We start from the raw sequence: 57,671 nt of genomic DNA on the forward strand, positions 1-57,671 counted from the left end.
TTCCGTCGGGTGCATCCACCGGTGCGCATGAAGCCGTCGAGCTGCGTGACAAGGAAGACCGTTATCTTGGCAAGGGCGTGACCAAAGCGGTTGCCGCCGTCAATGGCGAGATTTTCGAAGCCCTGGCCGGTATGGATGCCGAAGACCAGGTCGAGGTCGATGGCATCATGATCGATCTTGACGGGACGCCGAACAAGAGCCGTCTTGGCGCGAATGCCATTCTGGGTGTTTCGCTGGCGGTTGCCAAGGCTGCGGCTGAAGAAGCGGGCCTTCCGCTTTATCGTTATGTTGGTGGGGCTTTCGCCCGCACCTTGCCGGTGCCGATGATGAACATCATCAATGGCGGTGAACATGCCGACAACGCGATTGACGTTCAGGAATTCATGGTGATGCCGGTTTCGGCAGAAACCGGATCGGACGCAATCCGCATGGGTGCGGAAATCTTCCATAACCTGAAAAAGGCCCTGTCAGCAGATGGTCTGAGCACTTCTGTTGGTGACGAAGGTGGTTTTGCCCCGAATATCGGGTCGAGCGAAGAAGCCATCAGCTACATCATGAAGTCGATCGAAGCTGCCGGTTATCGTCCGGAAGAAGACGTTGTCCTTGCCCTTGATGCGGCATCGACCGAATTCTACAAAGGTGGCAAATACGTTCTGGCGGGCGAGAACAAGACCCTTGATGCAGACGGCATGGTCAAATACTGGGCCGATCTGGTCAGCAAGTATCCGATTTTCTCGATCGAAGACGGCATGTCTGAAGATGACTGGGACGGTTGGGCGGCATTGACGTCGGAAATCGGCAAAAAGGTTCAGCTGGTCGGGGACGATCTGTTCGTAACCAATCCGAAGCGCCTTGCCGATGGCATCAAGAAGGGCGTTGCCAACTCGATCCTCGTGAAGGTCAACCAGATCGGTTCGCTGACCGAAACGCTTGAGGCCGTCGAAATGGCCCATCGTGCGGGCTATACTGCGGTTATGTCACACCGTTCGGGCGAAACCGAAGATTCGACCATCGCCGATCTTGCGGTCGCCACCAATTGTGGGCAGATCAAAACCGGTTCGCTGTCACGTTCTGACCGTCTGGCGAAATACAACCAGCTGATCCGCATCGAAGAGATGCTGGGGGCCGGTGCCTATTATCCGGGGCGTTCGATCCTGAAATAAGGTTCGATTGCAGGACTGAACCTGAAAAACCGTCCCGTCATTCCGGGGCGGTTTTTTGTTGTTCAGGATCAGCTAATTGAGCGTAACTGCCCTGTATTAGCATTGCTGTTTTAAGCTTATTTTTACCCTGTTGTGATTAGCTATGAGAGTATTTTTGCGAGATTTCTGTCTGCTGCGAGATTTATACCTTTGCGTTCAAAGGGAAATAACGCACGCAGTTTTTCCGTTCCGGTTTCGGAATGGTGTTTTTCTGTTGTTCGTCTCGTATCCGCAAAGGGCAGGGGTAAATGTCTTCAACGTCACCGGTTATTCGCCGACTAGGTCAGGCTATTGCACCGGTTATTGCATTTACCATTATGGTCTATTTCATCTTCCACAGTGTCGAAGGTAATCGTGGTTTGCTGGCTTATTGGTCTATGCAGGACCGCGTGGCCGATATCGCAAAAGTGCGTGACGAAATCATCGACAAGCGCAAGCATCTCGAGCAGCGCGTGATTGCGATGCGCCCGAAGCATCTTGATCCTGATCTGCTCGATGAACGTGCGCGCGCGATGCTGAATGCCGCGCACCCGGATGATCTGATTATCTTCCATCACAATGGCTACCCGGCCGACGAAACGGTTGCTGCCAGCCAGTAATCGGTCGTGGCGGATTTGTGCGAAGAATCCGGCAGTGTTTTTATGCGCGCGATCAACTTCCAAAATTGAAAATGCGCGCGTCCGGGGCTGTATTTCCCATGATTTTACAGCCCGAGCTGCTTGGCGGGAATTTGACATCCTCTCATACAGCGTTGTTTCAACTGTCTTTTGGTTGATTTGTGACCTGCAATAGTTTGTGATCAGGGCAACGCAACCTTTTGTTTCTTCTGGCAGTTGCGAAATAAACGTGTCGGATCTGTGATATTCTTTTCAGGAAAGCATAGCATTTGTGACCTGATGGAATGAACGGGAATGAAGCCGGTTCCTCAAGTCACTGGAAACGCTTGAATTATGTATATATGCAAAAAAACGTGAATTAACCATTATTTGGTTTATTTGTGATTGTGCGTTGCAAAACAACAGTTTACGGGTGGTTAGATTGCTTGCTTCGACACGTAGTTTTGGGTAGTCATTTCGGTGGTCCAGTACCGAATTAAGCGCTCATACATGATGCTTAAGCGACAGCCATCCACCGGGAGGAAACATGGCGACCACAAAACGCAAACGCGCCACGACGCGCGCCGACAATCAGGCGAGCAGTGACGATCTCCTCAAATATTACCGTGAAATGCTTCTGATCCGTCGCTTTGAAGAAAAAGCCGGTCAGCTTTATGGCATGGGGCTTATTGGTGGCTTCTGCCATCTTTACATCGGGCAGGAAGCTGTCGTTGTCGGCATGCAGGCTGCCATTACCGGCGATGATGGTGTGATTACCAGTTACCGCGACCACGGCCACATGCTGGCTTGTGGCATGGACCCAGCAGGGGTCATGGCAGAGCTGACCGGCCGTGAAGGCGGTTATTCGCACGGCAAGGGCGGCTCGATGCACATGTTCTCCAAGGAAAAGAATTTCTATGGCGGGCATGGTATCGTCGGCGGGCAGGTTTCGCTCGGCACCGGTATTGCCTTCAATTACAAATATCGCGGTCAGGACCGTGTCTGCCTGACCTATCTTGGGGACGGTGCCGTCAACCAGGGGCAGGTATACGAATCCTTCAACATGGCAGCGCTCTGGAAGCTTCCGGTGATCTATTGCATCGAGAACAACCAGTATGCCATGGGAACGTCGGCACAGCGCCATTCGGCCAGCCCGGACCTTTACGAGCGCGGTTCTGCCTATGGTATCCCGGGTGAACAGGTTGATGGCATGGACGTTCTGGCGGTCAAGGATGCCGGTGAACGTGCCGTTGCGCATTGCCGCGAAGGCAAAGGGCCCTATATCCTTGAGCTCAAGACCTATCGCTATCGCGGGCATTCCATGTCCGACCCGGCGAAATATCGTACCAAGGACGAGCTCGACAAAATGCGTAAAGAGCACGATCCGATCGATATGGTCAAAAAGCTGCTGATCGATGGCGATATCATCGACGAGGCTGGCCTCAAGGACATCGACAAGGATGTGAAAGCGGAAGTCGCCAAAGCGGCCGAGTTTGCGCAAAACAGCCCGGAACCCGATGTTTCCGAACTGTTCACAGATATTCTGATCGACGCGTGATCGCGACACCCGCGAACCGCTTTTGACCGATATTTCCCGGGAGAGAGGGAACAATGCCGATTGAAGTTTTGATGCCGGCGCTGTCGCCGACCATGACAGAAGGCACTCTTGCCAAATGGACCGTCAAGGAAGGCGACACTGTTGCCTCCGGTGACGTGATTGCAGAAATTGAAACCGACAAGGCCACGATGGAAGTCGAGGCCGTTGACGAAGGTACCATCGGCAAGATCGTGATTGCCGAAGGGACTGAAAACGTCGCGGTGAATGCTGTGATCGCCTATATCCTCGAAGAAGACGAGGATGCTTCTGCCCTTGATAATGTTTCGGCGTCTTCTGCACCGAAAGCCGACGCCGCACCGGCCGAAGCGAAGGAAGAAGAAAAGGCACCGGCCAGTTCGTCCAATGCAGCACCTGTTGCTGCAAGCGGTGCGATTGAACGTGCCGAACAGGACCCGCGTGCCATGAGCGTCATGAACGCGACCAAGGACGAGAAAACCTATACCTCGTTCAAGACCCAGACCGTTCGTGAAGCTCTGCGCGATGCCATGGCCGAAGAAATGCGGGCCGATGAGAACGTTTATGTCATGGGGGAAGAAGTCGCGCAGTATCAGGGGGCTTATAAAGTCACCCAGGGCCTGCTTGATGAATTCGGTGATAAGCGTGTTGTCGATACCCCGATTACCGAGCATGGCTTTACCGGACTTGCAACCGGTTCGGCATTCATGGGCCTGAAACCGGTTCTTGAGTTCATGACCTTTAACTTCGCCATGCAGGCGATTGACCAGATCATCAACTCTGCTGCGAAAACCCTGTATATGTCCGGTGGCCAGCTTGGCTGCCCGATCGTGTTCCGTGGCCCGAACGGTGCTGCGTCGCGTGTGGGCGCACAGCATTCGCAGTGCTATGCATCCTGGTATGCACATTGCCCGGGGCTTAAGGTTGTCGCACCTTGGTCGGCGGCCGATGCAAAGGGTCTGCTCAAGGCCGCTATTCGTGATCCGAACCCGATTGTCTTCCTTGAAAATGAAATCCTTTACGGACAGAGCTTCGAAGTGCCGGACGACGAAGATTTCGTTCTTCCGATTGGTCAGGCAAAGATCGAACGCGAAGGGACGGACGTCACCATCGTTGCGTTTTCAATCATGGTCGGCAAGGCGCTGAAAGCGGCAGAACAGCTTGCTGAGCAGGGCATTTCCGCCGAGGTCATCAACCTTCGGACCATCCGTCCGCTTGATGTGAACACCATCGTTCGCTCGGTCATGAAAACCAACCGTCTCGTGACCTGCGAAGAAGGCTGGCACTTTGCCGGTATCGGTGCCGAGATCGCATCGGTCATCATGGAACATGCGTTTGATTACCTTGATGCGCCGGTTGCGCGCGTTACCGGTGAAGATGTTCCGATGCCATATGCTGCCAACCTCGAAGTGCTTGCACTTCCGCAGGAGCAACACATCGTCGATGCGGCCAAGGCCGTTTGCTATCGCTAAGTAAAACGGACAGGGGCAGGGCGCGGCAAACCCGCGCCGCCCCGTTACCGGGAGATTGCGTTCATGCCTGTTAAGATATTGATGCCGGCCCTGTCGCCGACCATGACCGAAGGCACCTTGGCGAAATGGCTTGTCAAGGAAGGCGACACCGTTGAGTCAGGTGACGTCATTGCCGAAATCGAAACCGATAAAGCCACGATGGAAGTTGAAGCCGTCGACGAAGGCAAAATCGGTAAAATCCTTGTTTCCGAAGGCAGCGAAGGCGTTGCCGTGAACGAGGTTATCGCACTTCTTCTGGAAGAAGGCGAAGATGCCAGCGCCCTTGACGGGGCGGATACGTCTTCGGCGTCTGTTGGCGGCGGCGATGCCGAACCAGCAGCCGAGGCACCGAAACAGGAAGCGTCCAAGCCAGAAGCCGCCCCGGCAAAAGGCCTGGCACCTGCGGCACCGGTTTCCGGTGGGGATCGTATCAAGGCAAGCCCATTGGCGCGTCGTATTGCAGCCAATGAAGGCGTTGATCTTGGCAAGGTCGAAGGTTCGGGCCCGCGTGGTCGTGTTGTGAAACGCGATGTCGAGGCTGCACTGTCGTCCAAACCGGCCGATAAAGCTGCTTCTGCTGCTACTTCTTCGGCTCCTGCTGGCGAGAAACCGGCGGCAGCCCCGCAGGCACCGGCGGCGTCTGGCTGGAACCCGGATCTGACCGGTTTGCCGGAATATGAAGAAATCCCGAACAGCTCGATGCGCAAGGTTATTGCCCGTCGTCTGACCCAGTCCAAACAGCAGGTTCCGCATTTCTACCTGACGGTCGATTGCGAACTCGACAATCTGCTTGCCACCCGCAAGCAGCTTAACGAGAAGGCCGGCGAGGGCGTGAAGGTATCGGTCAATGATTTCGTCATTCGTGCCGCATCCATCGCGCTTAAACGCGTACCGGCGGCCAATGCGGTCTGGACCGATGCGGCCATCCTGCAGTGCAAGCAGCAGGACATTTCGGTGGCTGTTGCCATCGAGGGCGGCCTGATCACCCCGGTTATCCGCAATGCGGGTGGCAAGGGGCTTGCCGAAATCTCGACCGAGATGAAGGCACTGGCTGGCAAGGCACGCGAAGGCAAGCTGAAACCGGAAGAATTCCAGGGCGGGACTTTCTCTGTCTCTAACCTTGGCATGTTTGGCATCAAGGAATTCTCTGCCATCATCAACCCGCCGCAGGGCTGCATTCTGGCCGTTGGTGCCGGTGAACAGCGCGCGGTTGTCAAGGACGGCGCCTTGGCTATTGCCACCGTCATGAGCTGCACGCTTTCGGTCGACCATCGTGTGGTCGATGGTGCGATCGGTGCTGAATTCATGGCTGAATTCAAAAAGCTGATCGAAGATCCGCTGAGCATGTTGCTCTGAGGTTCGGAAATTGCGCGGGGACTTTAAATAGTCCCCGCAAGCATTTGAATTTCAAGACCTGTGACCGGTGACGGGCAGGCGAAGGAGATCTTACGATGGCGGATAACAATTTCGACTTAATCGTTGTTGGCGCGGGCCCTGGTGGCTATGTCACGGCCATTCGTGCCGCACAGCTTGGCCTGAAAACCGCGGTTGTTGAACGCGAACATCTTGGCGGCATCTGCCTGAACTGGGGCTGTATTCCGACCAAGGCCCTGCTGCGTTCGGCAGAAGTCTATCGCAACATGCAGCATGCCAAGTCATTCGGTCTGTCATGCGAAAAGCCTTCCTTTGATCTGGATGCAGTCATTCAGCGTTCGCGCGGTGTTTCCAAGCAGCTTTCGGGTGGTGTTGGCCATCTTCTGAAGAAGAACAAGATCACCGTGATCAACGGCGAAGCCAAATTCGACGGTCCGAAAAAGATCAAGGTCGAAGGCAAGGATGCCGGCACCTATACCGCGAAGAATTATATTATCGCGACCGGTGCACGGGCGCGGTCCCTGCCGGGGCTGGAAGCCGATGGCAAGGTGGTCTGGGATTATAAAAAGGCGATGACGCCTGACAAGATGCCCAAAAGCCTTGTGGTTGTCGGTTCAGGCGCGATTGGTATCGAATTTGCCAGCTTCTATCACACCATGGGTGCGGAAGTGACGGTGGTTGAAATCATGTCGCAGATCATGCCGGTCGAAGACAAGGAAGTGGCCGCCCTTGCACAGAAGATGATGACCAAGGACGGGATGAAAATCCTGACAGAAGCCAAGGTCGCGAACCTTAAGCGCAACGCCGACAATGTTGTCGTCACGATTGAAACCAAGGACGGCAAGAAACAGGAATTGACCGTTGATCGCGTGATTTCCGCGGTTGGTGTGATCGGCAATACCGAAAATCTCGGTCTGGAAACCACCAAGGTCAAGGTTGATCGCAACGTCATTGATACGAACGAGTATTCGGTAACGGCAGAGCCGGGCATTTATGCCATTGGTGACGTCGCAGGCCCGCCGATGCTGGCGCACAAGGCCGAGCATGAAGGCGTGATCTGCGTTGAAAAGATTGCCGGTGTCAAAGGGGTTCACCCGCTTGATCCGCGCAAGATCCCGGGTTGCACCTATTGCCATCCGCAGGTGGCAAGTGTCGGTCTGACCGAAGCCAAAGCCAAGGAAGCCGGTTACGACGTCAAGGTCGGCAAATTCCCGTTCATCGGGAACGGCAAGGCGGTTGCACTGGGCGAGGCCGAAGGTCTGGTCAAGACGGTGTTTGATGCCAAGACCGGTGAATTGCTTGGTGCGCACATGGTTGGTGCCGAAGTGACCGAGCTGATCCAGGGCTTTGTCGTGGCCATGGGGCTCGAAACGACCGAAGAAGATCTGATGCATACGGTCTTCCCGCATCCGACCCTTTCGGAAATGATGCATGAGTCGGTCCTTGACGCCTATGGGCGTGCGATCCACTTCTAGAATATGGCGTTGTACCGGGCAAACATGCCCGGTATGACCGTTTTGGACGATTGTCGGTTTGACAAATGCGTGACGTGGCGGCACATTGCCGCCCGTCCAATCCTTCGGAGGTAACTCTATGTCGACGGCGCGCAACGAAGCACAGGCACTTCGTCACCCGGAAAAGCAGAAACGCCCGGATCGTCCGTCCGGACGCAAACCGGAATGGATTCGTGTCAAGGCGCCAACCTCGAAGGGGTATCAGGAAACGCGCGAACTTGCGCGCGGCCTGAATTTGCATACCGTCTGCGAAGAAGCGGCGTGCCCGAACATTGGTGAATGCTGGCAGAAGAAACACGCATCCTTCATGATCATGGGGGATACCTGCACGCGTGCCTGTTCGTTCTGTAACGTCAAGACCGGCATGCCCGGTGCGCTTGACCCGTTCGAGCCGGAAAACCTTGCGATGGCGGTTGCCGACATGGCGCTTAAACATGTCGTGATCACCTCGGTCGACCGTGATGATCTGGCCGATGGTGGGGCCGCACATTTTGCCCGCGTGATCGAGGCGATCCGCCATAAATCGCCGGAAACCACGATTGAAATTCTGACCCCCGATTTCCGCGATAAGCCAGGTGCCGTTGAAATCGTTGCCCGTGCACGTCCGGACGTTTTCAACCATAACCTTGAAACCGTTCCCAGGCTTTATACCTCGATCCGGCCGGGCGCGCGCTATTACCAGTCGCTGCGCATTCTTGATCGCGTCAAACAGATTGATCCGACGATCTTTACCAAATCGGGCCTGATGGTCGGGTTTGGTGAAGAACGCCATGAACTGGCACAGGTCATGGACGATCTGCGGGTTGCGGATGTCGACTTCCTGACGATTGGCCAGTATTTGCAGCCGACGCTCAAGCACGAACCGGTTAACCGGTTCGTGACGCCGGACGAGTTCAAGGATTACGCCTCGATGGCACGCGGCAAGGGCTTCCTGATGGTGTCGGCAACGCCGCTGACGCGTTCAAGCTATCATGCAGACCGTGACTTCGAGGAACTGCGCAAGGCACGCGAAAGAAAGCTTGCGGCTGCTGACGAAGCCAAAGCCAGAATGCAGGCAACAACAGCGGCGCAGTAAGTGCGCCGCATTTCAAACCGATAAACGCGACGACAAAGGAGATCAGGGTGCCGACGCATGCGGAGCGCAGGAAACTGCCCTATACGCCGGAACAGCTGTTTGACCTCGTCGCGGATATCGATTCCTATTCGGAATTCCTGCCATGGTGTGTGGCATCCCGTGTGCGCAAGCGTGATGGCGATGTTTTGCATGCCGATCTGGTGATCGGTTTCAAAATGTTTCGCGAAAAATACACATCAAAAGTCACGCTACAGCGCCCGGATCGGGTCGATGTCGAATATCTGCAGGGGCCGTTCAAGTACCTTAACAATCACTGGGTGTTTGAACCGGCGGAAGACGGTGGAACGTGGCTCGACTTCTTTGTCGATTTCGAATTCCGTTCTGCCCTGTTGCAGAAGATGATCGGGGTCGTTTTCAACGAGGCCGTCAAATTGATGGTTGGTGCATTTGAAACCCGCGCCCATCAGGTTTATGGCGAGCCGGACAAGGCCCTGTCAGATCAGTGAGTGCATGTTGCATTCACGCTGCATGGGCGATGATGCGCCAATCTGATTAACCGGTTTTGCCAACCATTTCCGAAAGCATGTCATAGGCGTCGATGATGGTTGCCTTGCGTACCGCGTGGCGATCACCGTCATAGACCCGGCGACGGTGCAGGGTAGGCCGACCTTTTCCGGCGCACGCAAGATGGACAAGTCCAACCGGTTTTTCATCTGATCCGCCGCCCGGACCGGCGATGCCAGTAACCGCGACAGCCAGTGTTGCCAGTGGTGCGCGGATCAGTGCGCCTTCGGCCATTGCGCGCGCGACCGGTTCTGAGACGGCACCATAGGTCTCAAGCAATTCCTGCGGTACGCCGATCAGGCCGTGTTTTGCTTCGTTGGAATAAGTCACAAAGCCGCAATCGACAACGGACGAACTGCCATCAACGGCCGTTAGCCCGCCAGCTATAAGCCCGCCGGTACAGGATTCTGCGGTTGCGATCATTTCGCCTTTGGATTTGCATAGGGCAATCAGGTTTTCTGCGCGCGCAAGAATATCCGGTTCGATGTTCATGGGCGGTCAAACTCCTGCAAAGTAGCGGGCGGCGATCAATACAAACATGCCAAATATGCCCGCAAGGATGTCATCAAGCATGATACCAAAACCGCCGCTGATCCGGCGGTCGATCCAGCGGATCGGCCAGGGTTTCAGAATATCGAAAAACCGGAACATGACAAATGCCGCCGCCAGCCAGCCGAGATCGGCAAGCCCGTTGCCCAGCGGAACGACAAGTATGCAAAGCCATTGCCCTGCAACTTCGTCGATGACGATTTCACCGGGATCGTGAACCCCGATCATCTCGCTGTATTTATGGGAAATCGGAATTCCGACAAGGAACACAATGACAATTCCGGCCAACAGAGCCGGGTATCCCAGCAAAACGGCGATTGCCCAGCCCACAGGAACAGCGGCCAGCGATCCCATCGTGCCAGGTGCCTTGGTGGTTCGTCCGCTGTAAAACCATGTTGCAGCACAGGTCAGCATGAATTGGGATAAACGCATGTTTTGAACGCTGTTGAATTCATCGGGAGATCATTGAGTAACATATTGAAGTGCAAAGCAGATGATTTTTTTACCCTTAAGGATGTGTTAACGTGCTTGCCTGTCTTCGCGCTAACAGGTAGCGTAAAGAAAATAGATATTCAGCCGGGGTCTGAAAAAAAACGGTTGTGCGTCGATTTCGTATCGAACGGGCAATGTTGGGTAAATAGGGGTTAGACACTGAGTATGTCGGCGTTCGAACGTGGCCGTCGCCTGATTGAAAAATGGTTTCCGGACCGGCACATCCTTGTGCGGTCCAATGATTCCGTTTCTCAAGTGCGGATTGGCAAATACGCTCAACTGACATTGGCATCGGTCGGGGTCCTTGCGATCACCTGGACGGTCGGGGTATCGGGTTATTCCTGGTATCTTGATCAACGGCTTGCCGCGCGTGAAGAACAGCTGTTTCGCAGCGAGCTTTCCTATAATCAGTTGATCGCACGTGTCACCGAAAGCCAGCGCCGTTTTGGTGAAATCACCTCACAGATGGAAGATACCCACCGTAATCTTCTGTCGATGGCTGAAAAGAATTTGATGCTGCAGGCCCGGGTTCAGGATTACACCTCGAAACTGGCGGTCAGTGAAAAGGAAAAAGTCCAGATTTCCGCCTTGCGGACATCCATGGATAATCAGATGAACGCGCTACAGACCCAGATTGACGGTATTACCAACCGCAATCTTGCGTTGCGCGACGAACTGGAAACTGTCGAAACCGTCATGTCGCGGGTTATGCGTGAACGTGATCAGGCGATGCAGCGTTCGAAAAAACTGCAATCGGAACTTGGTGAAGCACGTCAGCGGATTGCCGATCTGCATACCATCCAGAAGCAGGCGATGCAGCGCGTGGCGGAAACCGCCGACAGCACCATTCTGGAGCTGGAATCGGTGCTGGAAATGACCGGTCTTACGATGGACGAGGTTATTACGCCGCCCATGAAGCCGCAGGCGTCTGGAAGCGGCGAAGTTGCCGGTGGTGTGGGGGGACCGTTTGTGGCGTTCGAGCCCGAGAACCCCGAGGACGAACAGTTTGTAAATGTGGCACTTGCCGTTGGTGATCGTATGGATCAGCTGGTAAGTCTGCATGAAAGAATAAAAAGAACCCCGTTGGGGGAGCCTGCGGATTCCTATTACCTGTCCAGTTCTTTCGGGAAGCGCAAGGATCCTATCAACGGTAAGTGGGCTTTTCATTCCGGCGTTGATCTTGCCGGGCCCATGAAAACACCAATCTATGCGACGGCCCCCGGAAAGGTGGTGTTCGCCGGATGGAGCGGAAAATACGGGAAGATGGTCGAAATTGACCATGGTAACGGCCTTCGAACCCGTTTCGGACATCTATACAAGGTCCTCGTCAAGAAGGGCGACGAAGTGAATTTAAAGGGCAAAATCGCATTGATGGGAAGTACCGGCCGTAGTACCGGCAGCCACGTGCACTATGAAGTTCTGGTTCACGACAAGCAGGTAGACCCCATCAAGTTTATTGAGGCGGGACATTATGTTTTCAAAAACGAGCAAGAGACAGCAGACAACGACTAATTCCCAAAATTCGGCGACCGAAAAAAGAGGCGGTCTGTCGATTATCAATTCCGATCTTCGGGTTACCGGTGATCTGATCTCAGAATCAGATGTTCAGGTGGACGGTTTTGTGAATGGTGACATTCGCACGCGTACCCTGACAATTGGTCAGAACGGCGAAGTCCGCGGCGAGATTGTCGCCGAAAAGGTTCGCATTTGTGGTTCTGTCACCGGTCAGGTTCGCGCCCGGGACGTTTCACTGGCGGAAACGGCCCGTATGCTGGGCGATATCCTTCATGAAAGCCTGTCGATCGAACCGGGTGCCCATATCGAAGGCCATTGCCGTCGCATTGAAGGTGCCGTCGAAGAGGGCGGTCTTACCGTCATTCAGGCCGGCCAGATTGTTGCCGCGAACGTGAAGAAAGAACACAAACAATAAAAGGTTTGTGTCGGCAATCTTTCCCGCAGGCCAGCAAAGAATATAAAACCCGGAAAAGCGGCAAATCGCTTTTCCGGGTTTTCTTTATTCGGTCTGATCGGGATTGGCGTGTTTCGCGGGCCCGGTTTTCAGGCTTTTTCCGGCTGCGCGACCAGCGGCAGCAGCTCGTCCAGACCTTTTAAAACCACGTCTGCGCTATGAGACAGGCGTTCTGTTGGCTGCTGTGTCCGGTTGATCCAGGCCGTGCGGAACCCGAAATGCCCGGCACCGGCAATATCCCATCCGTTAGACGACTGGAATGATATTTCGGCGGGCGTCAATTCGAGCTGGTCAACCGCAAGCTGATAGACATCGGGGTGCGGTTTATACGTTTTGATATCATCCACACAGATGATCAGGTCAAACAGTGATAGAATCCCGGATGCCTTTGCGGCTGAAATCAGCATATGTTTGGCGCCGTTCGACAGGATCGCCAGCTTGTGCCCTTGGGATTTAAGTGTTTTCAGGGTTTCAACAACTTCGGGGAAAGTATCAAGCGACAGATAGGTTTCCATGAGTTTTGCGCGAAGGGCGGGGTCTTTTTTTCCGGTTGCTGCCATGGCGTAATCAAGAGCGTCACCGGTGACATTCCAGAAATCCGTGAAGTCGCCCATCAGACTGCGCAGCCATGTATATTCAAGCTGCTTTTGGCGCCAGATACTTGAAAGCCGGTCTGCTTCATCCCCGATGGATTCCTTGAACCGGTCAACGGCCGATCCAACGTCGAACAGGGTACCATAGGCATCGAAAACGAATGCGCGGCAGGAAGTAAGTGCATTTTCTGACATTTGCTCTGGCCTCATCTGTCGGACTTGGTTTGATCGAATATGGTGTTCGCTTTGGCAAACCGCAAACGGTTCAACTGTCTCTAAAGGATCGCTGTTGCTGGATCAAATCACCGGGAATTCGAGGGTGTTTCATCCTGCTGACCCATTGCGATTTCGTCGCGTGCGAAGCGTCGGCGATAGACATAGGTGCCTTCCATAACGCGCTGGACGTAATTGCGTGTCTCGCTATAGGGGATCATTTCGATCCAGTCGACCGGGTCAACATCGGCGTCTCGTGGATCACCATATTCTGCAATCCACTGTCTTACGCGGCTTGGACCGGCGTTATAGCTGGCGATGGTCAGTATTTCTTCACCATCCCAGCGATCCAGAAGTTTCGAAAGATATTCGCGCCCCAGCGAGATATTAAAGCCCGGATCGGCAGTCAGACGCGCGGTTTCGTATTCAAGATCAAGGTCCTTGGCCATGCGTTCGGCGGTTGCAGGCATCAACTGCATCAGGCCGCGTGCACCGGCCGACGAAACGGCTTCGGGGTTAAACAGGCTTTCCTGGCGCATGATTGCGTGGACCAGTGCGGGGTCGGGATTGTGACCAAGCGGTACCTGTTCATGAATGGGATAGGCGGCATCCAGATATCCGCTACCGGTCCGGATGCTGCGTTTGGCGGCAATGATTGCAAGGTCGGCACGGCCATATTCGCGCGCAAGATCGGTTGCCATGGCGAGATATTCCGGCTCGTCATGCGCATAAACAAGCGCCATGACAAACGGACGAATGATGTTGCCAAGGCCCATCTCGCCAAGTTTGCGGGTAACCTGTGTCAGTTCCTGCGATTCGAAATCGGCGCGTTGCTGTTCCGTCGGGACTGGTTGTTCAACAGAGTAGGTGGGCTTGGCACCCAGTGCATCAATGGCAAGCTGGCCATAGAAGGTATGGGCGTGATCGGCTGCCAGCCTGTACCATTCGCGCGCCTTTTCCTTGTCCCCAATCGCATCGTTGGCCCGGCCGGCCCAATAGGCCCCGCGTGCACGGCTGATCGGGTATTGCACGACGTCATACTGGTTCTGGAAATGGGTCAGCGCGATGCGGGCATCGCCCAGGAATTCAAGGGCGATCCATCCGGCAAACCATTCTGCCTCGGCGATATCGCCTGCATCACTTTGGCCATGATTGGCAACCAGACGATAGGCATCGGTAATATGCCCCTTCTGAAGGGCGCGGCGCGCAAGAATCGCCTTTTCAATCCACCAGTATTGCGGCCGGATTGAAATATAGGCGAGATCATTGGCCTGCGAGAGCAGCAGGTCACGCGCTTCCTGATCGCGGTCCTTTATCCGGCGCCAGCGAACGCGTTCATAGATAAGGCCCGGATCGTTCTGGTATTTTTTGGGGACACGGTTGATTGCGCCGTCAACACCGGGGTCGAGCGACCGCAAGGCTGCGCGTGCCTTGGCCAGCAAAAGATAATCGTTGCTGACATATTTTTCAGTGCGGCTTGCCGGTCCAAGACGACCCTCCCACAGAAGGCGGTCAAGGCGCTGTTGATGGGTTTCCTGATCGATATATTTGCCGTATCGATCCAGAAAACGCTTCTCCTGACCGGTGCCGAAGTTTTCATTCACCCAGCTGTTGCGTATGAGGGTGGTTGCGGCTTCAATTTCGCCGGTCACCAGAAGCGCCTTTATCTGGCGGGTGGCACCGTCTGCCGTAACCGGTGCGGACCGCTTGAACCATGCCAGAACGACATCGTCAGGAACGGCATCAGTCATGGCTTCTTCGGCGCGCTGACGCAGCAGTGACTGACTGGGCCATTTCGGATTGGCATCAATGAAATTTGTGATTTCTTCGAAACTGCGACCGGAATTCGGGCTGATCAGCCACATCCACTCGCTGGCTTTCTGAAGCAGCGGGTCGTCAAAGTTGGGAAGAAGTTTTTCGAATGTTTTTGTGCGGCCGTCTTCCAGCGCATCAAGAAAAACATTCAGCCGCGCACGGCTAACCGACGAAAACGCCGGTGATGGCGGCAGTTCGGTCAGGATATTTTTATCCTGACTTGCGGCCAATGCCTTATCGCCAATCGGCGTCAGCAAAGTGAACATACCGAGTGCCAATGCGCAGATCGAAACACCGCGGAAAGACGCATGCGCCATTTAAAATTCCCCTTTTGCCTTACGGCAGGTAATGCGCTCCAGACAACCTTATTATGGCAGTGAAACAGCCAATTGCCAATCGGTCGTAAGACGAAAGAGTAACCTTGATCAAACAAGGCGCGCTTTAATGTATACAGACGCTTGCCGGATGCCTTAACAGCCGCTATTTTCGCGTCGCTTTCAATCCACGATAAGATTTGGAGATATCGATGTTTAAGGGTTCGATTACCGCTTTGATTACACCGTTCACACAGGATGGTGCAATCGATGAGAAAGCGTTCCAGTCGTTTGTGGATTGGCAGCTTAAACAGGGCACGACCGGTGTTGTGCCGGTCGGAACCACGGGTGAATCGCCGACTTTGAGCCATGCGGAACACCACCGCGTTGTCGAACTGGCACTTGAAGTTGCCAAGGGCCGCGGCCCGGTTATTGCCGGAACGGGTTCAAATTCGACCGCCGAAGCGATTTCGCTGACCCGTCATGCCCAGAATGCCGGTGCGGATGCGGCACTTGTTGTAACACCGTATTACAATAAACCCGGTCAGCGTGGCCTGTATGCGCATTACAAGGCTATTCATGACGCGACCGATATTCCGATCGTGATCTACAACATTCCGGGCCGGTCGGTCGTGGACATGTCGGTTGATACGATGGCACAGCTTTCGAAACTGCCGCGTATCGTCGGTGTGAAGGACGCGACCAGCGATCTGGAACGTCCGGCATTGACGCGTTTGGCGGCAGGGGCGGATTTCTGCCAGTTGTCGGGCGAAGACGGCACCATTGTTCCGTTCCTGGCGCAGGGCGGGCATGGCTGCATTTCGGTCACGTCCAACATCGCGCCGAAGCTTTGCGCGGAATTGCACGCTGCATGGGCGGCCGGGAACATTGCCAAGGTTCAGGAGTTGAATTATCGACTTCTGCCGGTTCACAAGGCGATGTTCTGCGAAACCAGCCCGGGACCGGTCAAATATGCAGCCGAGCTTCTTGGCCTTTGCGGCAGCCACATGCGTCTGCCGATGGTCGAGATTACCGAAGAATCCAAGCAGCGCGTTGAATCCGCGCTGCGCACTGCCGGAATTTTGTCCTAAGGGATTAATTTCGGCCTACAAGTTGTTGTAATGGCACCGAAAAAAGAAGACAGCAATAATAAGGTCGTCGCGCAAAACAGGCGGGCCCGGTTTGATTTTTTCCTGACGGAAACTTTTGAAGCCGGGGTCGCCCTGCGCGGGACCGAGGTCAAGTCGCTTCGTGACGGCAAGGGGAACATTCAGGAATCCTATGCCGAAGAAAAGAACGGCGAGATCTGGCTGATTAATGCCTATATTCCAGAATATCAAAGCAAGATGCCGTTCGGCCATGAAGAACGCCGTCCGCGCAAACTGCTTCTGCATAAACGCGAAATCACGAAAATGAGCGACGCCCTGAACAAAAAGGGGTTCACCCTTGTTCCGGTGAAGCTTTATTTCAATGATCGCGGCATCGCCAAGCTTGAACTGGCGATAGCGGAAGGCAAGAAAAAGGCTGATAAGCGCGAGGCGGTCAAGGAACGTGACTGGCAGCGTGACAAGGCCCGGATCATGCGGGATTTCGGATAATAGTCCTGCCTCGCAAGCATGTGTATTGCTTGCCAATGGCGATAGAATGCATAAATGGCGCAGACATGGTGAACATGACTGCGCCATTTTTCGTATGATGTGGTCAGGGAGGATGATGAATGGCTGATGGTTTCAGTGGCAAGATCAAGGAAAAGCTGATCGAAGCGAAACAGAAATGGGCAGAAAACGGCCGTCTTTTGACGGGGCAGGCCGATCATGCACATGAAAATCGCCTGCCACCCGGCCAGCGCGAGGTCAAGGACTGGCCGGTGCTTGATCTTGGCATTACGCCGCATGTCGGAACGGATGACTTTCGCCTGACGATTGATGGTGCGGTTGAAAACCCCGTCACGCTTGATTTCGGACAATTGCTTGATCTGCCGCCCTTTATGGCCAAAAACGATATTCATTGCGTGACCAGCTGGTCGCGCTACGACAATCACTGGCAGGGTGTGTCAGCCTTATCGCTTGCCGATCTGGTAAAGCCGACATCAGATGCCCGCCACGTGCTTTTCACCGCCCATGACGGCTATACGACCAATGTTCGGATTGATCAGTTTATCGATGATGACGTGTTGCTGGCCCATCATTGGGAAGACGCACCACTGACCGAGGAACATGGCGGCCCGGTTCGGGTGATCATCCCCAAGCTGTATTTCTGGAAAAGTGCAAAATGGGTGAAGCAGATAACATTTTCCAAAACCGACAAACCCGGATTTTGGGAAGTACGTGGCTATCACAATAATGCCGATCCATGGACGGAAGAGCGATATGGCTAGGAAAACCAGAACTTTCGGAAACGGAATGCGGAATCTGTTGAATACCGGTTTGTGCGGCTTCATTTGCCTGATGATTGGAAATTCTGCCATGGCCAGCGATAAAGCGACCAACGCCTATGATTTTTCATTCCCGTCGATTGACGGGGGCGAAATCGACCTTGCGGATTATCGCGGCAAGGCGGTTCTGGTCGTCAATACGGCGTCGATGTGTGGTTACACCCCGCAATATACCGGGCTTCAGGCGCTATGGTCGGACTATCGGGCCGACGGACTGGTTGTTCTGGGGGTTCCTTCGGGCGATTTCGGCGGGCAGGAATACGCCGATGACAGCGAAATCAAGGATTTCTGTACCGTCAATTTTGATGTCGATTTCCCGATGACCACCAAACAGTCGGTTCGCGGAGAAGATGCGCATCCGTTCTTTAAATGGGCGGAGGCCGAACTTGGCAGCGATCAGGCCCCGAAATGGAATTTCCACAAATATCTGGTCGATCCGAACGGCAATCTGGTTGCCAGTTTTGCCACCCGGATCAAGCCGGAAGATGATGTGGTTGTGAGTGCAATCAAGGAAGCACTGTCAGGGTCTTGATGCCGGTCCCGATCAGCGCCGACCATCCATGACATCAAGGAAAACAAGACCGTACTGGTCGAGTTTCTTGACGCCAACCCCGTTGATTGATGCCATATCCTGCAATGTCCGTGGTTTGAAGCGGACCATTTCCCAAAGGGTTCTGTCACTGAAAATGACATAAGGCGGAACATTCTGGCTGGTGGCAAGCTCGCGGCGCAGGGTGCGTAGGCGCTCCCACAGATCACGATCTTCCTCGTTCTCGAACTCGGTATCGAAATCACGCAGCCGCTTGGTCATGGTGCGTTTGCTTTCGCCGGGGTCCTTGCGCATTTCAACGACTTTTTCGCCGCGCAGGACGGGGCGGGATTCTTCGGTCAGGTAAACGCCACCGTGCCCCTCGACATCGACCTGAAGATATCCCATGGCAAGCAACTGGCGGAAGACCGACCGCCATTGCGGCTGTGACACATCCTTGCCAATACCGTAAACCGAAAGGTCATCATGGTTGTTCTGACGGATTTTTTCGGTCTTGCGTCCCATCAGGACTTCGATGATGTGGGCCGGACCGAACCGCTGTCCGGTACGATAGACCGCCGAAAGTGCCTTACGCGATGCCTCGGTCGCATCCCAGGTATCGACCGGTTCAAGGCAGGTATCGCAATTGCCGCAGGGTTTTGTGTCTTCTTCGCCGAAATAGGACAAAATCACCTGTCGGCGGCATCTGGTGGTTTCGGCAAGGCCAACCAGCGCATCGAGTTTGCGGCTTTCGATGCGTTTCTGACTGTCGGGCGCATCGGATGATGCCAGCATGGAACGGATGGAAACGATATCGGATAGATCGTAATTCATCCATGCATTGGCTGGCAGACCATCGCGGCCCGCACGGCCGGTTTCCTGATAATAGGCTTCCATGCTCTTGGGCAGGTTCAGATGGGCGACAAAACGGACATTCGGCTTGTCGATCCCCATGCCAAAGGCGACCGTGGCGCAAATGATCAGACCGTCTTCGCGCAGGAACCTGTCCTGATGAAGCTGTCTTGTTTCCTGTGTCAGACCTGCGTGATAAGGCAAGGCCGGGCGACCGTTATCGGTAAGCCATTGCGCGACATCCTCGGTCTTGCGACGCGACAGGCAATAGACAATCCCGGCATCTTCGGGATGCTCACGGTTCAGAAACGACAGAAGGCGCTGCTTTGAATTGCCCTTTGTCTCGATCCGATAGGTAATGTTCGGGCGGTCAAAGCCGGTCAGGAAGCATTGCGCATTTGTCAGATGCAGGTTTTCGGCAATGTCCTTGCGGGTTGGCGTGTCCGCAGTTGCGGTCAAGGCAACCCGCGGCACATGCGGGAAACGCGTTGGCAGAAGGTCAAGCCGACGGTATTCCGGGCGGAAATCATGCCCCCATTGCGAAACACAGTGTGCTTCGTCAATGGCAAATAGCGATATGCTGATCCGGTCAAGCAGGTTCAGAAAACGATCCGTCGCAAACCGTTCCGGGGCGACATAAAGCAGATCGATATCGCCATCAATTGCGCGGGTTTCGATTTCGCGCGCCGCGTCCGGGGAAAGTGTTGAATTGATAAAGGCCGCCTTGACCCCAAGCTGGCTTAGTGCATCGACCTGATCCTTCATCAAGGCAATCAGGGGCGATACAACAATTGCCGTTCCCGAACGACAAAGGGCAGGGATCTGATAACACAAAGATTTGCCGCCACCGGTCGGCATCAGGACCAGTGCATCGTTTCCGGCAATCACATGATCGATGATTTCGGCCTGCTGACCGCGAAAACTGTCATAGCCGAAAACGTCCCGCAGGACGTCAATCGGCAGACGTTGCGCAGGTCGGTCGAGCAAGCCGGTTAGGGGTGCTGTATCAGGCAATTTAACGGTCCAGATGTGCGCGGATATCGACAAAGACGTTTTCAAACATCTCTGGCGTCAGGCGATAGGTCTGGGTGTTGTAGCGCGAACAGTGATAGCTATCAAACAGTGTAATCCCGTTTTCCATTTGATGGGATGCCCCATGACCGAATTTCAGGGATGAAAGCTTCAGGCCAAAGGTGCGCAGCATTGCCTGATGGGCCACCTGTCCAAGGCACAGAATGGCCGAAAGGTTTTTCATCGCGGCAAATTCACTGATCAGGAAGGGGCGGCAGGTATTGGCTTCGGGGCCTGTCGGCTTGTTTTCAGGCGGTACGCATTTGACGGCATTGGTGATTCGGCAATCAACCAGTTCAAGCCCGTCGTCGGGGCGCTTTGCATAGGTGCCCGTAGCGAAGCCGAATTTCTTGAGCGTGCCGTAAAGCAGATCACCGGCATAATCACCGGTGAAAGGACGGCCGGTTGCATTCGCCCCCTTTAACCCCGGGGCAAGACCGACGACAAGCAGACGTGCGTCAAGGGGGCCGAACGGGCGGACGGGGCCGTTATAAAAATCGGGAAACTTTGCCTGATTGGCACGGCGGAACTCAACAAGGCGCGGGCAAAGTAGGCAGTCCCTGTCGGGTTGCAGATAGGTGGTCATCACGTGTCCGACAGTTTGCCGGGCGCAATGCGTGCTGCGCCCGGTCGTTTGGTTGAAAAAGGTGATTAATCGAAATCAATTTCATTCAGATCAGGATGTTCCGGATGATCGTCAAAATCCGGATGGTCGTCTTCGCGACGCTGCTGAATCTTGCGGGCGATTGTGCCTTCCAGTTCCGTCAGCTCGATAAAGTTGTCGGCCTGACGACGCAATTCATCGGCAACCATTGGCGGATTTGATTTCACGGTCGACACAACAGTGACACGAACGCCTTTGCGCTGAACAGCGTCAACAAGGCGGCGGAAATCGCCATCGCCGGAGAAAATGACAACATGATCAAGATGTTGTGCCATTTCCATCACGTCGATTGCCAGCTCGATATCCATGTTGCCTTTGATCTTGCGGCGACCTGCGGCATCGGTGAATTCCTTGGTCGGTTTGGTGACCATGGTATAGCCGTTATAGTCAAGCCAGTCGACGAGCGGACGGATGGGGGAATATTCCTGATCTTCGATCAGTGCGGTGTAATAAAAGGCCCGGATCAGTTGACCTTTTTGTGCAAAAAGATCAAGTAAGCGTTTGTAATCTATGTCGAAACCAAGGGCCCTGGCGGCGGCATAGAGGTTCGAGCCGTCAATGAACAGCCCGATGCGTTCCTGCGGGTAAAAAATCATCTGAAAATTCCTCAAACATAGCTTTTTAATAATGCCGTTTCCAAAATTCGGGAAACGCCGACTTTTTTACCGTGCAACTGCACACAAAGAAAGGGCGAAAATATCGTGGACACAACGGGGCCGCTTCCGTAGTTATGCGCCAGCATCCCCGTAAATGATGTGCAACAGCCAGTTTCGTGAGCAAGCCGACCATGAACAACGATACTGCCCATAATGACAGAGTGATTCTGATCGCCTTTGGCGCTAATCTTCCTACGGAGGAATATGGGGCACCAGCCGATACATTGAAAGCAGCCCTTAGACGATTGACCGAGGATGGCGACATTTCTGTGGCAAACGTATCCCCGTTCTACGAGACGGCACCGGTTCCGGTTTCGGATCAGCCTTGGTATGTCAACGGCGTTGCGCGGCTTGAAACCGCTTTGGGTGCGCATGATCTTCTGGCGCGTCTTCACCATGTCGAGGCGGAATTTGGTCGCGTTCGACGCGAAAGAAACGAAGCACGGGTGATTGATCTTGATCTGATTGCCTATGGGGATGATCTGCTGATCGAGGAGGGCGGCATTCAGGTGCCCCATCCCCGCATGCACCAACGGGCGTTCGTTCTGCTGCCGCTGCGCGATATCGTGCCCGAATGGCATCATCCGCACCTTCATCGGTCGATTAACGATCTGATATCGGACCTTCCGACGGATCAGGAAATCCGAAAACAATCCTGATATGCAAAAAATCCGCTAAAAACCTGTTCATCCCGATGGCTTCGCTGTTGCAACAAAGCAAATGCGACGCTATAAAGTCCGGTCTGGACACCCCAAAAGTATTTCTGGAGACATTTATGGCGCGCGTTACCGTCGAAGATTGCGTTGAAAAGATTCCGAACCGCTTCGAGCTCGTGATGCTGGCAGCTCAGCGTGCACGCAACATCTCGGCCGGTGCCGAACTGACCATTGATCGTGACAACGACAAGAACCCGGTTGTCGCTTTGCGTGAAATCGCAGAACAGACCGTTGATTATGACGATCTGCGCAATGGCATGGTTTCCGGCCTGCAGCGGCATGTTGAAGTCGATGAACCCGAAGAATCCGAAGACGATTTTGGTCCGAAACTGATGGCAGAAGCAATTCAGGATGCCTCGGTTGGTGTGACCATTCCGTCTGCTGACGAAGACGAATAAGGCCAAAGAAATCTTGTTCTGAGGCAAAGTTCAAAAGAAAAGCCACGGTGATTATCTTCCGTGGCTTTTTTTTATCCAAATCGTACTATCTTATGAAAGGGCCGGATTTCGGCCTTTGGATGAATACGGAGAAGCCACTGAATGATGCGCCAATACGAACTTGTGGAACGGGTTAAGGCCTATGATCCGGATGCATGCGAAACATCGCTGAACCGGGCATATGTCTATGCGACCCAGAAACATGGTTCTCAAAAGCGTGCCAATGGCGACCCGTACTTTTCCCATCCGATCGAAGTTGCAGGTATCCTGACGAACTACAAGCTGGATTGCGACACAATCATCACGGCGCTGCTGCACGACACCATCGAAGACACCGACGCAACGCCGCAGGAAATTACCAAGCTGTTTGGCAGCAACATCATGAAGCTGGTCGATGGTGTGACCAAGCTGACGCAGATTGAACTGAAATCTGCCGATTCAAAGCAGGCGGAGAATTTCCGCAAGCTGTTGCTGGCGATGTCCGAGGACATCCGTGTTCTTCTGGTAAAGCTTGCCGACCGTTTGCATAACATGCGCACGCTGCATTACATCCCGAAGCCGGAAAAGCGGGTGCGGATTGCGGCAGAAACGCTTGAGATTTATGCCCCGCTTGCCGAACGCATCGGTATGCATGACATCAAGGAAGAACTTGAAGATCTTGCCTTTCAGCATATCAATCCCGAAGCACGTGATTCGATCCGCGCCCGGCTGGAATTCCTGCGCGAGAAGGACGACAATGTCGTCAACCGCATCGTTACCGAGCTAAAAGACGTCATCAGCCGCCAGGGGCTGTCGGTCGATATTTACGGGCGTGAAAAACGGCCATATTCGATCTGGCAGAAGATGCAGCGCAAGAACATCACATTTGGCGAGCTGTCAGACATCATGGCGTTCCGCGTTCTGGTCGATGACATGCCGCAGTGCTATGAGGTTCTTGGCTATCTGCATGCCAATTACAAGGTCATTCCGGGCCGGTTCAAGGATTACATATCAACGCCCAAGCCCAACGGTTACCGATCGATACATACCACCGTCCTTGGCCCTGAAAACCATCGCATCGAAGTGCAAATCCGCACGCGACAGATGCACGAGGTCAACGAGAACGGTGTTGCTGCGCACTGGGCCTACAAGCAGGGCAGTGGGGATGAAAACAAGGAAGGTGTTCAGTATCGCTGGCTGCGCGATCTGCTTGATATCCTTGAACACGCATCCGAGCCCGAAGAGTTTCTGGAACATACCAAGCTGGCGATGTTTCAGGATCAGGTGTTCTGTTTCAGCCCCAAGGGCGATGTGATTGCCCTGCCTGCTGGTGCGACGCCGGTCGATTTCGCATACATGATCCACACCCATATCGGCGACACATGCGTCGGGGCGAAGGTCAACGGCGCGATGGTGCCGTTGCGCACGACGCTGAACAATGGCGATCAGATCGAAATTGTCACCTCGAAGGCGCAGACCCCGAATCCGACATGGGAGCGCTTCGTTGTTACAGGCAAGGCGCGCGCGCGTATTCGCCGCTTTATCCGGCAGCAACAGGACGATCAATACAAGGACCTTGGGAAAGCCATCCTGCAGAAGGCATTCCGCCAGGAGGGGTATGACTATTCCGACAAGGCCATTGATGGCGTATTGAAAATCTTCAAAATGCCTAGCGTTGATACGCTTCTGGCATCTGTTGGTGCGGGACATCATACCGGTCGGGAAGTCGTGCATGCGGTGTTCCCGGGCTCAAAGGACGTCGAAACCGCCCGGAAAGTGATCCCGCATGAGCGTGCGCGAAACCGCAAGCATGATCACGCCATACCGCTTAAGGGGCTGATACCGGGAATGGCCGTGCATTATGCCGGTTGCTGCCATCCGCTGCCGGGGGACCGCATTGTCGGGATCGTCACGACCGGCAAGGGCGTTACCATTCACACGATTGATTGCGATACGCTTGAAACCTTTACCGAACAGCCGGAACGCTGGCTTGATGTCGGCTGGGATAATGACGGTGAACCAGAACATTTCATCGGCCGCCTTGGCCTTACGGTTGGCCATGAACAGGGGGCACTAAGTTCCATTACCAGTGTGATTGCCAAGAACCACGGCAACATCACCAACCTTCGCTTCACCAACCGCACGCAGGATTTCTTTGAAATGCTGATCGATATTGATGTGGTTGACGTCAAACATCTGACCAACATTATCGCGGCATTGCGCGCGACACCTGTGGTCAACACCGTCGAGCGTGCACGCGGATGAAACAGGATTGTGAAGGAGTTCGCCTTTTGGTCAAATCGGGCGCAAAACCCTTGCCATTCGGGCGGCTAACACTTACGCATATGCCACACCTGTTTTATGCCTGTCCCGTTTGGCCTATGAATTGATCCTGCATGTTCCGGCGCCGTATCAAACCGACATCTTTTCAACGCATAAGAAATGTGCTTTGGCCGCGCGGCGGCTGGCGTAGGTCTTCGCGATATTTCGCCCATCGGGTCGCGCGACTTCCCGGGACGCCCTATAGCATTGCTTCGGGCTTTGCCATTGGGGCGGCAATATCCTTTACTCCGTTTATCGGCTTCCATTTTGTCCTTTCGGCATTGTTCAGCATGCTGACGCGCAGCAATCTGGTGGCGTCATTGCTTGGCACCATTGTCGGCAATCCCTGGACATTCCCCTTCATATGGCTGTGGTTATATACGTGCGGGAACTGGATCCTTGGCGTTGATCGTGCCGCGGATACCGTGCATTTCAACATGGCGGTCCTTTGGGATTTTGTGGTCATGGGATTAAGCTATATCGGTGGTGGCCTGATTTTCGGTCACTGGGATACGGTCGATCAGGCCCGGCTTGGCCAGTTGTGGGACAGTATCGTCGATATTATCTGGCCGATGATGGTCGGGTGTGTTCCCACTTCACTTGTCGTCTGGATGCTGTTTTACTTCCCGGTACGTCGGGCCGTGGTCATCTATCGTCACAATCGCATTCTGCGCCGGATGAAAACATCCGAACGCCACGGTCTTGGACCGATGCTTGAAAGTGCCAAAAAGAAAATCGGTTCGGCAGCGGCCAGTGCCACCAAAAAGCAGGACGAAACGCAATGAGTGCGAAATTAAGACTGGGTGTGAATATCGATCACGTTGCCACGATCCGTAACGCACGGGGTGGGGCGCATCCCGATCCGGTCCGGGCTGCCAAACTGGCCGCAAAGGCCGGTGCCGATGGTATTACGGCCCATTTGCGCGAAGATCGCCGCCATATTTCTGATAATGATATCAAGCGGTTACGTGCGGAAATTGATCTTCCGCTGAATTTCGAAATGGCGGCAACCGATGAAATGCTGGCCATTGCGATTGCGGCAAAACCCCATGCCGCCTGCATTGTTCCGGAGAAGCGTGAAGAACGCACGACGGAAGGCGGGTTGGATGCGGCGGGTGGTCACAATCACCTGAAAAGATATGTTGCCGAACTGGGGGCTGCCGGTATTCGGGTATCGCTGTTTATCGAAGCATCGAAGGCGCAGCTTGATGCGGCCAGACATCTTGGCGCGCCTGTTGTTGAAATCCATACGGGTGCCTATTGCGATGCAACCGGTGCCGCACAGGCGCGCGAGCTGGACCGCATTAGGGATGCCGTGCGTTATGGTGCAAGTATCGGCCTTGAAGTTCATGCCGGGCATGGGCTTGGCTTTGATACCGTTTCACCAATTGCGGCGATGCCCGAGATTGCCGAACTCAATATCGGGCATTTTCTGATCGGCGAGGCCGTCTTCACCGGGCTTGAAAACAGTATCGCGGAAATGCGCCGGTTGATGGACGAGGCACGTCACGAAAGTGGCGACCAATAATGATTATTGGCATTGGCACCGATCTGTGTGATATCCGGCGGATTGAAACCGCGCTGGAACGCCATGGCGAGCGTTTCATGAACCGTGTTTTCACCGACGTCGAGATCGCGCGTGCCAAACGTCGTCCGCACCGCACGGCATCGTCACTGGCGATGTCCTTTGCGGCAAAGGAAGCCTGTTCCAAGGCGCTGGGTACGGGGTTTCGTCGTGGCGTGTATCACAGCACGATGGGGGTTGTGCACCAGCCGAGCGGCAAACCCGACATGGTCCTGATTGACGGGGCGCTGAAAAGACTTGAAGAATTGACGCCAGAGGGAAAAGTTGCATCAGTTTATGTAACGCTGACAGACGAATACCCGCTGGCGAATGCGGTCGTTGTAATTTCGGCCGATTGATTGGCAAAAAGTGATTGGTTTAAATACTGAATGGAAAAGCTAGTGCAAAAGAAGAAAACGGGTGGACTTCTGGACACCTTCAAAACCGTTTTCTGGGCCATTGTGATCGCGCTTCTGGTTCGGACATTCGCCTTCGAACCGTTTAATATTCCATCCGGTTCGATGATCCCGACCTTGCTGGTTGGTGACTATTTGTTTGTGTCGAAATTTTCCTATGGATATTCAAAGCACAGCCTGCCGTTCAGCGTGCCGCTGATTCCCGGTCGCATCATGTCGTCCGAACCGGAACGCGGCGATGTGGTGGTTTTCAAACTGCCTGCTGATCCGTCGCAGGATTACATCAAACGCGTGATCGGCCTGCCGGGCGATACGGTTCAGGTCACCAATGGCCGTTTGCTGATTAATGGCCAGACGGTAGAACGTGACCGGATCGAAGACTATATCCTGACCGATGGCAGCGGGCAGGCGATTGCCGTTCCGCAATATATCGAAACACTTCCGAATGGTAAGGTTCATCGTATCCTCGAGATCTTTGGCGATCAGGGGCCAAGCGATAACACCGAACCGTTTACCGTCCCCGAAGGGCATTTCTTCATGATGGGCGATAACCGCGACAATTCGGCCGATAGCCGGGCCTTCCCGTCGCGCTTCCGGTTCGTCCCGATCGAGAACCTCGTGGGGCGTGCTGAATTCCTGTTCTATTCCAAAGACAGTTCCCAGCCGATCTATGACTTGGGCAGCATCCGGTTTGACCGGCTGTTCCAGGGGGTCAACTGATGGCCGAAACGGTGCCATTGATTGCCGAGATTGATCACGAGTTTGCGCAACCCGATCTGCTTCGGGTTGCGTTGACGCATCGCAGTGCCGCAAAAGGCAAGGATGCGTTAAGCGGCGGCAATGAACGGCTGGAGTTTCTGGGCGACAGGGTTCTGGGGCTGGTTGTTGCCGAAATGCTTTATACGCGTTTCGGGCGCGAGCGCGAAGGCGCGATGGCCAAGCGTTTTGTCGCGCTGGTGCGTCGTGAAACGCTTGCCAGACTGGCACAGCAGATCGGCCTTGGCAGCCATATCCAGATGGCAAAAGGCGAACGTGCCGCCGGTGCGGATACCAATCCCGCCATTTTATCTGATTGCATGGAGGCGGTGATTGCCGCACTCTATCTTGACGGTGGTCTGGAACCGGCAAGAGAATTTATCGAACGGCTCTGGCTGCCGCTTCTCGATGAAGCGCCCAAGCCGCCGCAAGATGCAAAAACCCGATTGCAGGAACTTTTGCAGGGACGTGGCAAGCCATTGCCGAAATATGAAATGGTCGGTCGTCAGGGCCCCGCGCATGCACCTGTCTTTACCATTGAACTGAGCACCGGAGACGGTGAAAGTGTAAAGGCCGAGGGCAAATCGAAACGCGAGGCAGAACAACTGGCTGCTCAATTGATGTTGGATACACTGAACCATGAATGAGGTTCCCACTCCGGTGAACGAAGACAGATTACCTTATCAGCAGCGTTGCGGCTTTGTCGCACTTGTCGGGGCGCCAAACGCCGGAAAATCGACATTGCTCAATCAGCTTGTTGGCACAAAAGTATCCATCGTTTCGCCCAAGGTGCAAACAACACGCACGCGCGTGCGCGGCATTGTCATGACCGATGACGCGCAGCTGGTGTTTATCGACACGCCGGGCATTTTTGCGCCGAAGCGCCGTCTTGACCGTGCAATGGTCAAAGCCGCCTGGAACGGTGCGGATGATGCCGATCTTGTTGTTCTGGTGATTGATGCCGGGGCAGGGATCACCGACGAGGTGCGCGCGATCATTGATCAGCTTAAATCCCAGAATCGCAAAGCCATTCTGGCGATGAACAAAGTCGACAAGGTGGCCGACAAGGAAAAGCTGCTGCGTCTGTCGCAGGAATTCTTTGCCGAGGAAGTTTTCACCGATGTCTTCATGATTTCGGCCAAAAAGGGTTCTGGTACGCAGGATCTGGTGAATTTCCTTGCGGCCAAGATGCCCGATGGTCCGTGGATGTTCCCAGAAGATGATGTTTCGGATATGCCGTTGCGGTTGCTGGCGGCAGAAATAACGCGCGAAAAACTTTACTATCAGCTGCAGCAGGAATTGCCGTATTCCGCAACGGTCGAAACCGAATTGTGGGAAGAACGCAAGGATGGTTCCGTCAAGCTGGAGCAGACGATTTTCGTCGAGCGCGAAGGCCAGAAAGCCATCATCCTTGGCAAGGGTGGTAAGCGTATCAAGGCTCTTGGCAGTGATGCCAGAAAGGAACTTGAAGCGATTTTCGAACGTCGGGTTCATCTGTTCCTGTTCGTCAAGGTGCGCGAAAACTGGGGCGATGATCCCAATCGCTTTGCGATGTGGGGACTTGATCCCAACGCTTGATACATGGCGCGTAAGTTTCGCGCACATTTGCCCTGCCTGCAGGTTTGGATATGGAAAACGGATCTTTATGGGGAATAGTGTTGATCGTCGTTGGCGCCGTTGCCGCGATGATCGTTGCACGTGTCGCCCGGCGACCGTTTCGTTACCGGCATGATGGTAAAAATATCGAGCGCGACAAATCATTCCTTTCGCGCCCGGTTAATCTGCTGGCTTTGTTGGCGGCTATTGCCACCTTCGTTCTTGGGTTGCTTTGGCGTTTGAATGGAAATGGACCGTCGTAATGACCAGGCACGAAAATGACCCGATTGATGATGCAATTGATCACGTTGCAAGCAGCAACACATTGAAACGTATTGTTTTTATTGTTGCGTTCATCTGTCTTGCATCCAGCCTTGTCGGGCTTTTCTTCCTTGTTACCCGTCTGATCGTGCCGCGCGGTTTTTTCTAGAGGTGCAGGATGGACTGGCGTGATGATGCGATCGTCCTTTCCACGCGCAAGCTCGGTGAGAACTCGGTCCGTTTGTCGGTGCTGACGCGCGACTATGGTCGATATGCAGGCATGGTGCGCGGTGCCACCAGCAAATCAATGCGCGGTACGCTGGAGCCGGGGAATGAAGTTCGTGTCGGATGGTCTGCCAGATTATCAGAACATCTGGGGCAGTTCCGTTGCGAACTGACGGGCGCGCATGTTGCCGATTTGCTGCTATCCCCCGGGCCCTTGATGGCGTTGAGTTCGGCCTGTGCGATGCTGGAAGTCACATTGCCCGAACGCGAAGCGCACACCACATTGTATCAGGGGACGGTTGCACTGCTTTCCGCCCTTAAGACGGAACAATGGCTGGCGTCTTACATCCGATGGGAAGTCGGGTTGCTTGACGAGCTTGGCTATGGGCTCAGCCTTGATCGTTGTGCAGCAACAGATGTTGCCGATGACCTCTGCTTTGTATCCCCCAAAAGCGGTCGGGCCGTTTCCGAGGCCGCAGGAACGGCATATCGTGATCGCCTGTTGCCGTTACCGGCATTCCTTGCCGCAGGCAGGGCCGCACAAAGCAGCCGCGATCAGGGATTGAATGAACAGTTTCGCCAAGGGATCAAACTGACCGGATTTTTCATTCATCGCGATATTTTCGAGGCAAAAGGTGTGAAGCCCGTTGCCGCCCGCGACCGGCTGGTGAGCCATATCTGGCGGGCAGTAGACGCCGATGAAAAATAAATACCGTACTTTGATGCGGACTTGTGTTGACCATAACCGTACCCACCGTAGTATGTTGCCAAAATGGTGATTGAGCGCCGGACACCGGACTGAATTGCCGAATTGATTGCAACCTGCCAAACAACAAGAAAAATCGTTCATGAGCACCAAGACTTCCGATCCGGCCAATGCCGGCCAAATCAGGGAAACGCGCCTTGCCGACGCGTTGAGCGAACGTTATCTCGCTTATGCCATGTCGACGATCATGTCGCGTTCTCTTCCCGATGTACGCGATGGTCTGAAACCCGTGCATCGGCGTCTGCTGTATGCCATGCGCCAGCTAAAACTTGATCCGGCGCAGGGGTTCAAGAAATGCGCCCGTGTTGTCGGTGACGTGATCGGTAAATATCACCCGCATGGTGATCAGTCTGTCTATGATGCGCTTGTGCGTTTGGCACAGGATTTTGCCGTCCGTTATCCGCTGGTCGACGGGCAGGGGAACTTTGGCAACATTGACGGCGATAACGCAGCGGCAATGCGTTATACCGAGGCCCGCATGACAGCCGTTGCCGCGGCACTGATGAATGGCCTTGACGAAGATGCGGTTGATTTCCGCCCGACATATGACGGCGAAGATCACGAACCGATTGTCATGCCGGCAGCGTTTCCGAACCTGCTGGCCAATGGTGCGGCCGGTATTGCGGTTGGTATGGCCACCAACATTCCACCGCACAATGCTGGCGAACTGTGTGCCGGCCTGATCAAGCTGATCGATAATCCTGATACCTCGATTGCCGAACTCGTCCGCTGTGTTCCGGGTCCGGACTTCCCGACCGGTGGGGTTCTGGTTGAGCCGCGCGAAAACATTCTTGAGGCCTATGCCACCGGGCGCGGTTCATTCCGTCTGCGCGCCAGATGGGAAGTCGAAAAGCTCAGTCATGGACTGTTCCAGGTCGTTGTGACCGAAATTCCCTATCAGGTTCAGAAAGCCAAACTGGTCGAGCGTATTGCCGATCTGATGGTTCTGAAAAAACTTCCGCTTCTGGCCGATGTTCGCGATGAGTCGACCGACCTGATCCGTCTGGTGTTTGAGCCGCGGACCCGTGCGGTCGAGCCGGAACATTTGATGGAGATGCTGTTCAAGAATACCGAACTGGAAATCCGGTTTGGTCTGAACATGAACGTTCTGGACGGGGACAATACGCCGCGCGTCATGAACCTGCGCGAAGTACTGCGTGCGTTCCTGGCCCATCGTCAGGACGTTCTGATCCGTCGTTCCAACCATCGACTGGCCAAGATCAATCATCGCCTTGAAGTGCTTGATGGTTATCTTGTTGCCTATCTGAACCTTGACGAGGTCATCCGGATCATTCGTTTCGAGGATGAGCCGAAGGTGTCGTTGATGTCGACTTTCGACCTGACGGAAGTTCAGGCGGATGCGATCCTCAACATGCGTCTGCGGTCCTTGCGCAAGCTCGAAGAAATGGAAATCAAGAACGAGCATGCGAAACTGACCGAAGAAAAAGAAGGTCTCGAAGCGCTTCTTGCCAGTGAAAGCTTGCGCTGGGAGAAAATCCGCGACGAAGTCGAGGAAATGCGCGAGAAATTCGGCAAGAAGACAGCCCTTGGCAAGCGCCGTACCGAAATCGGTGATGCACCGGAAGAAATCGAAGTTCCGCTGGAAGCCCTGATTGAACGTGAACCCATTATGGTGATCTGTTCGAAAATGGGTTGGATCAGAGCCCTTAAGGGGCATACGTCAGACATCAGCGACCTGAAATTCAAGGACGGTGACGAAGGGCGTTTTGCGCTGAAGGCGTTCACGACGGACAAGCTTCTGATCATGAGCACCGAAGGCCGCTGTTACACGATGTCGTGCGACAAGCTGCCGGGCGGACGTGGTCATGGTGAGCCGATCCGTTTGACGATTGATCTGCCCCAGGAACATGACATCGTTGCGATGGTCATCCATAAGCCGGGCCGGAACCTGCTTGTTGCAAGTTCTGCCGGTCGCGGTTTCCAGGTGGCCGAAGCCGATGTGGTGGCCCAGACCAAGAACGGCAAACAGATTTTGAACCTTGGCAAGGATGAAGAGGCAAAAATCTGCCTTCCGGTCGACAAGGATCATGTTGCTGTTCTGGGCGAAAACCGTAAACTTCTGATCTATCCGGTTTCCGAAGTCCCTGAAATGACCCGTGGGCGCGGTGTTATCCTCCAGAAATACCGTCAGGGTGGCATGGCTGATTTGGTCCTGTTCAATCTTGAAGAAGGACTGAGCTGGACCATGGGCGGCAGCGAGGGCCGTACACGTACCGTTACCGAGCTTGCAGAATGGATTGGCAAGCGTGCCGGTGCCGGACGCATGCCGCCAACCGGGTTCCCGCGGTCAAACAGGTTCGAATAACGCATCCTTCGCAGAATGGATGAGATTCCAAAGGGATATGGGCAGGGATGTTCTTATCCCTTTTCTCGTTTCCGGGCGAAATTTGTCAATCACGGGTGAAAACGCGGTTTGATTTTATCCAGGATGCTGAACAAGGCGGGAAACGGGCAAAATATATAGCGTTTTAAGGCGTAAATATGTAACTTCGCATCCTGATTGGCAGGGAGCCCGCAATTTCCCTGTGAGTTCCAAAAGGGCGTGGGAGTGAAAACGTGAATTTTCTAGGGAGTTTCGTCCGTTTCGTTGACGGTCTGAATGACTGGATCGGACGTGGCGTGGCCTGGCTGGTAATCCCGATGGTCGTGATCACATTCCTGGTCGCGACATTACGGTACGGTTTTTCCATTGGCTGGGTTTCGATGCAGGAAAGCTATATGTGGCTGCATGGTATCGTCTTTATGGTCGGTGCCGGTTACACGCTGCTACATGGCGGTCATGTGCGAGTGGACGTCTTCTATCGTCCGGCTTCGGCGCGCTACAAGGCATGGGTTGATCTTTTTGGTTCCCTGCTGCTGCTGCTGCCGGTGATCATTATGGTCTATATCTATAGTTACCCCTATGTGATGACCAGCTGGCTTCGTCTTGAAGGGTCACATGAAACCGGCGGCTTGCCGGGGCTGTTCCTTTATAAATCGGTTATTCTCGTTTTCTGCGTGTTGATTGCTTTGCAGGGGCTGTCACTCGCCGCGCGTAGCATTCTTGTGCTGGCCGGACATAAAGAATTTGAAATCAAAGAAGAAGAGCACGAGGGCGTCTGATGTCGGGGGAAATTCTTAGCCTTGTAATGTTCGCAGTAGCCTGCGGCGTTCTTCTTCTCGGTTTTCCGGTTGCGTTTTCCCTTGCAGGAACGGGGCTTGCCTTTGCGCTGATCGGCAACTCGATGGGCGTGTTTGACATGCCGCTTCTGGGGTCGTTGCCGTCACGCTATTTCGGTGTGATGACCAACGAGCTTTATGTTGCGATCCCGCTTTTCGTTTTCATGGGCGTCATGCTCGAACGTGCCCGGATTGCCGAAAAGCTGCTGACGACCATGGGGCTTCTGTTTGGCACCATGCGGGCGGGGCTTGGCATTTCGGTGGTGCTGGTCGGGATGCTGCTGGCGGCGTCAACCGGTATCGTTGGGGCAACCGTTGTAACCATGGGGCTTCTCAGCCTTCCAGCGATGCAAAAGGCCGGATACAGTCCGCGTCTTTCGACCGGGGTAATCTGTGCATCCGGTACATTGGGGCAGATCATACCGCCGTCGATCGTGCTGGTTTTGCTCGGTGATATCCTGCAAGGCGCTTACGCCGAAGCACAACGTTCGCTGGGCAATTGGGCCCCGGAGCCGGTTTCGGTTATCGACCTGTTTGCCGGTGCATTCATTCCCGGCATGCTTCTGGTCGGGCTTTATATCTGCTGGATCATCATTCAGGCCTTTATTGACCCCAAATCGGCACCGCCGCTGGTGACCGACAAACGGCCGGATGGCCTTTGGGGTGAAGTTCTGCGCGCGCTGATGCCTCCGGGGTTGCTGATCGTTGCCGTGCTGGGCTCGATCCTTACAGGTATTGCAACACCGACTGAGTCCGCCGCATTTGGCGGTGTTGGTGCGGTCATTCTGGCGGCGTTCTATAAACGCCTGTCATGGGACGTTTTACGCCATGTGACACGCCAGACGGTTCAGATCAGTGCAATGGTCTTCGTCATCCTGCTGGGCGCATCGGTGTTCTCGCTGGTCTTCCGTGGCCTTGGCGGGGATCATCTGGTCGAAGAACTGCTGCATAACCTTCCTGGCGGTGTTTTCAGCGCCATGCTGGTCGTCATGCTGCTGATGTTTGTCATGGGTTTCTTCCTTGATTTCATTGAAATCGTGTTTGTGGTTGTGCCAATCGTTGGCCCGATCCTGCTCAAGATGGATATCGATCCGGTCTGGCTTGGCGTGATGATTGCCATCAACCTGCAGACCAGCTTCCTGACGCCGCCGTTCGGCTTTGCGCTGTTCTATCTGCGCGGGGTGGCTCCGGCGGCAATCAAGACCTGGGACATTTATCGGGGGATTGTCCCGTTTGTCCTGATCCAGGTCCTGGGCTTGGGGCTTGTGGCGGCGTTCCCGGCACTGGCGACATGGCTTCCGGATTTGCTGTTCAAGTAACCGCAGGCCCGCCAAAACCTGTCATGCAAAAAGGGTCGGCAAATGCCGACCCTTTTCGGTTTCGATATCTGAAAACTTAGTATTTGAACGGCAGGATACGTGCCTGGGCAAAAGCCGATTCCGAGAATTTCGACCAGCCAATCGACTGGGTACGGAACGCGATCAGGCTTTCGAAAACTTCCTGCGACAGCGGATTTGAAGCAACAAGGTCACGCAGAACCGTGCCCGACAATGCGCCAAGGTTTGTCAGAATGTCGTCCGAGAACGGGCGAACATCGACATTGTGCTTGTCGCGCAGGGTCTGGAGCGCCTGATTGTTACGTGCGGTGAATTCCGACAGAACCATCTGGTTCACAGCACGGTTGGCCTGCTCGACGATTGCCTTGAGGTCGTCGGGAAGGGCATTCCACGCATCAAGGTTGATGAAGTTGTCAAGAACGGTCGCCGGTTCATGCCAGCCCGGATAGTAATAGAACTTGGCCGATTTATAGAGACCAAATGCTAGGTCATTATACGGACCAACCCATTCGGTCGCGTCAATCGCACCGGACTGAAGGGCAGGCGGAATTTCGCCACCCGGAAGGTTCACGACGTTACCACCCGCAGCTTTGACGACTTCACCGCCAAGGCCCGGAATACGCATTTTCAGACCTTTATAGTCATCAATCGTATTCATTTCCTTGTTGAACCAGCCGCCCATCTGGGTGCCGGTGTTGCCGGACGGGAAGAATTTGCAGTTCAGTTCGGAATAGACTTTATCAGCAAGCTCCTGACCGCCGCCCCACTGGAACCATGCGTTCTGTTCCTGGGCGTTCAGTCCGAATGGCATGGCTGCGATATACTGGGTGGCATCGACTTTACCCTTCCAGTAATAAGGCGCGCCATGGCCCATTTCGACGGTGCCATTACCGACAGCATCAATGGCTTCAAAGGCGGGAACGATTTCGCCCGCGCCAAAAACGGTCACCTTCATGCGGCCGTTTGATGCCTTGTTTATATATTCAGCCAAAAGGTTCGCCCCGGTCCCCAGACCCGGGAAGTTTTTTGGCCAGGTCGTGACCATGCGCCACTCACGGACTTCCTGTGCGATTGCCGGTTTGGCAAAGGTAGACGCGACCGCAGCGGTCGCACCGGCTACCGCAGCGCCGGAAAGAAATTGGCGACGTTTCATAGATTACAGCCTCCCAAAGATGCAAGCTCATGATTTATTGACTCAAAGCCGTCATGCGGCTTTGGAGCAAAGCTTATATGCGTCTGTAGAATGTGGCAACCGGGGATCGATGGGGGAACTACTACTTTGGTCTAGTAGTTGCGGCGGGGTATCGCGAGCCAAAGATTAACCGTCAATACCGTCACTGGCCGGAAGGCTAACCCAGTTTCCGCCCCGAAAACCTTCCAGAGGTTGAAAGCGCATCTTGTAGGACATCTTTCGGCACTCTCCGATCCAGTATCCAAGATAAACATGGGGTAAACCAAGGGTTTGGGACTCTTTTATCAGGTCAAGAATGATAAAGGTTCCAAGTCCGCGGCGCTGTTCGGAGGGATCAAAGAAGCTGTATACGGCAGACAGGCCATCAGAGAGGTTATCGACCAGTGCAACCGCGATCAGGCTGCCATTCTGGCGCCGATATTCAAAAATGGAGGTGTCGACAGTGCTGTCTTCGATCATGGCCCGATAGTCTCGGGCATCCATCCGCGCCATATCCCCATTGCCGTGACGGGCGTCCTGATACTGACTGAAAAGCTGAAACTGTTCCTGTGTGGCGACGGATGGCGAGACGGCCCGGATCAGATCATTGTTTTTTGCCGCGATACGACGAAACGATCTGGTCGTGCGGAAATCTTCGGAACGTACCCGGACGGGAACACACGCGTCACATTCGCTGCAGGCAGGCAAATAGGCAATAGAATGACTGCGGCGGAAACCGGCACGAGACAGCAGATCGTGAACGTTATTTGCTTCGGGACCGCGCAGTTCTGTCACCAGCTTGCGCTCGAACCTGCCAGGCAGATAGGGGCATGGCATGGGAGCGGTCATGAAGTAATGCTGTGTCAGTCGCCTTTGATTGACTGTCATTTACCGTTTTGCCCCGGCTTCAGAGGTTCTTCTGATAATATGAGATTAGGTATGAATCATGACGGTTTAAAGGGCGAACCCGACGATTGTCTGAGCTCGCCATAAAATTCCCTAGCGGTTTGAAGGGACAGAGAAGCTGGGGCGCCGGTTTGAAGGCGCTGAATTGCCCGATTCTTGTCCTGATCCCTGTTCGGTGGATGGGGTGCCAGACTGCGCAGGGGCGGAGGTTTCACCATCAACTGCCGGGCGATCACCGGTTCCGCGCAGAAGCGTGATGCTGATGCGTCTGTTGCGTTCGTTTTCCGGCGTTTCGGGGAGCAGCGGGTCCGTATCGGCAAGGCCGGCAACTTTGGCGAAGCGGCTGGATGCAAGGCCCTGGGTTTCAAGTTCCCGACGGGTTGCCAGGGCGCGGTCCGAGGACAGTTCCCAGTTGCTGTAACCAGTGACTGTCGAGAAGGGCACGGCATCGGTATGGCCTTCAATCGAAATATCCTGCGGCATACCCTGGATAGCTTCGACAACCTTTGACAGCAGAAGTTTGGTGTGGTCGGCCATGACGGCACTACCGCTTGGGAACATTGCGGTGCCGTCTTCATCCAAAATCTGAATGCGAAGACCTTCGTCGGTTTCTTCGATCCGGATATTCTTGGCAAGTTCCTGCAAATCAGGTGAACTTTCAAGCGCCTTGCGAAGTTCTTCTTCCGCTTCCTTGAATTCCTTGTCTTCCTGTTCGGCAAGACGTTGCTCGGCCATTTCTTCCGGTGTTTTTACCGGGGGAATGTCAATGCTGACCGTCGGCGCGCCCGTTTCAGAGCGTAAGGCACCTTGTTCTGCAAGGCTTTGGCCACCCAGAATGCCGCCGGAACCGGAATCGCTTTGAGAAATGGTTTCCGGGGTGAAATAGTTCGACACGCCCTGTAGCTGTTCTTCAGTGGCACTGCTAAGCAGCCAAAGCAGCAGGAAGAACGCCATCATTGCTGTCACAAAGTCGGCATACGCAACCTTCCATGCACCACCATGGTGGCCGTGACCGCCTTTCTTGATTTTCTTTATAACGATATCGGGCATGCGTCGCGTTTTTCTCTAAACCGGAAATGGATTATTCAAAAATCAAGCGGTTGGTGCATTTTGCAAAGCTTCGTCAAGTTCCTTGAAGCTTGGCCGAAGATCATGTGGCAGGGTTTTTCGTGCAAATTCTACCGAAACCTGCGGCGCATACCCCTGCATGTGTCCGATGAGTGCCGCCTTTATACAGCTGTAGTATTTTGCGTCTGCATCAAGCGTTTTCTTGATGATGGATGCCGTCGGTGCGACAAAACCATAAGCGCCAAGAATACCAAGGAATGTCCCGACCAGTGCTGCCGCAATCAGGCCACCCAGAATTTCGGGCGGTTCCGTCACGGAACTCATGGTGACAATAACCCCAAGAACGGCGGCGACAATACCCAGTGCGGGAAGCCCGTCGCCAACTGTTTGAACGGCATCGGAAACAGAATGTTCGTCCTCGTGATGAGCTTCAAGTTCCTGATCGATCACAGCTTCGAGTTCGTATGCATTGGTGGTGCCAAGGGTCAGCAATCGAAGATAATCACACATGAATTCAAGGGCGTGATGGTCTTTGGTGACGCCGGGAAAGTTTGCGAAAAGGCTTGAGCTTTCGGGGTTTTCCACATGGCTTTCAAGCGCCAGATCGCCCTTTGATTTGGCGAGACGAAAAACAGCATAAAGGCAGGTCAAAAGCTCAAGATAGGAAGCTTTCTTCTTGGGGCCTTTCATGGCACGCAGGGTATAGCTGAAGGATCGTTTGACAACGCTTAACGGATTGGCTGTCAGAAATGCACCAAACGCAGCCCCGAAAATAATCAGAACTTCAAGAGGTTGAACGAGAATGCTAAATGACCCGTGAGGCAAATACCCGCCAAGTACCGAGCCGAGTACTATGACGTAACCGATAATCAGAAACATTATGCAGTCCCCATTAACCCCAAAATACGCCGCAACCGTAAATTCCTCATCATGGACAGCCTTCCGGGAAGCCGGAGTGTTAGGGTCGCAGCGCTTGTATTTATATGATTCATATTAACTTTTAATCTTATTAATATAGCGTTTAAAACGCTGACGCGTGGGGTTTGACAGCACAAGTTTTTCCCGCCATTTTCCCTGATCCTGTACGCAGGGCATGTCCAATAGGTTTTATCAGCAAGAGCATTCTTCAATATGTCATTTTCATCGCGCGATTTTCGGGACTGTCTGGGGCAATTTGCAACCGGTGTTGCGGTTGTTACGGCACGGGCGAATAATGGCGCAAAAGCAGGCATTACGATCAATTCGTTTGCGTCGGTGTCGCTCGATCCGGCTCTGGTCCTTTTTTCAGTAGACCAGCGCGCGGCCACACATTCATTGTTTGCAGGTGAGTGTGACCGTTTTTGCATCAATATCCTTAATCGGGATCAACGCGACCTGTCTGACCTGTTTTCATCACCGGTTCACGACCGTTGGGAAGACCTTGTTTTCGAAGATGATTGCCATGGTGTGCCAAAGCTGATCGGTAATCTTGCGACATTTTCCTGCAAACGACATGCAATTCACGATGGCGGAGATCACAGCATCATCGTGGGGGATGTGCAGGATATCTCGCTGGGGAATACCGGTGATCCTCTGCTTTATTATGGTGGCCGTTATCGCTCCCTTGGTAAATGAGCAAAGGGCCAGCGGCATTGTCGCTGGCCCTTGTAATTTCAGTCGAGCGATGTGTTGCCCAGAAGGCGGCTGCCAAATCCGGCACCGGTCAGTTTTGTAATCACCTGTTCCGCGTGCGAGGTGTCTCTGACTTCCAGCACCATGTCGACGTCGGTCTGCTTTGCCGGCACATCATAGAAGTGACGCTGGTGATACACTTCGATGATGTTGGCTTCGGCGTCGCCGATCAGCGCGCTGATGGTTGCAAGTGCGCCCGGAACATCAGGAATTTCGATACGCACACGGACAAGGCGGCCTTCGCGCGCCATGCCGCGCATCAGAACCTGTGCGAGAAGACGGGTATCGATGTTGCCGCCACTGACAATCATGCAGACCTTCTTGCCCTTGAAACGGTCATGATGGTCAAGCAGGGCCGCAAGAGGGGCCGCACCAGCACCTTCGACAACGGTTTTCTCGATCTCGATCAGCATCTGGATGGCGCGCTCGATCGAGCTTTCCTCGACCAGCAGCACATCATCAAGCTTTTCCTTGCAAATCTCCAAGGTAAGGCCACCGGGCTGCTTGACCGCAATGCCTTCGGCAATCGTGACACCACCGCCCGAAAGCGGCAGGCCTTTGATGCCTTCATACATGGAAGGATAAAGCTTGGTCTCGACACCAATCACCTCGATATCCGGGCGTCGGGCCTTGATGGCCGTAACAATACCGGCCGCAAGACCGCCGCCGCCAATGGGGACGATAATGGTGTCGATGTCCGCCCCATCATTAAGGATTTCAAGCCCGACAGTACCCTGACCGGCAATGATATGCGGATCATCGAACGGGTGAACAAAGGTCAGGCCGCGTTCTTCCTGAATTTTCGATGCGGCTTCAAGGCTTTCGGCGAAAACACTGCCTTCAAGGACAACTTCCGCCCCGTGTGAACGGGTGTGACGGACTTTGGTAAAGGGCGTGTTTTTCGGCATGACAATGGTTGCCGGAATGCCAAGTCGTTTGGCGTTATAGGCCACACCTTGCGCATGGTTGCCTGCCGATACGGCAATGACACCCTTCGCGCGTTCCTCGGGGGTGAGGCTGGCAAGTTTGATATAAGCGCCGCGTTCCTTGAAGGAGGCCGTATATTGCAGGTTTTCAAGTTTCAGGTGAACTTCGGCCTCGCAAATATTTGAAAGTGTTTGTGATTTTACCAATGGCGTTTTGCTGACGATGCCTTCAAGCAAGCCGGATGCGCGTACGATGTCGTGATAGGAAACGGTCATTTCCATACTCCTGCGGCCAGCCGCACTTTACGTGATGTGCTGGCATTTTATCATGTGTGGGCAAAATTCGGATGTTTAACCAAGCCTGTCATCCGCGGATGACAGGGATCACATTCGCAGGGCGGAAATCCCGATAATCATGGCCATCGCACCGGCACGAAGCGTCGGACGGGGATGCGATGCGAGGATGTCAAGGCAAGCAGACATAGCCATGTTCTTTCCGGGTTATGGGTCGGTAATCGTGATGCAGCTTTGCGGATTAGGCGCGCAAGGTCAAGTTTGCAAACAAAAAGGCCGGGTTGCAACATTTGCAACCCGGCCGGTTTGGGAACGCAGGCAGGGTTATTCCATATTCATGATGATGGTTTTCTTGTGCGTGAAATGTTCAAGCATGCTTTCAAGCGATGCCTCCTTGCCAAGACCCGAAAGCTTGACGCCGCCATATGACAGGTTTGGCTGCACGACAAGGTTCTGGTTGACCTGAACAAAGCCCGCCTCAAGCCGTTTGGTCGCCGTCAGTGCGGTTTTAAGGTCCTTGGTCCAGACGGTTGCGGCCAGGCCAAAGTCGCTGTCATTGGCAAGCTCGATCGCCTCGTCAAAGGTTTTGAACCTGAACACACAGGCAACAGGGCCAAAAATTTCTTCGCGGGCAATCCGCGCATCGGGTTTGACATTGGTAAAGACAACCGGACGGACAAACATGCCGTCCGCAAGTGCCGGATCGGTCGGAAGGGCGCTGAGTTCATTTTTGGTCGCACCTTCCTGTTCGCCGATCTCGATATAACCGCACACCTTGTCGCGCTGTTTGCGATTGATGATGGTGCCGATATCGGTTTCCTCGTCCAATGGATCACCCATTTTAAGGGTGTTGACCTTGGCCAGAAGGCGGTTAACAAACTCGTCATGCAGGCTTTCATGTACCAGAATGCGCGACGATGCCGTGCAGCTTTGGCCCTGACGGGTAAAGCGCATGCCGCCAATTGCCCCGGCAATGGCCTTGTCCAGATCCGCATCATCCATCACGATCATCGGCGATTTGCCACCCAGTTCCAGCGTGACCGGGATCAGTTTTTCCGCCGCTGCCCGGTAAACCGTGCGACCGGTTTCGACCGATCCGGTGAAGGAAACCTTTTTGACATCCTTGTGCGCCACCAGCGGGCCGCCACATCCCGGACCAAAGCCGGAAAGGATATTCAGAACACCCTTTGGCAGAATCTGCTGCATGATCTGGCAGACACGAAGGACGGTAAAGGGGGTGTCTTCCGCCGATTTGACAACAACGGTATTGCCCGCCACCAAGGCCGGGGCAACCTTTATCGCCATCAGGAGCAACGGCACGTTCCAGGGAATGATCGCACCGACAACGCCAACCGGTTCACGCGTTGTCAGGGTCATCATGTTCGGGTTGAACGGAATGGTTTCGCCCTTCAGTTCCGAGGCAAGGCCGCCGAAGAAGGTAAACATGTCGGCCAGGACCGATGCCTCGACCCGGCTTTCCGTCCGCAACGCCTTGCCGGACTCAAGGGCCACCATCCGGCCGAGTTCCTCGACATGCTGGGTCAGGATACGCCCGCATTCCGCCACCAGCTTGCCGCGTTCGCGGGCAGGGCGGTTTGCCCAATCCTTCTGGGCCTTCTTTGCCACCGAAACCGCGAAATCGACGTCATCGGCGTCACCTTCGGCAGCCTGCGCAATAACCTTGCCGGTTGCCGGGTTCAGCACGTCAAAATTTCTGCCATTTCTGGCCGGTACAAGTTCCCCGTCGATCAGGTGACGGCCATCAAGTTCCTTGACCAGTTTGTGGGGATCAAGCACGGGTTCGATAGACATTTCAGGCTCCCTGTCATATAGCTGCGCGCCCGTTTTCCGGCTGCGTCGCAAAATAAACGGTTATTCGGTATTGGTTTACCAATTTATCGATCCGATACCGGAAAGGCAAGGTCCTTTCACCATGTTAGGCATGACAGTCAGGGGCAGGGTTGATAGGGTTACTTAAACGCGGGCTGCATTTCGAATTGTGAATGCGCCACAGATACAATTCCGTAAGGACAAGGGGATACCCATGCCGCGCCATTTCGATACGACGTTTGATGTTGTTCGTGAACTTAAGCCTTCTTATCCGGTTTATTGCCTTCGGCCCGACATCCTGCGTGAATCGGCCAAACGGTTTGTCGATATGTTTCCCGGCAATGTCCTTTATGCGGTCAAATGCAATCCGCATCCGGAAATCATGCGCTACCTGCACGAAGGCGGTGTTCGTCATTTCGATACCGCCTCGCCCGAGGAAATTGCCCTTGTCCGTCGCCAGTTTCCCGGCATGAACGTCTATTTCATGCATCCTGTCAAAAGCCGGGATGCCATTCGCAGTGCGCACCGTGTTTTCGGTGTGAAGCATTACGTGATCGATACCGAGGATGAACTTGAAAAAGTCCGCGCCGAAACCGACGGCGAGACCGATCTGGTTATCCATGTCCGTCTGGCAACGCCGCCGGCAGGGGCCGCCTATAACCTTTCGGCAAAGTTCGGCGCACGTCCGATGACGGCATCTGAACTTTTGAAGAAAGTTGATGGATATGGTTATACCGCCGGGCTTTGTTTCCATGTCGGTTCGCAATGCACAACCCCGAACGGGTATCGCATTGCCGTCGAACTGATCCGGCAGGTTGTCGATTTTTCCGGGGTCAAAGTTCGCTATATCGATGTTGGTGGCGGGTTCCCCGGTCAATATATGAACCAGCGCGCACCGGGGCTTGAGGTCTTCATGGAGGAAATCAAGGACTGCATTCGCTGGCTTGGCCTGCCCGATACCACCTTTATGTGCGAACCGGGCCGGGCACTGGTGTCGAGTGGCGTGTCGCTGATCACGCAGGTGCATCTGCGTAAAGAGGACCAGCTCTTCATCAATGACGGTGTCTATGGCAGCCTTTCCGAGGCGGTCACCGGGCAGTTGCGTTTCCCGGTGCGACCGATGCGGATCGGCGGCGATTTCAACGAAACCGATACCCTCGACTTCACGATCTATGGCCCGACCTGCGACAATATGGATGTGCTTCCGGCAACGGTAACCCTGCCTGCGGACATCCGCGAAGGGGACTGGATCGAGTTTGGTCATATCGGTGCCTACAGCAACGCGCTGGCCACCCATTTCAACGGTTTTTACCCGGAATTACTGGTGACGGTTGGCGAAACATTCCCGTTTATTGATGGCGAATTTCCGCAGGTCGGCTGACCACAACCGGCCATAGCGGTAAAACAGTACTTGTTTGCGGATATTCTTGTGTGCACTATGCTGCCCGGTATGACACCGGGCAGCATGAATGCCCGGCACAAGATCTGAAACAGGGAAGATACGCCGTGACCAACAGCCTTTTCATGCGCATACGAAGCCGATTTCCATCCGACCTGTCCAAGGTCCTGATCGAAACGGCAGAGGGCACAACATACAGCTACGGTGATGCCGATGCGGCGTCCGCACGTATTGCCGGGCTTTTGACAGCCCTTGGTGCCAAAAAAGGTGATCGCGTCGCGGTTCAGGTCGATAAATCCCCCGAAGCCCTGTTCCTTTATCTGGGCTGTATCCGCGCAGGTCTGGTCTATCTGCCGCTGAATACCGCGTATCAGGCCGGTGAACTTGCCTATTTCATGGGGAACGCGGCACCTATTGTTTTTGTCTGCCAGCCACACCGCGAAGATGAAGTAACGGCAATTGCCGACGCACAGCGCGTTGAAAAGGTTTTAACACTTGGCACGTCGGGCGAGGGGACGTTGATCCATCAGGCGGCGGATTTCCCCGCCGAATTTACCCCGGTTGCCTGTGCCGATGATGAACTTGCTGCCATTCTTTATACATCCGGCACGACGGGCAAGCCAAAGGGTGCCATGATGACCCAGACCAATTTATGGTCAAATGCCGCGACCCTGGAAAAGCTTTGGGGCTTTGGCCCGGACGATGTTCTTTTACATGCGCTTCCGATTTTCCATACCCACGGGCTTTTCATTGCGTGTCATTGCGTGATGCTGTCGGGATCGAAAATGTTCTTCCTGCCGAAATTTGATCGCGATCAGGTCATGGCGCTGTTGCCGCGCAGTACGGTCATGATGGGCGTGCCGACATTTTATGTCCGGCTGTTATCCGGTGATGATTTCAATGCCGATGTGACATCGGGCATGCGGTTGTTCATTTCCGGATCGGCACCCTTGTTGCCCGAAACCTTCGTAGCCTTCAGGGAACGGACCGGCAAGGCGTTGCTGGAACGTTACGGCATGACTGAAATGGGGATGGCAACGTCCAACCCGCTCAATGGGGAACGGATCGTGCATACGGTCGGCCCGGCCCTGCCGGATGTGGAAGTCCGGGTCTGTGACGATAACGGTAATGTGCTTGGAACCGACGAGATCGGTGTGCTGGAGGCACGAGGCCCAAACGTTTTTGCCGGATACTGGCAAATGCCGGAAAAGACGGCCGAGGAATTCCGCGAAGACGGGTTCTTCATTACCGGTGACATCGCGAAAATCGATGCCAAGGGTTATGTCCATATTGTCGGCCGCGCCAAGGATCTTGTGATTTCCGGCGGGTTTAACGTTTATCCCAAAGAAATCGAAACGGTCATCGACAAGATGGATGGTGTTGTCGAAAGTGCCGTGATCGGTGTCGCGCATCCGGATTTCGGCGAAGCGGTTGTCGCCGTCATCGTCCGCAGTAGCGATAAACTGTCCGAAGACGATGTGGTGAATGCGATCAAGGGGCAGCTTGCCAATTTCAAAGTGCCCAAGCGCGTTTTCTTCGTGTCCGAGCTTCCACGCAATGCGATGGGAAAAGTACAGAAGAATATCCTGCGAGAGGATTATAGCGCGGTATTTGCCAACTAGAACGGGGCGCTACAACGGGGCGAGGGACAGCTTGCCCTGTCAGCACATTATCCCGAAAACAAGAAAAGCCCCGGCAATCAATGCCGGGGCTTTTCTTTTGGACGGCTACGGTCTGGCTTAGCGACCGAAAGCAACGCGATGTGCGACATCGTCAATCATGTCACGGTTCAGGCCGATATCTGCCAGCTCACGTGCATCAAGTTTACGGAGCGCAGTCTGGGTCTGGTACTGAACACGAAGGGCGCGCAGGAAAGCAAAAATCTTGGTTACGATCATTTCATCACCTATTTCAAACCGGCCAATTTCATATTGGCACTGTCATTCAGATAACCGGCATGTGCTCACCGAAGATATTCCATGAAGGAATAGTTAACTGGTTTGACGTGTCGGTCTGCTTGATATGTACCGAATGATCATCTGCATTTTTTCGCATCAGCCAGTCGATACATCGTTTTTATTTCGTGAGTGCAAACTACGCCCGGTTGATTGTGAAATCCAATGCGTTTTTTGCATGGCTGGAGGTTGGAAAGCGCAGAAAGTCATGTTTTTGCAACGAAAACGCTTAAATAACGTCATAATACAGATTTGCTTCGTTGTTTGTTGCTATGTTTTCAGCGCATAGCTAATTAAATTACCAATCGCTTTCCAATTGAAAGCGGAACCGCTACAACAGCAATCGCGATTTTCATACGAACATATCCGGATTGATGCCTTCAGGCGAATTCACGGATGGCTTTCTATCGGACAGGAGACACGGACAGATGAGTATCAACCGCCCTCAGCTCAGCTTTGAGCAGGCAATTGCCGCTTATCTGCAATATGCGCCGCGTTTGCCGCAGGTTGATCCGGCATCTGTTCCCGCGAAAACGCAGTATGTCGGGAACCTTCTGGAAATCGCGGATCAATTTGATCTGATCGTGTTTGATGCTTTCGGTGTGCTCAATAGCGGGCCGCAAGCCATTCCCGGCGCGGTTGAAACCGTGGCTGCCCTTCAGAAATCGGGAAAGAAACTTGCCGTTGTCACCAATGATGCATCGAGTTCGGCCGAGGCGATCCTCGCACGGCATCGTGGGCGCGGGTTCGATTTCAACACGACAAACCTGATCAGCAGCCAGCAATTCGTCGCCCCGATGATGGAAACCTACAGGGATCTGTCCCATTGGGGGGCCATGGCACCGGTTCACTGGCCATTTGATATCCTGCCGGGCAGGGTGGAACCGCTTGGTGCGGATCGCGCGCTTTATGATGCGGTTGACGGTTTCGTTCTTATTGATTCTGAAAACTGGTCTGATATCCAGCAGAATCATCTGGAAGAAAGCCTTGCCGCCAATCCGCGCCCCATTCTGGTCGGCAATCCCGATATCTGCGCGCCGATGGGGGCCTTCCTGTCCGTTGAGTCCGGATATTTCGCCCATAAGGCAGCGGATCGTTGCAACGTGATACCTGATTGCGTCGGCAAGCCCTATGGCCATGTGTTTGATGAAGTCCTGCACCGTCATCCCGATATCAGCCGGGACCGGGTCCTGATGGTGGGTGATACAATCCATACCGATGTGCTGGGCGGACTGGCGGCAGGCATCAAGACACTTCTGGTGCATCAGGGGGGATTCCTTGACGGCCAGAACGATATCGAAAGCCTGTTTGAAAAGTCGGGTCTGCGTCCGCATTTCTGTGCGCGTGCGATTGGTCATGGCATTGACGTGTCAGGTGCCAAAAGCGAAGCCTGCTGTGCCTGATAATCGATAAAACGCCCTGGTAAGAACGGCCCACCAAACGGACCTCGGACCGCTGACAAGGCACTCCTGACCTGATCGTCATTGCCGCAACGGACGGAATCCAGCCTCTTTCAACAGGGCATGGATTCCGGGTCTGCGCTGCGCTTGGCCCGGAATGACGATTTTGATCATCCGACAAACCAATCCAGCCAACCCCGCTGCCCTTTGCATCGACAAACGTCACCGACCGGAAGAACCGCGCCCCGGACAGAATCCGCTGCCCCGGACAAACGCCCGTCGCTCTCGGTTGCGCCAAAACGCACCTCACCCCAAGGGTAACAGCGTTGTCGCACGGCAGGCACACCTCCCGCCATCGATGACCGGCCTTTCGGCATCTCCGAATGATCCATCGGCCCCATCGCCAAACCTACCAATTCAGCCAGCCGATCCAATGCAGACGCAATTCGGGCCTGCTGATCCTCGGCATTGCCAGACTTCACCGACCGGTTGGGTTGCTGCGGGATGGGCTGACCTCAGCCCGGCTCTCGCTGCCCCGAACAAACACCCTTGCCCCAAGGGCACATCTCTCCCGTCATGATAAACACCCGTTTCCGTAAATCTCGCATGCCCTCACGGCCCGGACGCACCACCGCCGTAATGACTTTTCCATGCGCCAGTGATGCCCATTTGGCGATACCGCCGTCGTCCTTTCAGACGATCAGATAGCTGCTTCATCATCATCCCATTCCCATTTTTGCCGCCTGAAACGCAAAAACCCGCAAAAGCGAATCACGCTTTGCGGGTTTTGTCTCCGGACCCATTTGTCCTGTTGACTTTAATCTTTATGCCACAACACAAAGAACAGATCAAGAACTTTTCCAGAAAGGCCGAAAAAAGTTTCCTTGTTAAATTGCCTCGGCTACGTCAATCGCACTGTATGTCAGGATTCCTGACGCGCCGGCACGTTTGAAACAGGATAGCGTTTCAATGGCGCAGCCAAGATAATCAAGCCAGCCATTCTGGGCCGCAGCCCGCAACATTGCGTATTCACCCGATACCTGATAGGCGAAAACAGGGACGCCAAATTCCTCACGAACCCGATACAGAACGTCAAGATATGGCAGGCCGGGTTTCACAATGACGGAGTCGGCACCTTCCTCAAGATCATAGGCGACTTCGCGCATCGCTTCGCTGCTATTGGCGGGGTCAAGCTGGTAGGTTTTCTTGTCCGCCTTGCCTAGGGCCGAAGCCGATCCGATTGCATCGCGGAACGGGCCATAGAAGGACGATGCGTACTTTGCCGCATAGGCCATGATCTGAACCTTTTTAAGCCCTTCGGATTCCAGAACATCACGAATGGCACCGATACGGCCATCCATCATGTCGGACGGGGCGACGACATCGCATCCGGCCTGCGCCTGAACCAGTGCCTGGCGCACAAGGGCCTCGGTCGTTTCGTCATTAAGGATTTCACCGTTAATCACGATCCCGTCCTGGCCATCCGCATTGAACGGATCAAGGGCAACATCGGTGATGACACCAAGATTGGGGCAGGCGTCTTTGATCGCCTTTGTCGCACGGCAAACCACATTGTCGGGATTATATGCTTCGCGCGCATCCTTGGTTTTGAGGCTGGCATCAATATACGGGAAAAGCGCAAGGGCAGGTATGCCAAGCTTTTCGGCATGTTTTGCCGTTTCAACAAGCACGTCAACGCTTTGGCGTTCGACACCGGGCATTGATGGGATCGGTGTCCGTTCGTTTTTGCCGTCAATCACAAACACCGGCAGGATCAGATCATGTGCGGTCAATCGGGTTTCCGCCACCATGCGACGCGACCAGTCGCTCATGCGGGTCCGGCGAAGGCGGGTGCGTGGGAAAGTGCCATAGGTGACTGTTTTGGCCATGATCTGTTCTCTTGTCAGTGGGGCGGCATTCTGAATTCAGAAATGAGGTGACAATTTATGGGACAGAATTGACGGCGGATCAACTGTTGCTGGTGCGATAAAGGCGTTTACGCATGGTCAGCAGATAGACCGGGATGATTAAAGACAGAAAACTTGCCGTCAGGACAAAAGCCGTAACCAGGCCAACCTGTTGGCCGATTGCCCCGATTACCGGTGGCCCGGCCATCAGGGCCGTGTAACCGGTTGCTGCAATGGTTGAAACGACAGCACCGCCGCTTCTGCCACTTGCCTCCGCCGCCGCAGAAATCAGAAGCGGCAGGATGACAGCCAGCCCAATCCCGGCGATGGCACACCCGATCCAGGCAACGACGTAATGCGGCGCAAGTGCCAGAACAAACAGGCCAAAGGATGCGCATGCCGAACTGGACAGCAGGATTTGCGGGCGGCCAAATTTCGTAACCAGCCAGTCGCCCGAAAGGCGCGTGATTGCCATGGTCGCCGAATAGCAGGCAAAACCCACGGCGGCCATCGTCGGGCCGGAATTGAGTTCCGTATTCATCAGAACCGTTGTCCAGTCGGTAATCACACCCTCACCAAACTGGCCGATGAAGGCGCAGGCCCCAAATGGCAGCAGGGTCAGAAACATCGCGCGCTGTTTGGCAGATGATCCGTCATGCGTTTGGACTGGATGGGGAACGGCGGCATCAGGCATCAACTGGCGTTGAAGGACCAGATGCAGAATCAGGAAAAGGGTCAGCATGACCGGAAGATGCCATTCAACCGACAGGGGCAGGGCAAACCAGGCCGCCGTCGTTCCGGCACCGGCAAAGCCCCCAAGGCTCCAGAAACCGTGCAAGCCGGACATGACGCTGCGTTTTTTGGCCCGCTCAACATTCAGGCCATTGGCATTCATCGATATATCAAGGAATGCGCCAAAAAAGCCGAGTGCGAACATGGCAATCGCAATCGACATGAAGCTTGGCATGAAGACCGGAATGCCAACGGAAATGAAATAAGCCACCCCGGAATAGCGTGCGACCCGTTCGCTGCCAAACTTGTCCGATAGACGACCGGCAACAGGCATAACGGCAAGAACACCAACTGCGGCCGCCAGCAATATGGCACCAAGATCATCGTGACCAAATCCAAGGCGCTCCTGCACCAGCGGAATATGCGGGACCCAGCTTGAAAAGGCGGCACCATGCAAAAAGAAAATGGCACGGATTCTGTTATGGGCAATCTGGTTGGAGATAGGCATTCGGGGCTCCGCCTCCGTCAGGCAAGGATCACATTGATCCCGCGTTCGGTATAGTTGCTCAGATAACCGCTCGACAGCTTCCGTCCGGTTACAAGATGTGAAATCGCATCAAGGTCACAGACCCTGAATGGCAAGCTGGTTTCGAGTTTGTCGGCAGTCGTGACAGCAATGGCTTCGGCAGACTGTGCCAGCATCGCTGCCTTGGTGGCGCGTTCTTCGGCTGTGCTGGTGGTCAAACCCAGTTCGGGATGAAGGGCGCAGGTGCCTAGCAGCACAAGATCGGCATTGTAGTTGCGTATTTCATCAATGGCCGTCGGTCCACAGATCGCCAGATCACGTTTCAGAACCATGCCGCCAATCATGATGATATTCGCATTCGGATGATTGGCCAGTTCAACAGCAATCAGGGGATTGACCGTGATCACAGTACCGGAAAATGACGGTTTCAGATTCCGGGCGACTTCATAGATGGTCGTGCCGCTATCAAAAAAGACCACGCCATGATCCGGAACGAGATCATGGGCGACCTTGCGGGCGATTTCGGAGCGTTCCGGTTTTAAATCCTGTGCTCGGTCATGGAATCCTTCGCGGGCAGTGCTTGGTAATGTGGCACCCCCATGAATACGCCGCAGGACCCCGGCATCCTCCATCTGACGCAGGTCGCGTCGAATGGTATCAAGGGACGCATGAAAAAGTGCAGACAGGTCATGAATATGAACTGTGCCCTGGCTGTGAAGCAGTTTTTCGATTTCACGCTGGCGCGAATTGACACTCGACATCGATTTGCCTGTTTTGCATGTTTTGCCGATAATGCGCGTTTACCTTTGATCGAAAAAATGGTCAATAAAAAACCGGCCCCGCACAAACAGGGCCGGTATCATATTCAACGATATGATGGATCAGGCTTTATCGAGTGCCTGTTTCAAATCGGCAAGAATGTCATCAATATGTTCGATACCGATCGACAGGCGGACATAACCGTCCGTCACGCCAGATGAAAGGCGATCCTGTTCGGAAAGCTGGCTGTGCGTTGTCGTGGCCGGATGGATGGCAAGCGATCTTGTGTCACCGATATTGGCGACATGATAAAACAGGCCAAGGCTGTTGATGAATTTCTCGCCGGCTTCTTTGCCACCTGCAAGCTCAAACCCCATCAGCGATCCATATCCGCCCTTAAGATAGGTATCGGCACGGCGGCGGCTTTCGCCATCCTGTTTGCCCGGATAGATCACCTTGGAAACCTTGGGATGGGACGACAGGAAGTCGGCAACTTTGGCGCTGTTTTCGCAATGGCGTTCCATACGCAGCGGCAGCGTTTCCATGCCCTGAATGGTCTGGAACGAGTTGAAAGGCGAGGCGGCCGCGCCAACGTCGCGCAGCAATGTGCAGCGCAGTTTGATCGCATAAGCAACCGGGCCGATGGGTTTGACGGCCTGCGTCCAGACCGCACCGTGATAGCTGGGATCCGGTTCATTCAGTAACGGGAAGCGTTTGGCATGCTTTTCCCAGTCAAACTTGCCGGAATCGACGACAATCCCGCCGACAGACGTACCGTGGCCAGCGATAAACTTGGTGGTCGAATACATGACAATCGTCGCGCCATGATCGATGGGGCGGCACAGCACCGGTGCGGCGGTGTTGTCCATAATCAACGGGATGCCAAGCTCGTCACCAATATTGGCGACTTCCCTGATCGGAAAGACCTGAAGTTTAGGGTTTGGCAGGGTTTCGGCGTAATAGGCGCGCGTTTTGTCATCCGTCAGACGCCGGAAGTTTTCCGGGTCAGATGGATCTGCAAAGCGAACTTCGATACCCATCTGTTTGAATGTATTGGCAAAAAGGTTCCAAGTACCGCCGTAAAGGTCTGTGGAACTTACAATATTGTCACCCGCCTGGGCGATATTGAGAACGGAAAAGGTTGATGCAGCCTGACCAGAGCCGACGGCAACGGCTGCTGCGCCACCCTCAAGTGCAGCAATTCGCTGTTCCAGCACATCGTTGGTCGGGTTCATCAGGCGGGTATAGATGTTACCCAGTTCTTTCAGCGCGAAAAGATCGGCCGCGTGTTGGGTATCGCGGAACTGGTAGCTCGTTGTCTGATAAAGCGGCACGGCAACCGATCCGGTTGCCGGGTCTGCGCGGTATCCGGCGTGTAGAACAATAGTTTCTGGTTTCGTGGAACCTGACATGTCGTTTCCCCTGATTTTTAAGTTGCATTGGTTTCACCGGAGTAATGCATATTCGCTGCGAGCCGACAAGAAATTGGAACAAAAATTCGCAAATTCGCCCCTGAAACTGCCGAAGGCGAAATTATTCACATAATTCGGTACTGTTATACCGAATGAATTGACAAAGAACCGAATTCACGTTTACGTAAAGGGAAAATACCAAAACATTCAGAGGCGGCGATCCAATGGAATTCAACCTGTCTGAAGACCAGCAGGCATTTGCACAGGCAGCCCGCGATTTCGCGCAAAACGAAATGGCACCGCATGCGGGCGCGTGGGATGCAAAGCATATTTTCCCTGAAGAAACCCTGCGCAAGGCAGCCGAACTTGGCTTTGCTGCGATATACACGCGCGAAGATGTCGGGGGATCGGGCCTTGGTCGCTTGGACGCTGCCGTGATTTTCGAAGAACTGGCAAGCGCGTGCCCGTCAACGGCGGCATATATCTCGATCCACAATATGGCATGCTGGATGATTGACCGTTTCGGCAATGAAGACCAGCGGCAAAAATATCTTCCAAAACTCGTTACCATGGAACACTTCGCCAGCTATTGCCTGACGGAACCGGGAGCGGGATCAGATGCAGGTTCGTTACGTACGCGTGCTGCGCGCGACGGTGCGCATTACATCCTTAATGGCGAAAAGGCTTTTATTTCCGGGGGATCGCGCAGTGATGTTTACATTGTCATGGCGCGAACCGGCGATGACAGCCCGAAGGGAATATCGACCTTTATCGTTCCAAAAGATGCCGAAGGCCTGTCATTTGGCAAGCTTGAAGAAAAGATGGGATGGAACAGTCAGCCGACATCCGCCGTGATTTTCAGCAATTGCAAAATTCCGGTGGAAAACCGGTTGGGAGAAGAGGGCGAAGGTTTCAAGTTTGCCATGATGGGTCTTGATGGCGGCAGACTTAATATCTCGGCATGCTCCATCGGTGGTGCGCGGGCCGCAATGGAGCATGCGCGCGACCATATCAAGGTTCGCAAGCAATTTGGCAAAACCCTTGATCAGTTTCAGGCATTGCAGTTCAAATATGCCGACATGGTGACAGAGCTCGAAGCGGCACGGCTGATGCTGCACAAAGCGGCCTGGAAACTGGATCACAAGACACCGGACGCCACACAGTTTTGTGCAATGGCGAAACGTTTCGGCACGGATATCGGGTTCAGGGTATGTAATGAAGCGCTACAGCTTCATGGTGGATATGGTTATATCCGCGAATACCCGGTCGAAAGGCTTCTGCGCGACCTTCGGGTTCACCAGATTCTGGAAGGTACCAACGAAATCATGCGCCTGATCATCTCTCGTGCCGCGTTGAAGGATTGATTTATGAGCAGTGAGAACGTGACCAGTTCACCGCATGACAATGAAGCATCCGTCGTTTTCTCGAAGGACGGGGCCATCGGTCATATCCTGTTAAACCGGCCTAAGGCATTGAATGCTCTTGATCTGCCGATGGTTGATGCGATCACAGCCAAACTTCGCGCGTGGGAGACGGACCCGACGGTTGCTGTCGTTGTAATTGAGGGCGCTGGCGAAAAGGCATTCTGTGCCGGGGGCGATATACGGGGGCTTTATGACGCGCGGCAGCGCGACGACGAAGAACTTCTTGATGCCTTTTATCGGCGGGAATATCGCCTTAACCATTACATTGCAAATTATCCCAAGCCGTATGTTGCCTTGATGGACGGCATTACGATGGGGGGAGGTGTCGGCGTTTCCGTGCACGGACGTTTCCGTGTGGTGACCGAGCGCACCCTGTTTGCAATGCCCGAGACTGGGATCGGGTTCTTTCCCGATGTTGGCGGCGGGTACTTCCTTTCTCGCTGTCCCGGCGAAGTCGGAATGTATCTTGGCCTGACGGGCGCGCGGATCAAAGCGGCAGATTGCATTTATGCGGGTTTGGCTACGCATCGAACACAAAGTGAAAATATCGCGTCCTTGAAAGGTGAACTGGCAAAGATTTCGGAAGGCGGCGATGGCTTCGTGGCCGTTCAACGGATTCTGGATGAACATCATTCTGATGATGGTGTCGGCATTCTTGGATCGGTTCGGGGTGAAGTCGATGACTTGTTTGGCAGCGAGACGGTTAGCGACGTTTTTGCCCGACTTGATACATCTCCGTCAGACTTCGCCCGGGAAACGGCCAAGATATTGCGCACCAAATCACCGATAGCAGTTGCTGTTGCCTTTGATCAAATCCGTCAAGCGCGCGATATGACACTTGCGCAGGACCTGATGATGGAGTTCCGTCTGTCGCAAAGGACCGTTCGCAAACCAGATTTGTTTGAAGGGATTCGTGCCGTGATCGTCGACAAGGATCACAGTCCAAAATGGCAACATGCCGATATCGGGCAAGTCGATCCTCGCGAGGTCGCAGCATATTTTGACCTTTTACCCGAAGATAAAGAGCTAAAACTGCAGTTCTGAACAGTTCTGTAACGTCAACAAATCAAAAGATAATCTCGTAATCGAGAGATCAGAGGAGACTCCAAATGGCGAAAATCGGTTTCATTGGTCTGGGTAACATGGGCGGGCCGATGGCGGCCAACCTGATTAAGGCTGGGCATGCACTCAAGGTCTTTGATTTGTCCGAAGCCGCGGTCAGCAAGGCGGTTGCAGAGGGTGCCACCAAGGCATCGACGGTTGCCGATGCGGCAAAGGATGTCGAGTTCGTTGTCACGGTTCTTCCTGCTGGAAAGCACGTGCTGTCGGTTTATGACGGACCAGACGGCGTGATTGCCAACGCCAGGACGGGCACACTTTTGATTGATAGCTCCACCATCGAAGTTGATGCCGCACGCAAAGCTGCCGATCTGGCGAAGGCCAAAGGTCTTGGCTCTGTTGACGCGCCGATCTCTGGCGGGGTTGCGGGGGCTACTGCCGGAACACTGACCTTTATGGTTGGTGGCGATGATGGTGATTTTGATCGTGCGAAACCGGTTCTTGAGGGAATGGGTAGCAATATCATTCACGCAGGCACAAGCGGGGCCGGGCAGGCGGCAAAGATTTGCAACAACATGGTGCTTGGCGTCAGTATGATTGCCGTATCCGAGGCCTTCATGCTTGCAAAGCGTTTGGGGCTGGATGCGCAGAAGCTGTTTGATATTTCATCGAAGGCGTCCGGCCAGTGCTGGTCGCTTACAAGTTATTGTCCCGTGCCGGGACCGGTTCCGACCTCTCCGGCAAATCGTGACTATCAACCGGGATTTGCGGTGGACATGATGCTGAAAGATTTGAAACTGGCGCAACAGGCGGCGGCATCCGCCGGGGCAACAACGCCAATGGGGGCATTGGCTGAAAGCCTGTATGCGCTTTATTCAAATAGCGGAAATGGCGGGATGGATTTCTCGGCTATTGTCAAAATGCTGGATGGCGACAAGTAACGCTACGGCATTATGAGGTGTATCATTCAGGCCCGGCAAATACCGGGCCTGTTTTTTTATGAATACCGTGGCCTGCATTAATGTTAGATTTGTGCTATCTAACGGGCAAAGGGCCGAACAGAATTTTCCGGATTGATGAATGACAACCAGAAGCAATGCGCCGCGCGAGGTTTATTTCGAATTGCGACAGATTGGCAGCTATCTGCGCTGCACGGCAATTGATGGCAAAACGGGAATCGAGGTGACCGTGGCAGGGCCGGTTTCAAGGAATCCGGAGCAACTAAAGCGCGTCGCGGTACAAAAACTTGAATACGTCCTTAATAAGGGATAAAATATACAATATAAGGGCCGGTGCATTCGGTGGCGTTGGTGTTTTATTCTAAGAATGAAATACGATTTGGTGTTTTTGACCAATTTATCAAAGCCGCTTGCAGCCTTCGACCTCATGTGTCTAAGGTTTGTGCTCTAATCGCGCTTTTGGATAAAGAACCACAATAAGAATGGTCGTGTCCAAAGGCTAGAACCGGGGAAAACCCGATAACAAAAAGACGGAGGCTTCGGAGGTTTGCTAGGGGGCAATGGGGAGACTTGGTCTCATCCAATCAATACAACTGTATCTTGTTTTGCACCTTCAGCCAGTCGGTCGAAGACCTCGTTTGTCTGTGCCAAATCTAAGGTTGTGCAATGGATTGGGCTTATTTTTTACAACAATTGATCAACGGTCTGACGCTGGGAGCCATCTACGGTTTGATCGCCATCGGCTACACGATGGTTTACGGCATCATCGGTATGATCAACTTTGCGCACGGCGAAATCTATATGCTGGGCGCGTTTCATTCCCTGATCACCTTCCTGATCTGTCAGGCAGCAGGGATTAGCGGTATCCTTCCGCTTACACTTCTTTTGATGCTGTTTGTGTCAATGGTGCTCACTTCGATCTACGGGTGGGGCGTTGAACGGATTGCATACAGGCCGCTGCGCGGGTCATTCCGGCTCGCAGCGCTGATTTCGGCCATCGGCATGTCGATCTTCCTGCAGAACTTTGTTCAGATTTCGCAGGGTGCGCGCGTGAAACCGATGCAGCCATTGATCGAGGGCGGCATCATCCTGATGGAAAGCCCGAATTTCAATGTTCAGCTCAGCTACATGCAGATCGTCATTATCCTTTTGACGTTT

The 57,671-nt window shown here is 54.1% G+C and carries 56 protein-coding genes (2 of these 56 only partly in view); 38 read left to right on the forward strand and 18 right to left on the reverse strand.

Going from position 1 to position 57,671, the window contains the following annotated elements; genetic code table 11:
* The 8 genes from eno to BC440_RS09410 form a co-directional block, all read left to right on the forward strand.
* Positions 1-1,163, forward strand: partial view of a phosphopyruvate hydratase gene (eno, locus tag BC440_RS09375; RefSeq protein WP_007089466.1) — the 3' portion only. Its footprint begins 109 nt before the window's first position; the window shows 1,163 of its 1,272 coding nt (coding positions 110-1,272); its start codon lies off the left edge, out of view; its stop codon occupies positions 1,161-1,163.
* Positions 1,164-1,450: 287 nt separating this feature from the next.
* Positions 1,451-1,801, forward strand: a complete 351-nt coding sequence (locus BC440_RS09380) for a septum formation initiator family protein (protein WP_051682326.1) — start codon at positions 1,451-1,453, stop codon at positions 1,799-1,801.
* Between the two features lie 544 nt (positions 1,802-2,345).
* A complete protein-coding gene (pdhA, locus tag BC440_RS09385) occupies positions 2,346-3,356 on the forward strand; it encodes a pyruvate dehydrogenase (acetyl-transferring) E1 component subunit alpha (protein ID WP_037991264.1) in 1,011 nt (336 codons plus the stop codon).
* A 53-nt stretch (positions 3,357-3,409) separates the two neighbouring features.
* Entirely contained in the window at positions 3,410-4,843 is a 1,434-nt protein-coding gene (locus BC440_RS09390) for a pyruvate dehydrogenase complex E1 component subunit beta (RefSeq protein ID WP_037991262.1), read from the forward strand.
* Positions 4,844-4,906: 63 nt separating this feature from the next.
* Complete coding sequence (locus BC440_RS09395) at positions 4,907-6,238, forward strand: pyruvate dehydrogenase complex dihydrolipoamide acetyltransferase (protein WP_071239949.1); 1,332 nt, start codon at positions 4,907-4,909, stop codon at positions 6,236-6,238.
* A 95-nt stretch (positions 6,239-6,333) separates the two neighbouring features.
* Complete coding sequence (lpdA, locus tag BC440_RS09400; RefSeq protein ID WP_071239950.1) at positions 6,334-7,731, forward strand: dihydrolipoyl dehydrogenase; 1,398 nt, start codon at positions 6,334-6,336, stop codon at positions 7,729-7,731.
* A gap of 118 nt (positions 7,732-7,849) precedes the next feature.
* The gene (gene lipA, locus BC440_RS09405) at positions 7,850-8,845 is read left to right on the forward strand and encodes a lipoyl synthase (RefSeq protein WP_007089472.1); all 996 of its coding nucleotides are present in this window, start codon (positions 7,850-7,852) and stop codon (positions 8,843-8,845) included.
* 47 nt (positions 8,846-8,892) lie between these two features.
* A complete protein-coding gene (locus BC440_RS09410) occupies positions 8,893-9,351 on the forward strand; it encodes a type II toxin-antitoxin system RatA family toxin (protein WP_037991250.1) in 459 nt (152 codons plus the stop codon).
* A 46-nt stretch (positions 9,352-9,397) separates the two neighbouring features.
* Here BC440_RS09410 and BC440_RS09415 read toward each other — a convergent pair whose 3' ends face one another.
* Both BC440_RS09415 and BC440_RS09420 read right to left on the reverse strand, forming a co-directional pair.
* The gene (locus BC440_RS09415) at positions 9,398-9,901 is read right to left on the reverse strand and encodes a CinA family protein (RefSeq protein ID WP_071239951.1); all 504 of its coding nucleotides are present in this window, start codon (positions 9,899-9,901) and stop codon (positions 9,398-9,400) included.
* Positions 9,902-9,907: 6 nt separating this feature from the next.
* Positions 9,908-10,390, reverse strand: a complete 483-nt coding sequence (locus BC440_RS09420; RefSeq protein WP_007089475.1) for a phosphatidylglycerophosphatase A — start codon at positions 10,388-10,390, stop codon at positions 9,908-9,910.
* Between the two features lie 225 nt (positions 10,391-10,615).
* Here BC440_RS09420 and BC440_RS09425 point away from each other — a divergent pair, with 225 nt between their 5' ends.
* The gene (locus BC440_RS09425; RefSeq protein ID WP_007089476.1) at positions 10,616-11,962 is read left to right on the forward strand and encodes a M23 family metallopeptidase; all 1,347 of its coding nucleotides are present in this window, start codon (positions 10,616-10,618) and stop codon (positions 11,960-11,962) included.
* Positions 11,922-12,380: a polymer-forming cytoskeletal protein gene (locus tag BC440_RS09430; protein WP_071239952.1), complete on the forward strand. Its 459-nt coding sequence runs from the start codon at positions 11,922-11,924 to the stop codon at positions 12,378-12,380. The genes BC440_RS09425 and BC440_RS09430 overlap by 41 nt, the downstream gene beginning before the upstream one ends.
* A 128-nt stretch (positions 12,381-12,508) precedes the next feature.
* Here the strand turns inward: BC440_RS09430 and BC440_RS09435 are convergent, their stop codons facing one another.
* Together BC440_RS09435 and BC440_RS09440 are read right to left on the reverse strand one after the other, a co-directional pair.
* A complete protein-coding gene (locus BC440_RS09435; protein ID WP_071239953.1) occupies positions 12,509-13,207 on the reverse strand; it encodes a haloacid dehalogenase type II in 699 nt (232 codons plus the stop codon).
* Between the two features lie 107 nt (positions 13,208-13,314).
* Complete coding sequence (locus BC440_RS09440) at positions 13,315-15,357, reverse strand: lytic transglycosylase domain-containing protein (protein ID WP_071239954.1); 2,043 nt, start codon at positions 15,355-15,357, stop codon at positions 13,315-13,317.
* Positions 15,358-15,566: 209 nt separating this feature from the next.
* Between BC440_RS09440 and dapA the strand changes: the two genes are divergently transcribed.
* The 4 genes from dapA to BC440_RS09460 all read left to right on the forward strand — a co-directional run bounded on the left by dapA (position 15,567) and on the right by BC440_RS09460 (position 18,320).
* Positions 15,567-16,445, forward strand: a complete 879-nt coding sequence (gene dapA, locus BC440_RS09445) for a 4-hydroxy-tetrahydrodipicolinate synthase (protein ID WP_007089480.1) — start codon at positions 15,567-15,569, stop codon at positions 16,443-16,445.
* 30 nt (positions 16,446-16,475) lie between these two features.
* Positions 16,476-16,952, forward strand: a complete 477-nt coding sequence (gene smpB / locus BC440_RS09450) for an SsrA-binding protein SmpB (protein WP_007089481.1) — start codon at positions 16,476-16,478, stop codon at positions 16,950-16,952.
* 119 nt (positions 16,953-17,071) lie between these two features.
* On the forward strand, positions 17,072-17,731 hold the full coding sequence (locus tag BC440_RS09455; protein ID WP_063091942.1) for a sulfite oxidase-like oxidoreductase: 660 nt from the start codon (positions 17,072-17,074) through the stop codon (positions 17,729-17,731).
* Between the two features lie 88 nt (positions 17,732-17,819).
* The gene (locus BC440_RS09460) at positions 17,820-18,320 is read left to right on the forward strand and encodes a glutathione peroxidase (RefSeq protein ID WP_139328143.1); all 501 of its coding nucleotides are present in this window, start codon (positions 17,820-17,822) and stop codon (positions 18,318-18,320) included.
* A gap of 12 nt (positions 18,321-18,332) precedes the next feature.
* On the opposite strand, the gene recQ is transcribed toward BC440_RS09460, so the two are convergent.
* The 3 genes from recQ to BC440_RS09475 form a co-directional block, all read right to left on the reverse strand.
* Positions 18,333-20,183, reverse strand: coding sequence for a DNA helicase RecQ (gene recQ, locus BC440_RS09465; protein ID WP_071239956.1), 1,851 nt, complete (start codon positions 20,181-20,183; stop codon positions 18,333-18,335).
* Position 20,184: 1 nt separating this feature from the next.
* The gene (locus BC440_RS09470; protein ID WP_007089485.1) at positions 20,185-20,826 is read right to left on the reverse strand and encodes a uracil-DNA glycosylase; all 642 of its coding nucleotides are present in this window, start codon (positions 20,824-20,826) and stop codon (positions 20,185-20,187) included.
* Between the two features lie 65 nt (positions 20,827-20,891).
* The gene (locus tag BC440_RS09475; RefSeq protein WP_007089486.1) at positions 20,892-21,500 is read right to left on the reverse strand and encodes an NYN domain-containing protein; all 609 of its coding nucleotides are present in this window, start codon (positions 21,498-21,500) and stop codon (positions 20,892-20,894) included.
* Positions 21,501-21,691: 191 nt separating this feature from the next.
* Here BC440_RS09475 and folK point away from each other — a divergent pair, with 191 nt between their 5' ends.
* From folK to BC440_RS09545, 15 genes are all read left to right on the forward strand, one after another.
* Positions 21,692-22,219: a 2-amino-4-hydroxy-6-hydroxymethyldihydropteridine diphosphokinase gene (gene folK / locus BC440_RS09480; RefSeq protein ID WP_071239957.1), complete on the forward strand. Its 528-nt coding sequence runs from the start codon at positions 21,692-21,694 to the stop codon at positions 22,217-22,219.
* A 116-nt stretch (positions 22,220-22,335) separates the two neighbouring features.
* Positions 22,336-22,674, forward strand: a complete 339-nt coding sequence (gene rpoZ, locus BC440_RS09485) for a DNA-directed RNA polymerase subunit omega (RefSeq protein WP_007089488.1) — start codon at positions 22,336-22,338, stop codon at positions 22,672-22,674.
* 141 nt (positions 22,675-22,815) lie between these two features.
* Positions 22,816-24,957, forward strand: coding sequence for a bifunctional (p)ppGpp synthetase/guanosine-3',5'-bis(diphosphate) 3'-pyrophosphohydrolase (locus tag BC440_RS09490; RefSeq protein ID WP_007089489.1), 2,142 nt, complete (start codon positions 22,816-22,818; stop codon positions 24,955-24,957).
* 179 nt (positions 24,958-25,136) lie between these two features.
* Complete coding sequence (locus BC440_RS09495; RefSeq protein ID WP_223305105.1) at positions 25,137-25,799, forward strand: DUF2062 domain-containing protein; 663 nt, start codon at positions 25,137-25,139, stop codon at positions 25,797-25,799.
* Positions 25,796-26,542 carry a pyridoxine 5'-phosphate synthase gene (locus BC440_RS09500; protein ID WP_071239959.1) on the forward strand — a complete coding sequence of 249 codons (747 nt, stop codon included), beginning with the start codon at positions 25,796-25,798 and terminating at the stop codon, positions 26,540-26,542. Before BC440_RS09495 ends, BC440_RS09500 begins: the two co-directional genes overlap by 4 nt.
* On the forward strand, positions 26,542-26,937 hold the full coding sequence (acpS, locus tag BC440_RS09505; protein WP_007089492.1) for a holo-ACP synthase: 396 nt from the start codon (positions 26,542-26,544) through the stop codon (positions 26,935-26,937). The genes BC440_RS09500 and acpS overlap by 1 nt, the downstream gene beginning before the upstream one ends.
* Before the next feature lie 30 nt (positions 26,938-26,967).
* Positions 26,968-27,714, forward strand: coding sequence for a signal peptidase I (gene lepB, locus BC440_RS09510; RefSeq protein ID WP_037991232.1), 747 nt, complete (start codon positions 26,968-26,970; stop codon positions 27,712-27,714).
* Entirely contained in the window at positions 27,714-28,397 is a 684-nt protein-coding gene (gene rnc, locus BC440_RS09515) for a ribonuclease III (RefSeq protein ID WP_007089494.1), read from the forward strand. Before lepB ends, rnc begins: the two co-directional genes overlap by 1 nt.
* Positions 28,390-29,328: a GTPase Era gene (era, locus tag BC440_RS09520; RefSeq protein WP_007089495.1), complete on the forward strand. Its 939-nt coding sequence runs from the start codon at positions 28,390-28,392 to the stop codon at positions 29,326-29,328. Before rnc ends, era begins: the two co-directional genes overlap by 8 nt.
* A gap of 77 nt (positions 29,329-29,405) precedes the next feature.
* A complete protein-coding gene (locus tag BC440_RS09525) occupies positions 29,406-29,609 on the forward strand; it encodes a hypothetical protein (RefSeq protein WP_007089496.1) in 204 nt (67 codons plus the stop codon).
* Complete coding sequence (locus BC440_RS23115; RefSeq protein WP_156962684.1) at positions 29,609-29,776, forward strand: hypothetical protein; 168 nt, start codon at positions 29,609-29,611, stop codon at positions 29,774-29,776. The genes BC440_RS09525 and BC440_RS23115 overlap by 1 nt, the downstream gene beginning before the upstream one ends.
* Positions 29,777-29,785: 9 nt before the next feature.
* On the forward strand, positions 29,786-30,541 hold the full coding sequence (recO, locus tag BC440_RS09530; RefSeq protein WP_007089497.1) for a DNA repair protein RecO: 756 nt from the start codon (positions 29,786-29,788) through the stop codon (positions 30,539-30,541).
* 139 nt (positions 30,542-30,680) lie between these two features.
* On the forward strand, positions 30,681-32,924 hold the full coding sequence (parC, locus tag BC440_RS09535; RefSeq protein ID WP_051682324.1) for a DNA topoisomerase IV subunit A: 2,244 nt from the start codon (positions 30,681-30,683) through the stop codon (positions 32,922-32,924).
* Between the two features lie 251 nt (positions 32,925-33,175).
* Positions 33,176-33,721, forward strand: a complete 546-nt coding sequence (locus BC440_RS09540; RefSeq protein ID WP_071239960.1) for a TRAP transporter small permease subunit — start codon at positions 33,176-33,178, stop codon at positions 33,719-33,721.
* Complete coding sequence (locus BC440_RS09545) at positions 33,721-35,097, forward strand: TRAP transporter large permease subunit (RefSeq protein ID WP_007089500.1); 1,377 nt, start codon at positions 33,721-33,723, stop codon at positions 35,095-35,097. The genes BC440_RS09540 and BC440_RS09545 overlap by 1 nt, the downstream gene beginning before the upstream one ends.
* 76 nt (positions 35,098-35,173) lie before the next feature.
* Here the strand turns inward: BC440_RS09545 and BC440_RS09550 are convergent, their stop codons facing one another.
* From BC440_RS09550 to motA, 4 genes are all read right to left on the reverse strand, one after another.
* Complete coding sequence (locus BC440_RS09550; protein WP_037991225.1) at positions 35,174-36,268, reverse strand: TRAP transporter substrate-binding protein; 1,095 nt, start codon at positions 36,266-36,268, stop codon at positions 35,174-35,176.
* Positions 36,269-36,433: 165 nt separating this feature from the next.
* Positions 36,434-37,174 (reverse strand): arginyltransferase, encoded by a 741-nt coding sequence (locus BC440_RS09555; protein WP_063091947.1) that lies wholly within the window; start codon positions 37,172-37,174, stop codon positions 36,434-36,436.
* Positions 37,175-37,285: 111 nt separating this feature from the next.
* Entirely contained in the window at positions 37,286-38,242 is a 957-nt protein-coding gene (locus BC440_RS09560) for a flagellar motor protein MotB (RefSeq protein ID WP_071239961.1), read from the reverse strand.
* 42 nt (positions 38,243-38,284) lie between these two features.
* A complete protein-coding gene (gene motA / locus BC440_RS09565; RefSeq protein ID WP_071239962.1) occupies positions 38,285-39,139 on the reverse strand; it encodes a flagellar motor stator protein MotA in 855 nt (284 codons plus the stop codon).
* A gap of 252 nt (positions 39,140-39,391) precedes the next feature.
* On the opposite strand from motA, the gene BC440_RS09570 reads away from it, so the two are divergent.
* On the forward strand, positions 39,392-39,874 hold the full coding sequence (locus BC440_RS09570; protein WP_007089505.1) for a flavin reductase family protein: 483 nt from the start codon (positions 39,392-39,394) through the stop codon (positions 39,872-39,874).
* A 38-nt stretch (positions 39,875-39,912) separates the two neighbouring features.
* On the opposite strand, the gene BC440_RS09575 is transcribed toward BC440_RS09570, so the two are convergent.
* Together BC440_RS09575 and BC440_RS09580 are read right to left on the reverse strand one after the other, a co-directional pair.
* Positions 39,913-41,133 carry a threonine ammonia-lyase gene (locus BC440_RS09575; RefSeq protein WP_210766354.1) on the reverse strand — a complete coding sequence of 407 codons (1,221 nt, stop codon included), beginning with the start codon at positions 41,131-41,133 and terminating at the stop codon, positions 39,913-39,915.
* Between the two features lie 342 nt (positions 41,134-41,475).
* Positions 41,476-42,963, reverse strand: a complete 1,488-nt coding sequence (locus BC440_RS09580) for an aldehyde dehydrogenase family protein (protein ID WP_071239964.1) — start codon at positions 42,961-42,963, stop codon at positions 41,476-41,478.
* 232 nt (positions 42,964-43,195) lie between these two features.
* Here BC440_RS09580 and BC440_RS09585 point away from each other — a divergent pair, with 232 nt between their 5' ends.
* Complete coding sequence (locus BC440_RS09585; protein ID WP_007089508.1) at positions 43,196-44,362, forward strand: type III PLP-dependent enzyme; 1,167 nt, start codon at positions 43,196-43,198, stop codon at positions 44,360-44,362.
* A 125-nt stretch (positions 44,363-44,487) separates the two neighbouring features.
* A complete protein-coding gene (locus BC440_RS09590; RefSeq protein WP_071240207.1) occupies positions 44,488-46,002 on the forward strand; it encodes a malonyl-CoA synthase in 1,515 nt (504 codons plus the stop codon).
* A gap of 117 nt (positions 46,003-46,119) precedes the next feature.
* On the opposite strand, the gene BC440_RS22390 is transcribed toward BC440_RS09590, so the two are convergent.
* A complete protein-coding gene (locus tag BC440_RS22390; protein ID WP_082242478.1) occupies positions 46,120-46,278 on the reverse strand; it encodes a DUF1127 domain-containing protein in 159 nt (52 codons plus the stop codon).
* A 485-nt stretch (positions 46,279-46,763) separates the two neighbouring features.
* Between BC440_RS22390 and BC440_RS09600 the strand changes: the two genes are divergently transcribed.
* Positions 46,764-47,738: an HAD hydrolase-like protein gene (locus BC440_RS09600; protein WP_071239966.1), complete on the forward strand. Its 975-nt coding sequence runs from the start codon at positions 46,764-46,766 to the stop codon at positions 47,736-47,738.
* Positions 47,739-48,622: 884 nt separating this feature from the next.
* Here BC440_RS09600 and hemB read toward each other — a convergent pair.
* The 4 genes from hemB to BC440_RS09625 form a co-directional block, all read right to left on the reverse strand.
* Positions 48,623-49,624, reverse strand: coding sequence for a porphobilinogen synthase (gene hemB, locus BC440_RS09610; protein ID WP_062958487.1), 1,002 nt, complete (start codon positions 49,622-49,624; stop codon positions 48,623-48,625).
* Positions 49,625-49,703: 79 nt separating this feature from the next.
* On the reverse strand, positions 49,704-50,882 hold the full coding sequence (locus tag BC440_RS09615; RefSeq protein ID WP_071239968.1) for an MFS transporter: 1,179 nt from the start codon (positions 50,880-50,882) through the stop codon (positions 49,704-49,706).
* A 17-nt stretch (positions 50,883-50,899) separates the two neighbouring features.
* Positions 50,900-51,661: a DeoR/GlpR family DNA-binding transcription regulator gene (locus BC440_RS09620; RefSeq protein WP_071239969.1), complete on the reverse strand. Its 762-nt coding sequence runs from the start codon at positions 51,659-51,661 to the stop codon at positions 50,900-50,902.
* A gap of 120 nt (positions 51,662-51,781) precedes the next feature.
* Positions 51,782-53,071, reverse strand: coding sequence for a PLP-dependent transferase (locus BC440_RS09625; protein WP_063091956.1), 1,290 nt, complete (start codon positions 53,069-53,071; stop codon positions 51,782-51,784).
* A 224-nt stretch (positions 53,072-53,295) separates the two neighbouring features.
* On the opposite strand from BC440_RS09625, the gene BC440_RS09630 reads away from it, so the two are divergent.
* The 5 genes from BC440_RS09630 to BC440_RS09650 all read left to right on the forward strand — a co-directional run.
* Complete coding sequence (locus tag BC440_RS09630; RefSeq protein WP_071239970.1) at positions 53,296-54,435, forward strand: isobutyryl-CoA dehydrogenase; 1,140 nt, start codon at positions 53,296-53,298, stop codon at positions 54,433-54,435.
* Positions 54,436-54,438: 3 nt separating this feature from the next.
* Positions 54,439-55,539, forward strand: coding sequence for an enoyl-CoA hydratase/isomerase family protein (locus tag BC440_RS09635; protein ID WP_071239971.1), 1,101 nt, complete (start codon positions 54,439-54,441; stop codon positions 55,537-55,539).
* Between the two features lie 65 nt (positions 55,540-55,604).
* The gene (mmsB, locus tag BC440_RS09640) at positions 55,605-56,495 is read left to right on the forward strand and encodes a 3-hydroxyisobutyrate dehydrogenase (protein WP_007089519.1); all 891 of its coding nucleotides are present in this window, start codon (positions 55,605-55,607) and stop codon (positions 56,493-56,495) included.
* 139 nt (positions 56,496-56,634) lie between these two features.
* The gene (locus BC440_RS09645; RefSeq protein WP_007089520.1) at positions 56,635-56,826 is read left to right on the forward strand and encodes a hypothetical protein; all 192 of its coding nucleotides are present in this window, start codon (positions 56,635-56,637) and stop codon (positions 56,824-56,826) included.
* 353 nt (positions 56,827-57,179) lie between these two features.
* Positions 57,180-57,671 carry the 5' portion of a branched-chain amino acid ABC transporter permease gene (locus BC440_RS09650; protein ID WP_007089521.1) on the forward strand. Its footprint extends 432 nt past the window's final position, so 492 of the gene's 924 nt are visible here — the first part of the coding sequence; it begins with the start codon at positions 57,180-57,182; the stop codon falls past the right edge of the window.

The organism is Thalassospira sp. MIT1004 (genome assembly GCF_001858545.1).
Classification (GTDB): Bacteria; Pseudomonadota; Alphaproteobacteria; order Rhodospirillales; family Thalassospiraceae; genus Thalassospira; species Thalassospira xiamenensis.

Bases quoted from the DNA above. Each gene is read 5' to 3' on its own strand.
- BC440_RS09380 (WP_051682326.1), top strand. From the start codon at position 1,451: ATGTCTTCAACGTCACCGGTTATTCGCCGACTAGGTCAGGCTATTGCA.
- pdhA (WP_037991264.1), top strand. From the start codon at position 2,346: ATGGCGACCACAAAACGCAAACGCGCCACGACGCGCGCCGACAATCAG.
- BC440_RS09390 (WP_037991262.1), top strand. From the start codon at position 3,410: ATGCCGATTGAAGTTTTGATGCCGGCGCTGTCGCCGACCATGACAGAA.
- BC440_RS09395 (WP_071239949.1), top strand. From the start codon at position 4,907: ATGCCTGTTAAGATATTGATGCCGGCCCTGTCGCCGACCATGACCGAA.
- lpdA (WP_071239950.1), top strand. From the start codon at position 6,334: ATGGCGGATAACAATTTCGACTTAATCGTTGTTGGCGCGGGCCCTGGT.
- lipA (WP_007089472.1), top strand. From the start codon at position 7,850: ATGTCGACGGCGCGCAACGAAGCACAGGCACTTCGTCACCCGGAAAAG.
- BC440_RS09415 (WP_071239951.1), bottom strand. From the start codon at position 9,901: ATGAACATCGAACCGGATATTCTTGCGCGCGCAGAAAACCTGATTGCC.
- BC440_RS09420 (WP_007089475.1), bottom strand. From the start codon at position 10,390: ATGCGTTTATCCCAATTCATGCTGACCTGTGCTGCAACATGGTTTTAC.
- BC440_RS09425 (WP_007089476.1), top strand. From the start codon at position 10,616: ATGTCGGCGTTCGAACGTGGCCGTCGCCTGATTGAAAAATGGTTTCCG.
- BC440_RS09430 (WP_071239952.1), top strand. From the start codon at position 11,922: ATGTTTTCAAAAACGAGCAAGAGACAGCAGACAACGACTAATTCCCAA.
- BC440_RS09435 (WP_071239953.1), bottom strand. From the start codon at position 13,207: ATGTCAGAAAATGCACTTACTTCCTGCCGCGCATTCGTTTTCGATGCC.
- BC440_RS09440 (WP_071239954.1), bottom strand. From the start codon at position 15,357: ATGGCGCATGCGTCTTTCCGCGGTGTTTCGATCTGCGCATTGGCACTC.
- dapA (WP_007089480.1), top strand. From the start codon at position 15,567: ATGTTTAAGGGTTCGATTACCGCTTTGATTACACCGTTCACACAGGAT.
- smpB (WP_007089481.1), top strand. From the start codon at position 16,476: ATGGCACCGAAAAAAGAAGACAGCAATAATAAGGTCGTCGCGCAAAAC.
- BC440_RS09455 (WP_063091942.1), top strand. From the start codon at position 17,072: ATGGCTGATGGTTTCAGTGGCAAGATCAAGGAAAAGCTGATCGAAGCG.
- BC440_RS09460 (WP_139328143.1), top strand. From the start codon at position 17,820: ATGGCCAGCGATAAAGCGACCAACGCCTATGATTTTTCATTCCCGTCG.
- BC440_RS09470 (WP_007089485.1), bottom strand. From the start codon at position 20,826: ATGACCACCTATCTGCAACCCGACAGGGACTGCCTACTTTGCCCGCGC.
- BC440_RS09475 (WP_007089486.1), bottom strand. From the start codon at position 21,500: ATGATTTTTTACCCGCAGGAACGCATCGGGCTGTTCATTGACGGCTCG.
- folK (WP_071239957.1), top strand. From the start codon at position 21,692: ATGAACAACGATACTGCCCATAATGACAGAGTGATTCTGATCGCCTTT.
- rpoZ (WP_007089488.1), top strand. From the start codon at position 22,336: ATGGCGCGCGTTACCGTCGAAGATTGCGTTGAAAAGATTCCGAACCGC.
- BC440_RS09490 (WP_007089489.1), top strand. From the start codon at position 22,816: ATGATGCGCCAATACGAACTTGTGGAACGGGTTAAGGCCTATGATCCG.
- BC440_RS09500 (WP_071239959.1), top strand. From the start codon at position 25,796: ATGAGTGCGAAATTAAGACTGGGTGTGAATATCGATCACGTTGCCACG.
- acpS (WP_007089492.1), top strand. From the start codon at position 26,542: ATGATTATTGGCATTGGCACCGATCTGTGTGATATCCGGCGGATTGAA.
- lepB (WP_037991232.1), top strand. From the start codon at position 26,968: ATGGAAAAGCTAGTGCAAAAGAAGAAAACGGGTGGACTTCTGGACACC.
- rnc (WP_007089494.1), top strand. From the start codon at position 27,714: ATGGCCGAAACGGTGCCATTGATTGCCGAGATTGATCACGAGTTTGCG.
- era (WP_007089495.1), top strand. From the start codon at position 28,390: ATGAATGAGGTTCCCACTCCGGTGAACGAAGACAGATTACCTTATCAG.
- BC440_RS23115 (WP_156962684.1), top strand. From the start codon at position 29,609: ATGACCAGGCACGAAAATGACCCGATTGATGATGCAATTGATCACGTT.
- recO (WP_007089497.1), top strand. From the start codon at position 29,786: ATGGACTGGCGTGATGATGCGATCGTCCTTTCCACGCGCAAGCTCGGT.
- parC (WP_051682324.1), top strand. From the start codon at position 30,681: ATGAGCACCAAGACTTCCGATCCGGCCAATGCCGGCCAAATCAGGGAA.
- BC440_RS09545 (WP_007089500.1), top strand. From the start codon at position 33,721: ATGTCGGGGGAAATTCTTAGCCTTGTAATGTTCGCAGTAGCCTGCGGC.
- BC440_RS09550 (WP_037991225.1), bottom strand. From the start codon at position 36,268: ATGAAACGTCGCCAATTTCTTTCCGGCGCTGCGGTAGCCGGTGCGACC.
- BC440_RS09555 (WP_063091947.1), bottom strand. From the start codon at position 37,174: ATGACAGTCAATCAAAGGCGACTGACACAGCATTACTTCATGACCGCT.
- BC440_RS09560 (WP_071239961.1), bottom strand. From the start codon at position 38,242: ATGCCCGATATCGTTATAAAGAAAATCAAGAAAGGCGGTCACGGCCAC.
- motA (WP_071239962.1), bottom strand. From the start codon at position 39,139: ATGTTTCTGATTATCGGTTACGTCATAGTACTCGGCTCGGTACTTGGC.
- BC440_RS09570 (WP_007089505.1), top strand. From the start codon at position 39,392: ATGTCATTTTCATCGCGCGATTTTCGGGACTGTCTGGGGCAATTTGCA.
- BC440_RS09575 (WP_210766354.1), bottom strand. From the start codon at position 41,133: ATGACCGTTTCCTATCACGACATCGTACGCGCATCCGGCTTGCTTGAA.
- BC440_RS09580 (WP_071239964.1), bottom strand. From the start codon at position 42,963: ATGTCTATCGAACCCGTGCTTGATCCCCACAAACTGGTCAAGGAACTT.
- BC440_RS09585 (WP_007089508.1), top strand. From the start codon at position 43,196: ATGCCGCGCCATTTCGATACGACGTTTGATGTTGTTCGTGAACTTAAG.
- BC440_RS22390 (WP_082242478.1), bottom strand. From the start codon at position 46,278: ATGATCGTAACCAAGATTTTTGCTTTCCTGCGCGCCCTTCGTGTTCAG.
- BC440_RS09600 (WP_071239966.1), top strand. From the start codon at position 46,764: ATGAGTATCAACCGCCCTCAGCTCAGCTTTGAGCAGGCAATTGCCGCT.
- hemB (WP_062958487.1), bottom strand. From the start codon at position 49,624: ATGGCCAAAACAGTCACCTATGGCACTTTCCCACGCACCCGCCTTCGC.
- BC440_RS09615 (WP_071239968.1), bottom strand. From the start codon at position 50,882: ATGCCTATCTCCAACCAGATTGCCCATAACAGAATCCGTGCCATTTTC.
- BC440_RS09620 (WP_071239969.1), bottom strand. From the start codon at position 51,661: ATGTCGAGTGTCAATTCGCGCCAGCGTGAAATCGAAAAACTGCTTCAC.
- BC440_RS09625 (WP_063091956.1), bottom strand. From the start codon at position 53,071: ATGTCAGGTTCCACGAAACCAGAAACTATTGTTCTACACGCCGGATAC.
- BC440_RS09630 (WP_071239970.1), top strand. From the start codon at position 53,296: ATGGAATTCAACCTGTCTGAAGACCAGCAGGCATTTGCACAGGCAGCC.
- BC440_RS09635 (WP_071239971.1), top strand. From the start codon at position 54,439: ATGAGCAGTGAGAACGTGACCAGTTCACCGCATGACAATGAAGCATCC.
- mmsB (WP_007089519.1), top strand. From the start codon at position 55,605: ATGGCGAAAATCGGTTTCATTGGTCTGGGTAACATGGGCGGGCCGATG.
- BC440_RS09645 (WP_007089520.1), top strand. From the start codon at position 56,635: ATGACAACCAGAAGCAATGCGCCGCGCGAGGTTTATTTCGAATTGCGA.